Genomic DNA, 56,744 nt, shown 5'->3' with positions numbered 1-56,744 from the left:
AGGTCCATGCCTGTCGTGGTTGTGTAACCTGATTCATGGTTTCATGAACTAAGAGTACGTTACCGGTCAGACGGGCAGGGGCTTTTACCTGCTGTACAAAGTAGAACAGGATGTTCGCATCTTTGTCCGGGTTTGTGCCGCCTTTGAGGTGAGTTGGCCAGGACATCTTCTCGTTGATTTTAACCGGTGTGAAGCTGCCGTTGGCCTGAACCGGAACCTGCACAAAGGTACGTTCCAAAGCGCCACCACGATAGCGGGTCATATGATTCCAGATTACTTCCAAACCATCGTTCGGGACAGGGAATGGAATGGCAGTGTTAAACCCCTGAAGGCCATTACCACCATCAGTGAGCTGTGCCGTTGTCGCATTGGCTTTAGCCGCGTCATACACTTCCTGAGGCATCGCCGCAGTTCGGTGAGTTGGGTACACCGGGATGCTGAAGGTAGGGTATTTATTCAGCATCGCCAGCTGTCCCGGAGTCAGCTTATCTTTATATTGTTCTGCATTGGCAGCGGTAATCGTAAACAGCGGTTGTTCGTCTGCAAACGGATTGTTGTAGCGATCAGAGCTGCCAGCCAATCCACCGTTCCAGGCTGGAATCGTACCTGCCGTATTACCTGCTTTTTCTGCACCTATCGGCGTGAGTGAAGCACCCAGCTCAGCTGCTTGTTCAGCGGTGGTAGCCGCTAAAAGTGAGCTGGAACTTAGTAATAATGCAGTGCTCAGCAGTAATTTTTTAGTGTTATACATTGATGATCTCTCCATCTGTCTGCTGATAATTAAAATGAAACGCTCGCGCTCAGTGAAATGAAGTCACGATCTTCAATGGAGTTAAAGTTTCCGCCAAAGTAATCCGTGTAAGACAGTGAAACGCTGTATTTATTCAGGTAATCAGCAGTCAGGCTCAGGCCCAGTGTTTTCTCATCTTCATTGAACGCGGGGCCAGGCTGTGGACCGTAACCTTTGAGACCGTGTTTAAAACTGATCTGTGGAGACAGGTTTACCCCAGCAAATGCATTTGGGTAGCTCAGGTTTGCACGAACGGCATAACCAAAGGAATCCTGAGTTACAAAACCATCGGTTTCACCTGCTTCATAACCGAATGCACCATTACGACCGTATTTCAGTGCATCAGCGCTTTCATCTAGACCATGAACATGGGTCCACGACAATTCCCCAATCAGATCTAAACGGCTAGCGCCAAGAACCTGGTCGTAAAATTTGATAAATGTAGTTTGAACCTGCGTTATATCAAATTCAGAATATCCCTGAATTTCTCCACCCAAGCCCGCTTCAGAAACTAAAGCATCTGCCGCCGCGTTGCCTGAGGCTTCTGCACCAAGAGCCGGAGTATGTTGTCGCAAAATGGCTGCTACAAGAAGAGGACCGTTTATCTGAACAGGCGCATCGCGTTTATGGCTAATCTCACCGGACCATGCAATATCACCGATATTGGTATTGAAACTCATACCAATCATCTCGATGTCTTCGGGATAGCTTGTGAAGTATGTTGTATCTACAAGGGTGCCAGTTGCGATTGCGGATGCTACATCTTCACCACTGCCTATGTTGTCTAGAAATGTTCTGGCATAAGTTGCTGCATTAGTTGAAGTGTTGATTGCGCTCGTCACAGGTAGACGGCTATGATACTTCGCAAAGTAGACACCAAACTCGGTATTGTTCAGGTTTTCTGCAAAGTAGCGAGCAGAGAAACCAAACTGGCCGTCATCATCAGCTTCACGTCTGCCGTCAGCATTGCGATAAATGACAGGATCAAAGCCAAACGCACGGGTCGCGATTGTAGGTGTGTAGTATTGCTGATCAGTCAGTGGCAGAGTTATGCGTATCCCATCACAGCCCTCGGCAGCAAAATCAATATTAGAGAAATAAGTGCCGCAACCATCAATTGCGGTTGGTTCCCACTCGATCTGGTAGAAGCCTTCAATGCTCAGGTTGTCTGTCACACCCAGAGAGGCAAAGGCCATATTAACAGGCAGCAGGCCTTCTTTAACTTCTGCGCCTGGACGACGGAATGCGTTTACGTCAAATGGGTTGATCGAGTTCAGACCGCCTTGAATAAAGGTGCTCTCACCCCAGTTTATGACCTGACGACCAATGCGGAGGTCAAGTGGCTTTTCGCTTTCACCAATATCAAAGCCAGCGAAGACGTAGGCATCTAAGATCTCAAAACCAGAGAACTTGGAGAAGTCGTTAAAGTCTGAATCGTTCAGAGTTGTATCGGGCGTATATCCATTTGGTGAATGACCATGGGAGCGGTTGCCATCTTCCAGTTCTGCATCGTACCAGTATTTTGCGCGTCCAAAGAAACCTACATTATCTTTGCGTAGCTCCAGGTCGTGTACGCCTTTGACAATTTGAGTGAAAGTTTCACCCTTGGAGAAGTTCTGGTTGCCATCATCATAACTACCTGAACCACGGCTCTGGCCGCCATTAAAGGTCGAAATCAGTTTGGAAGAAGGATCATCCATACGCCAGCTTGAACCGACAGAGATTTGAGAGTCAAAACGTCCTTCAATTTCTCCCAGATTAAATTCAATCGCCTGAGCTTGGCTCATGAAAACTACACTGCCTACGAGGGTAGGCAGAAGACGGCGTGAGAATGCCGGGGATTGGTTTTTGCTGCGCCGCAAAATCCGGTTTTTTATTGCCATTTCGTTCACCTGACTTCTTATTTTTCTAAAAGGTTCTGACTATATATTTATAGATTTTAGTCAAAACATCCAAAAATACTGAATAAATAGAGGGTTAAAGCTCTATATGCAGGTTTTTGGATGTTAGTAATCATTGTCGGTCTTAAAACAGTTCTCAATGACAATTGCCGCCAAGCTTAGTAACAAATTTGTTCTTTAGGGTTGAAAAAAATGACCTTAAGTGCCAAAAATAAAAATGGGAAGTGCGTTTCTGGTTAACAAAAAACAGGTTAGAGAAGCAATGGAACGTAAGATAACGGTTCCTGCTGGCTACGTGCGGCAGTTACTGAAACTGGTTGAAGAGCAGGGTTATAGTGTTGATGAACTGCTGAACTATGTTGGTATCGATTCAAGCATGATTGATACCCAAACAGAGTTTCCGGCGGATAAGTTTGGACTGTTGTATCAGCGAATCTATTACATTGCGCAGGATGAATATTTTGGCATGTTGAGTGGAGGAAAGGTGCCTAATGGTACCTTCCGGATGATGTGCCATTGCCTGATTCACTGTAAAACTCTTGAACACGCCATCTATCGTGCCAGTGATTTCCATGAAATTTGTCGTGGCACTCAGGTCAAACCTTTTCTGGTGAGAAAAGGCCGATACGCCAAGGTTTCTTTCACCACTACTGATGCCTCTGGAATGGATCTGGAGGAACTGTTGAAGGATTCTACACCGGAAAAAATTCGGACCTCTTTGTCGATGTGGCATCACTTCTTATGTTGGTTGCTGGGCGCCCGACTGGACTTGAAAGCGGCCTATCTGTCATTTCCGGAACCTGAAGATATCTCCTTATACAAAACCGTTTTCCAGTCTGAAGTTAAATTCGATCAGCACGATAACGCAATTGTTTTCCCAGCAAGATTCCTCGATTACCCCATCGTCCAGACCCCGGATACGTTGCGAAGCTTTCTGAAAACGGCCCCTTATCAGTTGATTGTGATGGTAGATGACGATGCCAGTCTGAAGGCTCAGGTAGTTGCTCTGATTGGTAAGGATTTCAGCCAGGAGTTGCCGAGTGCAGAAGACATTGCCTACAGGCTGCACATGTCATTTTCCACCTTGAGACGGAGATTACTTGAGGAAGATACTTCCTATCAAAAAATTAAGGATGAATGCCGCAAAATGGCAGCTTTGAATTATATGAATTCACCGCAGCTTTCGATTAATGATGTGGCCGGCTTGATGGGCTTTGAGGAGCCATCGGCATTTTTCCGATCCTTCAAAAAATGGACCGGGATGACACCGGGTGAATATCGCCGCAGTGACACCTATTGCCAGCAATTAGAGCAAACATAAACCGCGCTGAGGCCTATAATTGCTGAGTTTTTATAGCGTATGAATTTTTTTGTCAGTAGATAAGGCTTGAATTGTTATTGTTTGGGGCGTGCTCTGAGAAGATCATGAATTAAGCATTTCCCAAATGTAAAAACGCTTTCGAAGAATAATAAAAGCAGGCCGGAATGTATTCAGGCTTGCGAGGAACGGAGCAACATGAGCGATGAGTGAGTATCGTTTTCCTTATCAGGATGCATTGTTTGTATTAAATGACTTGGTGGGTCTTGAACAGATTTGTCATCAGGCAGGGCTTGATGAATTCGCTGAAGGCCTTGGTGAAGCTGTGCTTGATGAAGCGGCTAAGCTGGGCGAAGAGCAACTGGCCCCACTTAACCGGGTAGGCGATCTGAAGGGTGCAACCCTTGCTGATGGTAATGTTCAGCAAACCGAGGGTTTTTCTGAGGCTTACCAGCAGTTTTGTGAGGGTGGCTGGCCATCTCTGGCGGGCAACCCGGAATTTGAAGGGCAGGGGTTGCCTTTATCACTGTCTGTTGCTGTGAATGAAATCTGGCAGTCTGCAAACCTTGGTTGGGCGCTTTGCCCGTTGCTGACTCAGGGGGCAATTGAAGCGATTGAAACCCATGGTAGCGAAGAGTTGCAGAATACCTACCTGCCTAAACTGATCAGCGGTGAGTGGACAGGTACCATGAACCTGACTGAACCCGATGCCGGCACCGATCTGGCCGCTCTGAAAACCAGAGCCGTCCCTGAAGGTGATCATTACCGTATCACCGGACAAAAAATCTTTATCACCTGGGGTGATCATCAGATGACAGACAATATCGCTCATCTGGTATTAGCCCGGTTACCGGATGCGCCAGCAGGCGTGAAGGGTATCTCTCTGTTTGTTGTGCCTAAGTTCATGCTGGATGCAGAGGGTAATATCACTGACCAAAGAAACGATGTGGCCCCTGTTGCTCTGGAGCATAAGCTGGGTATTCATGGCAGCCCGACCTGTGTCATGAGTTTTGGTGATAACGGCGGTGCAGTGGGTTATCTGGTGGGTGCTGAGAACAATGGTCTCGCATGCATGTTTACCATGATGAACGATGCTCGTCAGGCAGTAGGATTACAGGGGTTGGCAATATCTGAGCGCGCATACCAGCATGCGCTGGCGTATGCCAAAGACCGTATCCAGGGAACCCTTCGGGATGGTTCTCGCATCAGCATCATTAAACACCCGGATGTACGTCGTATGTTACTGCAGATGAAATCGGGTACTCAGGCAATGCGGGCCCTTGCATATGTGGCGCGAGCAGAAGCTGATCGCGCTAAAAATGCGCAGGATGAAGAGACAAAAGCGATTCACCATGCACGTACCGAACTCTACACCCCAATTGTAAAGGGTTGGATGACTGAGTTGTCTCAGGAGCTCACCTATCTGGCTGTGCAGGTTCATGGCGGTATGGGTTTTATTGAGGAAACCGGGGTTGCGCAGCATTACCGTGATGCACGTATCCTGACCATTTACGAAGGCACAACAGGCATTCAGGCTCTTGATCTGATTGGCCGTAAGACCCTCATAGATAAAGGTGCGGCGCTATCTGCATTGCTGGAAGAGATTAAAGCTGATCTGGATGGCATCAACTCCGAAGCCATGAGCGCTATTGTAAAAGCGGTAGATTCAGCTCTCGATGATGCTGATGTTGCGCGTAAGTGGGTACTTGATAAAGGAGCTAAAGACCCCGCTGCAGCAGGCGCTGCCAGCGTGAACTTCATGATGTTACTGGGTTACCTATGCGGTGGCTGGTTGATGGCGAAGTCCGCGGCTATTGCAGAAGGCAAGCTAGGGGCACCTGATGCAGATAAAGATTTCCTCGAGAGTAAAATCGTCTGTGCGCGTTTTTATGCTGAACAGTTATTACCAAGAACCGGCGCTCTTCTTAAGGCGATGCAGAGCGGTGGTGAAGCGGTAATGGCGCTTTCTGAAGATCAGTTTTAAGCAATAACAGCATAAGTGAGGTTTACGATGAGTGAGATAACGCGCGAATCCATGGAGTTTGATGTTGTTATTGTAGGTGCAGGCCCGGCGGGTTTATCCGCCGCCTGCCGACTGATGCAACAGGCAAACGAAGCAGAGCAGGAACTGACTGTCTGTGTAGTAGAAAAAGGGTCTGAAGTGGGCGCCCATATTCTCTCTGGCGCGGTGATTGAAAGCCGTGCTCTGGATGAGCTGTTCCCGGACTGGAAAGAGCTGGGCGCACCGCTCAATACTCTCGTCACAGAAGATCAGATTTTCCTACTGAAAAACGAAGAAAAGTCCGTTCAGGTACCGAATGCGTTTGTACCCAAAACCATGCATAACCATGGTAACTATATTGTCAGCCTGGGTAATGTTTGCCGCTGGTTGGCGGAGCAAGCGGAACAACTTGGCGTAGAAATCTTCCCGGGTTTTGCCGCTGCTGAAGTGCTGTACAACGATGATGGCAGTGTTAAAGGCATTGCCACCGGTGATATGGGCATCAGTGAATCCGGCGAGCAAAAAGACAGCTATATGCCGGGTATGGAACTGCATGCGAAATACACTATCTTCTCAGAAGGCTGTCGTGGTCATCTGGGTAAAGAGCTGATCGAGAAGTTTGAACTGGACTCAGAAGCGGATGCGCAGCATTACGGCATCGGTATTAAAGAACTTTGGGATATTAACCCGGAGAATCACAAGCCAGGTCTGGTTCTGCACGGTTCAGGTTGGCCTTTAAGCGATGGCGCCAGTGGCGGTTTCTTCCTCTATCACACCGAAGGTAATCAGGTGGTAGTGGGTCTGATCATTGATCTGAACTACAGCAACCCCTACCTGAGTCCATTTGATGAGTTCCAGCGCATGAAGCACCATCCAGTACTGAAACAGTACCTGGAAGGTGGAAAGCGCGTTTCTTATGGCGCTCGAGCAATCACCAAAGGTGGTTTCAATGCTCTGCCGAAGATGACCTTCCCGGGTGGTATTGTTGCTGGCTGTAATGCCGGTACGCTCAATTTCTCCAAGATTAAAGGCACGCATACGGCAATGAAATCCGGCATGCTGGCCGCAGAATCGATCTTTGAAGCTCTGATTGAGGGATGTGAAGGCGGTAAAGAACTTAACAGCTTCACCGATAAATTTGAAAGTTCATGGCTCTATGATGAGCTGTTCCGCTCCCGAAACTTTGGCCCTGCATTGCATAAGTTTGGTCCGATTATGGGTGGTGCCTTTAACTTTATCGATCAGAACCTGTTTAGCGGCAAGATCCCGGTCACCCTACACGATGATAAAGAAGACTATGCACAGATACGGCCGGCCAGTGAATGCACACCGATTGACTATCCAAAACCGGATGGTGAGTTGAGCTTTGATAAGCTGGGTTCAGTGTTCCTGTCGAATACTAACCATGAAGAAGATCAGCCTTGTCATTTGCAGCTTAAAGACAGCTCAGTGCCGTTGCAACAAAACCTGCCGAAGTTTGCAGAACCTGCTCAGCGTTATTGCCCTGCGGGGGTGTACGAAGTGGTTGAAGATGATGCCGGACAGCACTTCCAGATTAACGCCCAGAACTGCCTGCATTGCAAAACCTGCGATATCAAAGATCCGGCTCAGAATATACGCTGGGTAACGCCAGAGGGTATGGGCGGACCGAACTATCCGAACATGTGAGGATGTGTAGTGGTCAAGTAAAACTGGCCACCACTTTGTAGTCATTCCAGTATATTTCTTCTGCCAAATTCGGTGGCAACATCCCGTTATGCTGATGCGGCCTTTGCTGGCTGTAATATCCAACGATGTAGTCAGTAATTGAGTTCCTAGCCTCTGTTATTGAGGCGTAACCTATCTCTGGAACCCATTCGGCTTTCAAGCTGCGGAAGAAACGCTCCATTGGAGCATTATCCCAGCAGTTGCCGCGTCGACTCATGCTCTGTTTTATCTTGTGCCGCCACAGTAGCCTACGATACTTCACACTGGTGTACTGGCAGCCCTGATCGGAGTGGAACAGTAGGCCTTCAGGTCTACCCCTTAATTCAAAAGCCATCGTTAGGGCTTTACTTGTCAGGTCACTATCTGGATTAAGAGAAAAAGCCCAACCAACAGGTTTGCGAGCATATAAGTCCAGTACGACTGCCAGATAGGCCCAACGCCGCCCCGTCCAGATATAAGTAATATCGCCACACCATACCTGGTTTGGAGCCGCAGACTTAAATTGTCTTGCCAACAGATTGGGGGCAACGGGATGCTCTTGTGTTGCTTTCCTAATAACGGTGCTTGGGTTGCTGGCAACTAAACAGTCGTAACTCTGACATCAGTTTGCCCGCAACATAACGACTGAGCGGTGTGCCTGAGAGCGTCACCATAGCTGCTACACTTCGTGCACCTGCTGAACCCTCGCTAATGCTGAAGGCCTCTCTGACTTTCTCTTTCAAAAGGATGCGAGCAGGGTTTTCCCCTTTGGCATAATTCCGCCAGTATTTGTAACTGCTACGGTGTACGCCGAATAGATGGCATAGTCGTGTTGCAGAGTAGCTCCCTTGAAGTCGACGTATTACCGCAAACCTTTCAGCTCGTCGGACATCAAGAGAGCTGAAGCCTTTTTTAATATCTCTTTTTCCATCTCAAGCTGCTTTACCTGCTTCTCCAGCTCTCGAATACGACGTTGCTCTTCTGTCATCGGCGTGGCTTTGGGGGATTCTCCTTTACGCTCTGCTCGCAGCTGTCGAACCCACTTATCCATGGTGGATTTACCCACGCCCATTGCTTCAGCAGCCTCTCGTACCTTGTATCCTTGATCGACAACAAGTTGCGCTGATTCTAGACGAAATTCGGGGCTAAAGTTAGGTCGTTTTGGTTTTGTCATAGTGTCACCTGTGTAGTCAGGAGGCGATCATATCACCTCTAATCAGGTGGCCAAATTCACTATGCCACTACAGTCCGGCCATGTAGGATTAAGTGATAAAGCACTTTTAAAACTAGATTTTGAGTTGCCTATAAAGCGTAAAGCATTACTCAGTTATAACAGTGGCTGGAAAAGTTATGACATAAGCATTCAGGCAGAAGTAAGTAGTTCTAGTTTCACTTTTGATCTATCGGTAGGAGTTGATTATTCATCAACATGCCCCTGTTCTGCTTCATTGGCAAGACAGCTTTTGCAGGAAAAATTCTCTGCAGATTTTACTACCAGGGAAACAGTGTCAGTTTCTGAAGTTGAGGGATGGTAATTGAGTGCCAACGGTTCACATGCGACACCGCATAGCCAGAGAAGTAGGGCAACTGTAACCGTGAGACTGGGTAAAAGCTTCGAGCATTTCCCAATTTTTGAGCTGATAAATAAGGTAGAAAAAACCTTGAAAACTCCGGTACAAACTGCGGTTAAACGAGAGGATGAACAAGAGTTTGCGAAAAGGAATGGGCAAAACTTGATGTTCTGCGAGGACGCCGCGCGGAGAATTAAACGCGAGTTAAGTCTGGATCCAGTCTACACGGACTTCAAAATCAAAGTGGAACACTTTGAGAGCTTACATGCGCACGATGCTGTTGCCATGGTGGTAAAGGGGTTCCTGGCGGTTTGAGCTATTCGTAGATCCTTGAGCATATGCTTTTTGTCGGCAATTTACGGCTGTTCTATCGGAAGTTAATTAACAGTGCATTTGCCAAACATTGTTTGTAGGTTCCAGCAGGTTATTATACGTAAACAGCCACCATGATTTGGACAGGAATTTCTTCTTTTGGACTCTAAGAAGACCTCCTCATAAGTCGGTTTAAAATCTTCATAAGTATGCTCATTTTGAAGCCTTTTGGCTTTTTGTTTTGTTTCAAAAAATTCTTTCTTGCTTATGGCATAAGAGATGTTATCATCCGTGCAATCGTTTCATTCTTGCCCAGACAATCGAGCTAATATGCGCTTGTAAGTAAGATTATATAGTAGTTTGAAACAATGGCTGTTTACTTTACTGAAGATATGCTCTCAAAGCGTTTGTTTACGTGGCTGCTAAGCATTCACATGAAATGAAACATTTCTCTTTGAACTTATTTAAAGACGCAGTAAACAAGTAATATCGGTTATTCCAGGGGTGCGCTTTAGCGCGTAAGAGTTTCAGACTCTCCCCACTAAAAAAGCGCATACCTCAGGTTGCGCTTTTTTTAATTCATAGGACACTCAGTCATGTTGCAATCAATGCGTGATAATTCACAAGGGATTATTGCTAAAGTTCTGGTTGGTTTGATCATTGTCGTTTTCGCTCTGTGGGGCGTTGACTCACTGGTCGGCCTAGCTACAGCCGAACCACCTCCCGCTGAAGTCAATGGTAAAGCCATTACTAAGAATGAGCTCTATCGTGGTATCGATCTGCAACGTCGACAAGTTCTAACTCAAATGGGCGACAATGCTGATCCAGCCATGTTAGACGATGTTGTTCTACGCAAAGTGGTTTTGGACAATCTCATAGATCGCAACGTACAGATCAGTGCAGCAGAAGAGCTAGGGCTTTTTGTGTCTGATCAAATGCTGGACCAGATGATCGTTGCAACGCGGGAGTTTCAGGTTGACGGTCGATTCGATCGCAACCAGTTTGAATCCGCTCTACGAGGAGCTGGTTTTACTCCTTTGATGTACCGTGAGCTTCTTAAGAGTGAAGCGCTGATGAATCAGGTGCGCGGTGCTTACGAGCAGTCAGCTTTTTTAACCGCTTCGGAACTTGATCATCTTCTTGCTTTGAATACACAGACGCGTGATATCCGAGTGGCGCGTTTCTCTGTTGACGCTGATTCACAGACAGTGAATGATGCGGATGTGCAAGCTGCTTATGACAGTATGGGCGATCAGCTAATGACCCAAGAGCAGGTCGTTGTTGACTATGTTGTACTGGACCAAGCGGATTTTGTTGACCCAGACAGTGTGACCGAAGCCGAAATTAACTCTGCCTATGATCAGTTAAAAGCCGGTTTTGAAGGTGGTGAAGAGCGTTCTGCTAGTCACATACTCCTTGAGATAAGCGATGCCCAGCCTCTGGATGCAGCGCTGGCAAAGGCTGAAGAGATTCGTACGAAGTTGGCGGCCGGCGAAAGCTTCGCCTCACTAGCTGCTGAGTACTCACAAGATATTGGTTCAGCTAATTCAGGCGGTGATCTAGGTTACCTGACGCCAGGCCTTTTTGAAGGTCCCTTTGATGATGCTCTGTTCTCATTAAATGCCGGCGAGTACTCTGAACCTGTCGAGACCGAGTTTGGTGTGCACATCATCAAGTTAAACGATGTACGTGCTAAAGAGGTGCCAGCACTGAGCGAAGTGCGCGAAGATCTCATCTATGATGTTGCTGAAGCCAATGCAGAAGAGGTTTATGTCAGCGCACTAGAACGTTTAACGGATTTGGCCTTCTCTTCTGGCGACCTTGCCGTGCTTGCTGAGGAGCTGTCACTCGAGATACAAACCTCAGAGCCTTTGACTCGTAATGGTGGGGCTGGCGATTTTTCTGACCAGAAACTGGTTCGTGCAGCCTTCTCTGATGTTGTGACCAAAGAGCGTCTAAACTCTGACCCTATTGAGGTGAGCAGTGGTCGTACCTTTGTTCTTAATATGAACGAATTGCGACCAGCACGTCAGCTTGAGCTTGCTGAAGTGCGTGATGATTTAGTCAGCAGACTTAAATCTTCTCAGGCGGCTAAGCAGGCCTTTGAACAGGCTCAAAACGCTCTGTCTGCTGCACAAGAGGGAAAAGTTGACCTGGAGTGGACTGCAGTGAAATCGATTGCACGCGGTGCAGCCGTTGATCTTGAACCTCAGATTGTAGAAGCAGCTTTTGCTATGGCACGTCCAGAGGGTAGTGCAGACTATAAGGTTGTTCGGCTCTCTGATGGCACAGCGGCATTGATCACTGTCGATGCTGTTGGAACCTCGCAAGAGCAGATTGCTGAAGAGCTTCAGACACAAATTTCAACCATGTTGGCTGCCGGTGAGGGTAGTCAGGCATTTAGAACGCAATTTGAAACACTAAAATCAAACGCTGAAATCGTCATTAATTAAGTCGACTTCAGTGAGATAGCCGCTCTTTAGCGGCTATTTTTTTCAGTTGCACGTCGGTGCGCCTTTAACGTTAAGGTAAAAGAGAATGAAATTGGATCAGGTATTTGGCATTCATGCTGTCACAACGCTGTTAAACCGTGACCCTGAGAGGGTAAAGCGCCTCTTTATTGTTCAGGGACGCGTTGATCCGAAAGTAGAGAAGATTCTAGCCCTAGCTGCCCAGGCCGGTGTTCATGTTGAGAGTATCAGCAAACATCGTTTGGATGAGCGTGTCGATGGTGTTCATCAAGGGGTGTTGGCCGAAGCTAAACCTCTACCCATTCTGGGTGATAAAGAGTTGTTTAAGCTGATGGATGAGGTTGACCAAACACCTCTTCTGCTAGTGCTTGATGGTGTTACTGACCCTCACAATCTAGGTGCATGTCTGCGTACCGCTGATGCGGCTGGTGTCGCAGCTGTCATCGCCCCTCGTGATAAATCAGCGCCATTAAATGCGACAGCGATTAAAGTTGCCTGTGGCGCAGCGGATGCGGTGCCCTATTTTCAGGTAACCAATCTAGCGAGAACGCTTAATCAGCTTCAGGAGCGTGGAGTGTGGATTGTCGGAACGGCGGGTGAAGCGAAAGGTTCCATTTACCAAACAGATCTAACCGGTCCATTAGCGCTTGTCATGGGCGCTGAAGGCAAGGGGATGCGCCGCTTGACACGAGAGCAGTGTGATCTGTTGATTAAGATCCCAATGGCGGGGGAAGTCTCCAGTTTGAATGTTTCGGTAGCAACCGGTGTTACCCTGTTTGAGATCGTCAGACAGCGATCAAACTAACTGCGTCGCGTATTTGGCTAGCATCCACTCCTCATCCGTAGGGACGACCTGCACTCTGACTTTGGATGATTCAGTGGCAATCTCAATTTGGTTGCTCTGGTTTAGTTTGTTATCGATCTCTAGGCCTAGCCAAGCCAGTTGACTGCACACCTTTTCTCGAATGAGTGGGGCATGTTCGCCAACGCCAGCAGTGAAAATGACTCTGTCTAATCCACCCAATATTGCGGCTAACCGACCAATCTCTTGGGTAATGTGATAGCAGTAGTAGTCGACGGTAAATTTCGCTTCCTGCTTAGTCGACTCGATCAGGGTGCGCATATCGCTGCACAGTCCCGAAAGACCCAGCCAGCCACTCTGTTTGTAGAGCATCATTTCCAATTGGTCAGCACTCATTCCTTCACGCATCAAATGAATCATCACGCCAGGATCTAAATTGCCAGTTCGTGACCCCATCGGTAAACCGTCGACTGCTGAGAAGCCCATGCTAGACGCTCTAGAGACGCCGCCCAACATGCCGCAAGCCGATGAGCCTGCTCCCAGGTGGAGAACGACAGTTCGCTCTTCTGGGTTTTCACAGAGTTGTTGGGAGTCTGCTATATAGGCATACGACAGCCCATGAAAACCGTAACGACGAATACCCATGTCACGGATCGATTTAGGCAGTGCATAACAAGTTTCTAGCTCCGGTTGATGAGCATGAAACATCGTATCGAAAGCGACCACATTAGTTGAGCCTGGATGTGCGGCTCGTACTTGTTCGATTAGACGTAGATTGAATGGCTGATGCAGCGGGGCCAGTGAGTTGAACGATGTTAACTGTGCCATCAGGACGTCATCGACAAGGGCTGGTGCCGAGAAAAGGCCGCCTCCATGAACCACACGGTGAGAGACTATCAGTTCATTCTCTACTAAGTTGAACTGCTCAAAGAGTCTATCGACAACGGCAGCATGGATGCTGGCTGGATCAGTTTTGTCGAGGTCGGTGATCTCGACAGCCTTGCCATCAATGTTTAGAGCTAAATGGGCTGAACCTACGCCGGATAAGGAAGCTTCTCCAATCTTGGATAAAAGCTCGTTGCGTCGAGTGTAGAGAGCAGCTTTAAGGCTCGAAGAGCCGGCATTTAGCGTCAGAATGTTCATGACTATATCTTGCGGCCGTGGTGCACCATGTAAGAGGCAAGGGCGCAGCTTGCGAGCCGTGCGAGAACACCATCAGCACGGCTTGTCAGAATGATCGGTACTCTAGCGCCTACTGCTACACCAGCTGACTGAGCTCCAGCTAAATAGATCAACTGTTTAGCAATCATATTGCCGGCTTCAAGATCAGGTGCTAGAAGAATATCGGCTTCACCGGATACTGGTGAGTTTATATGTTTATCGATTGCAGCCTGCTTTGAAATTGCGTTATCAAAGGCGAGAGGACCATCCAAAATCCCACCAGTGATCTGGTTGCGATCGGCCATTTTACAGAGGGCAGCAGCATCAATGGTGCTCTGCATGTTCGCTTTCACCTTCTCGACAGCCGCTAGAATGGCTACTTTGGGGTGTTCATTCCCTAATGCATGCGCAAAATCTATCGCACTCTGGATGATATCCTTTTTGGTATAGAGATCAGGAACAACATTGATCGCCGCATCAGTGATGATCAAGGGTTTGTGGTAGTTAGGTACGTCAAATACAAACAGATGACTTAAACGTCGCTCTGTTCTAATGCCACTCTCTTTGTGTAGAACGGCTCCTAGCAGCTCTGAAGTGCCTAGAGAGCCTTTCATTAACGCTTGTGCTTCACCCTGTCTAACGATGTTACAGGCGACTTCAGCCGCTTCATGACTGTGTTCAGTATTGACGATCTGAATGCTACCAAGATCGGCGTTAATCTCCTCACTAGCCTGACGAATCTTATGTTCGGGGCCAATTAAAATAGGATTGATTAACCCCTGTTTAGCCGCTTCAAGAGCGCCGGCTAAGCCATTACCCTCCACAGGGTGGACGACAGCAGTGGTAATGGCTGTCGTCTGTCGAGCCTGTTCAATGAAGTACTCGAGTTGATTATTGGAGGGTAGATCTTTTATGACAGTCATCACACAGCCTTAAAGTGGTTGCTTAAGTGTATCGGTATAAGGTGGCCAACCCATCGCCTTGCCGCCTAATAGATGAAGGTGAATGTGGTAGACCGTTTGTCCTCCATTTTCGCGACAGTTCATGACAGTACGATAACCATCTGATGAAAATCCTTGGTCACGAGCAATTTGTGCAGCCGCCAGTTGAAGATGACCCAAGGCTTCAAGATCTTCTGACGCTGCATCATCGAGTGTGGAGATATGTTTCTTTGGAATCACTAGGGCGTGGAATGGCGCTTGTGGGTTGATGTCACGAAATGCGATGACATGCTCGTTCTCATAAAGTTTTTCAGCAGGAATATCGCCAGCGACAATTTTACAAAATAGACAGTCCATCATTACTCCAATTTTTAAAGTGTTGCGGTAGACAATACCAGACCCGCTAGTATCAGTGCACTCCCAGATGCGCGATTGAGCCAAGCTCTGCCCTTAGGGTCTTGAACAAATTTTCTTAGGCGCGCAGCGATGCCTGAATAACCTGTCATTACAATCCAGTCGACCAATACCAGTGTCAGGCCAATAATCCACAACTGAACTGCTTGTGGCTCGTTAGGGTTCAAGAATTGTGGTACTAGAGCGAGTAGGAAAACCATCCCCTTAGGGTTGGTGATGTTAACTAAATAGGCGCGAATGAAGCGCTCTCGTTTTCTAAGTGGCTCAGCATTGTGCAGCTCTAACTCAGCTTGTGAGCGAATAATCTGAATGCCCAACCAGATAAGGTAAGCGGCGCCTATGTATTTAATGACTGTAAATAGAATGGGTGAGGTTGCAATGAGTGCCCCCAACCCTAGTGAAACCACCAGCATCTGGGTTCCATAGCCACATATAAGGCCAAACACTGCAGGTGCTGCACCTCGCAAACCATTTGAGAGCCCAAAACTCACAGCGGTAGCAAAGCCAGCGCCAGGGGATAGCGAGATCATGATGGCTGCGCCTAAGAGGGCAAGCCAGAGTTCAAAGGACATAGAATTTGCTCAGTAGTTAGAGCTGATAATTTAGGCTGTCTCGCGACGGTAGTCGAGTACCCTGTCAGTAATGCCTGCGCTTAACCACATAAAGAACAGTGCGACCCAAGCGGTGAGGGCCATTACTGCACCACCAGTAACACCAGCGCCCACAGCACACCCGCCCGCAAGCATGCCGCCAAAGCCCATAAGACCGGCTCCAACCAAATAGCGTGAAAGGCCAGTCTCTTCGGTAAAGGTTTGAATTTTGAACTCTTTTGTTATCCAGGAAGCCAAGAATGAGCCCGCAAATACGCCGACAACAATGCCGATATCGAACGACAGAGGCACCTCTGGCTCGTTGATCAGTGCCATTAAAGTATCGGCTGATGGTCCAGTAAAACTGACGCTCTTCACCGCGATAATGTCAAAGGAGTTGCTGGCATGCCAAGAGGTTAGTGCCCAGCCCAGAGCAACACTTAATCCGACCATGACGGCACCAAACTGCCAGTAGATTCTGGGTGAGGTTCTTTTTGCCAAATAGAAAGCGGCGACAAATAGAATAATACCGAATCCTAATGCCCCAAATTCTGGGAGCCAAAGTGACAGATCACGTGATGATCCATCGATTAGCCACCAAGATGAGATCTCATTTCTGGCGGGAGATAGAATACCTCTTAGTGCGGCTTGCGAGACAACGGTGACCACCAGTCCTGCAATGAGTGCTCGTAGATTACCGGTCGCAGATAGGACTAGAAGGCGGCTTGCGCAGCCTCTAGCCATGACCATGCCAATACCAAACATGGATCCACCAATGATGGCCCCAGACATAGAGCCTGTCGTTACCAGCTGCCGAATACTGCTTTTCTCGAGATCACCGTTAAGCATTAGAAGTTGAGTCAGGATAAGCGCTGTCGAGAAGGTAAAGAGCCAAATGGCGAATTTAGGACCAGGCTTGTTGCGCCAGAACTCAATACAGGCCGCGCGAAGACAGAACCGACTTTGCTGCGCAAAGACACCAAACACCAATCCGGTGATCAAACCTAAAAGAACGGCAACCTCTCCGCTGGAGTAGGCCTCTAAAAACTCAGGCATAGTCGTCTCTTATAAAAGGGTAATATCATTATTTTGCCTTGATCAATACTGAAGTGCGAGTAGTTTGGTTGGATCTGTTGACTGACATCAATGATGATTTTAGGCAATAAAAAAGACCCCGAAGGGTCTTTGATAGGTTAAGTTGAATATCAACCGTTTTCGCGGGCGATCGCTCTGTAAGCGATGTCGGTGCGGAAGTAGGCGTCTTTCCAGCTAACTTGCTTTAGAAGTTCGTAAGCGCGTGCTTGTGCGTCAGTCACTGTGTCGCCAAGTGCAGTGACACAAAGAACACGACCTCCGGCTGTAACAACATCATTACCATTTAGGGCTGTGCCTGCGTGGAAGATTTTGCTGTCAGCTGGAAGTGACTCAGGAAGTGAAATTACATCGCCTTTGTTGTAGTCGCCAGGGTAGCCGCCTGCAGCCATAACAACACCAATTGATGGGCGCGGATCCCATTTAGCGGTTGTTTTGTCTAGCTCGCCACGAAGGGCTGCTTCGCAAAGTTCAACAATGCTCGACTGAAGACGCATCATGATTGGTTGCGTCTCTGGGTCACCAAAGCGGCAGTTGTACTCAATCACTTTAGGTGTGCCATCGGCAGCAATCATGAGGCCTGCATATAGGAAGCCAGTGTATCGGTTACCCTCTGCAGCCATACCGCGAACGGTTGGGTAGATCACTTCGTCCATAATGCGTTGATCGATCTCAGGAGTAACAACCGGAGCAGGGGAGTAGGCACCCATGCCACCAGTGTTTAGACCTGTATCGCCATTGCCAACACGTTTATGGTCTTGGCTAGTGGCCATTGGCAGAACGTTTTCGCCATCGACCATGACGATAAAAGAGGCTTCCTCACCATCTAGGAACTCTTCGATAACAACGCGGCTACCGGCATCGCCAAAGGCGTTACCAGCTAGCATATCTTTTACCGCATCTTCAGCTTCTTGCAGGGTCATCGCAACGATAACACCTTTACCAGCTGCAAGACCGTCGGCTTTAACAACGATTGGTGCGCCTTTCTCACGAAGGTATGCCAGTGCTGGCTCGATCTCTGTGAAGTTTTGGTACTCTGCAGTTGGAATCTGCTGGCGTGCTAGGAAGTCTTTAGTAAACGCTTTCGAGCCCTCAAGCTGTGCAGCGCCTGCTGATGGGCCGAAAATTGCTAGACCTTCTGACTGGAAGTAATCCACTACACCATCTACAAGCGGTGCTTCTGGACCTACGATGGTCAAAGCAACGCCGTTCTCTTTAGCGAAGTTGGCCAGTGCAACTTTGTCCATGACATCGATCGCGACATTTTCAATACCAGCTTCAATCGCTGTACCTGCATTACCTGGAGCAACAAAGACAGTATTTACACGTGCATCTTTAGCGGCGCTCCAAGCTAGCGCGTGTTCACGGCCACCTGAGCCAATTACTAGAACATTCATATCAATCAATCCTTCTAACGCTTAGTGGCGGAAGTGGCGCATGCCTGTGAATACCATCGCCATGCCGTGCTCATCGGCTGCAGCGATCACTTCCTGATCGCGCATCGATCCACCTGGCTGGATAACCGCTTTGATACCCGCTTCTGCTGCAGAGTCAATGCCATCACGGAATGGGAAGAAAGCATCAGATGCCATCACCGAACCAGCAACTTGTAGGCCTTCATCCGCCGCTTTGATACCCGCAATTTTCGCAGAGTAGACACGACTCATTTGGCCTGCACCGATACCGATAGTCTGGCCATCACGAGCGTAGACAATGGCATTCGATTTAACGAATTTAGCCACTTCCCAGCAGAACAGTAGATCGCGGATCTCCTGTTCAGATGGTTGACGCTTAGTGACAATTTGCAGCTCAGATGCGTTCACCATGCCTAGATCACAATCTTGCACCAGTAGGCCACCGTTGACACGTTTGTAATCGAAAGCTGCACCAGGCTGTGCCGCAAATTCACCACACTCAAGTAGACGAACATTGGGTTTAGCGGCAACGATTTCGGATGCCTGAGCGCTCACTTTTGGAGCAATGATCACCTCGACAAATTGACGATCAACGATCGCTTTTGCTGTTTCTGCATCAAGTTCGCGGTTGAATGCGATGATGCCACCAAATGCTGAGGTAGGATCTGTCTGGAAAGCGCGGTTGTATGCTTCCAGAATGTTGCCGCCAATGGCGACACCACAAGGGTTAGCATGTTTAACGATGACACAGGCAGGCTCTTTGAAAGGCTTAACGCACTCAAGTGCCGCATCAGTATCGGCTACGTTGTTAAACGAGAGCTCTTTACCCTGAAGTTGACGAGCGGTTGAAACGCTGGCTTCAGTTGCGTTCTCTTCAACGTAGAAGGCTGCACGTTGGTGTGGGTTTTCACCGTAGCGCATGTCTTGAACTTTGACGAACTGAGTATTGAAAGTGCGTGGGAAGGTCTCTGGCTCTTCCACACCCACTCGAGCACCAAGATAGTTTGCAATCATGCCGTCGTAAGCAGCAGTGTGTTCAAACGCTTTAACAGCAAGGTCAAAACGGGTGTTGTAGTTAAGACCCTTGTTGGCTTTAAGGTCAGCGATGATTGAATCGTAGTCAGAAGCGTTAACGACAATTGCGACATCTTTATGGTTTTTGGCAGCAGATCGAACCATGGTTGGGCCACCGATATCGATGTTTTCAATGGCCATCGGAAGATCACAATCTGGACGTGCGACGGTCTCTGCAAAGGGGTATAGGTTGACAACCACCATGTCGATTGGATTGATGCCATGCTCAGTCATCACCGCATCATCAGTACCGCGACGACCCAAGATCCCGCCGTGCACTTTAGGGTGAAGGGTTTTAACGCGGCCTGCCATCATCTCTGGAAAACCCGTGTAGTCTGAGACTTCAACGGCTGCGATGCCTTCATCACAAAGCAGTTTGTAAGTGCCGCCAGTTGATAGGATTTCAACGCCTTGAGAAGTCAGTTCACGGGCAAAATCTACGATGCCAGTTTTGTCTGACACGCTGATCAGAGCGCGACGAATAGGAGTGTATGAGTCGTTAGACATGAGGCTTTCCATTTTTCAGAGATTTAAAGAAGATCATACTGCTTCAACTTTTTGCGAAGCGTGCCGCGGTTCAGGCCAAGAAGCTCTGAAGCACGGGTTTGGTTATCTTTGGTGTAGCGCATAACAGCTTCAAACAGCGGTGCTTCTACTTCAGTCAACACCATTTGATAAACATCACTGGCGGGCTGTCCATCTAACGTCTTGAAGTAGGTCTCAAGTGAAGATTGAACACTCTCACGCAGTGTTGGTGTCTGGGTTTCTGTTGTTATTTCAGAGATATCGAGATGTTGCATTGTATCGTTACTACTCACTACTACGGTTACCTAAATATTAAGCAGCTTGGGCACGATCAAAATATTGATCGAGGGCGTTAAGCTGCTCTTCAGCTGTTTCCAACTGATTAAATTCTTTTCTAAAGCCAGTCACATCGCTAACTGATTGCAGATACCAATTAAGGTGTTTTCGGGCGATACGAACGCCCATTAACTCTCCATAAAACTCGTGCAGAGCTTTCAGGTGGCGATTAAAAATAGAGTGTATTTCTGAAAGAGTGGGTGGCGCTATTTTTTCACCATGACGCAGATAATGATCAATCTCTCGCAAAATCCACGGGGTGCCTTGCGCTGCACGACCGATCATGACTGCATCAGCACCGGTGTAATCCAAAACAAAACGCGCTTTTTCTGGGGTGGTGATATCGCCATTAGCAATGACAGGGATGCTGATGTTCTCTTTAACGGATTTAATGGTCTCGTACTCAGCGTCACCAAGGTACTTATCTGACCGGGTTCTTCCATGAACGGTCAGCGCGGCTATACCAGCTTGTTCAGCCATTTTGGCGATGGTGAGTGCGTTGCGATTGTCTGGAGACCAACCAGTCCGAATTTTTAGGGTCACTGGTATATCGACTGCATTGACCACGGCTTCCAATATAGATTCGACCAGAGGTTCATCTTTCAGCAGTGCTGAGCCAGCTGCTTTATTACAGACTTTTTTAGCCGGGCAGCCCATATTGATGTCGATGATTTGTGCGCCACGCTCTGCATTTAACTGAGCAGCTAATGCCATCATCTCTGGATCGCCACCCGCAATCTGTACGGAGCGAGGCTCCGCTTCGCCTTGATGGTTTAGGCGAAATGAGGACTTGCGTGTGTGCCAAAGATTTGGATCTGACGTCACCATCTCTGACACAACAAGGCCTGCACCCAGTTCGCGACAGAGTTGTCGAAACGGGCGATCAGTCACACCAGCCATTGGGGCTAGAGCAACTTGAGTGTCAAGGCTGTATGGACCAATCTGTAACATCAAAAACCTGCCACAACGAGGGTGTAACTCCAATGAATTGGAATGTCCGTCGTTGGTTATGAAGGGCGCATATAATACTCTTCACGGACCGAGGGTCCAAGACGTTTTTGAATAAAAAATGATCAATTTTGGGGTTGACAGGCTAACTAGGGAACCTGCGAACAAGTCCATAATTTCTCAGCGTGATCTGAAACATTCAGATACAAGGCGGATTGTGCAACTAATGGCCATCGCCTTTAGTCAGCGATCCAACGCTGTAGATGGATGTTTCAGGTCGCGCCCTACGGGGCTTACAGTCAAATCCATCCTCTGCGTTCTGTTTTCTCGACTTAGCCCGCTAGGCCTTCAAAAACACGCCTGGATGACAAATTTGACTGTAAGCCTGAGATGTCATGGACTTATTCGTAGGTTCCCTAGCGTTGGTTGAAACGGGCTTCAGAAAGGTTCGCTTCAAAAGAGGCGATCGCTTCATCCGGTTTGGTTATGGTCAGTTGAATTTGAATGGGGAGTTTTGGGCTTAAGCGCTCAGCGTTGATGCCAAGTTCTAAATACTCATTTGGATCAAATGTGCGGCGGCTGATCAATTTGCCTTGTAGATCTTTTAGAGAGAGTTCAACCGCCGGATAGGGCTGGTAGAGGGTAGATTGGTTGTTGATTCTCAGTGTCACTTCAAGTGCATTGGAGTAACGAGGGTGTTCCCTCACTAGGGTCTGTTCAATCGCCAGTAGAGCCAGCCCCTCTTTAGCACTTAAATCACAATTTATCTGACTGCACGCAATAATGTAGAAGGGTCGTAAGCTGGGGTGTGCATTTAGCCTAGCTCGTTCAAACCAGAGGTACTGTAAGGCGCCGAGTACTGTGCATAAAAGAAGAATTAGAATCATTGATGCCGTTTTGAAAGGCGACTCTGGTTGAGAATTAAATCGCTCAAGTACGATTGGCTCAGCATCTAGCTGAGCGAATTGTGCTCCGGTGGATGTCTGTTGAGGCTGTTCAGTTGCTGTAGCGGGTGTTCGATCAGCACGCCCATTTTCGGCATCAAAAATAGAGAGGCAGTTGCCGCAGCGAACGCGACCATTAGCCAGGCGCAGTTGACCATCAGTCACTCTGAACTTGGCTTGGCACTCTGGACACTCTGTTACAAACATCTATCCCTTCTCAACCTTATCGTTTGCGACCCGTTAAACGAACCCACTCATCTTTGGTTGATGGGGGTTCCATATCAAACCACTCGGAGTAGGTGCCAATCAATTCATCCGCTTGTTCTATCAGAAGCCCCGATAGAATTAACTGACCACCTGATTTAACCAATTCGGCCAGGGTGGGAGCAAGCTCTTTCAGTGGTCCGGCGAGTATGTTGGCAATGACTAAATCGACCGGTTCTGATTCAAAGCTCTCTGGGAAGAATACCGGTAAACGTTCTTTATCTAGACCGTTTCTGACAAGATTGTCTTGAGTGGCGGTTAACGCTTGCGGATCAATATCGACGCCTGACACTGCGCTTGCACCCAAAAGAATGGCGGCAATGCCCAAAATACCACTACCGCAGCCATAATCGATAACCGATCTGTTCTGTAGTGGCTCACTGGCGAGCCACTCTAGACAGAGTGCAGTGGTTGGGTGGGTACCTGTGCCAAAGGCTAGTCCAGGATCGAGCATCAGATTGACTGCATTCGCATCAGGTACTTCAATCCAGCTTGGGCAGACCCAAAAATGGCTACCGAACTGCATCGGGTGATAGTGAGTCATCCACTCTCGTTCCCAATCTTTGTCCTCAAGAATTTCTGCCTTGAACTGTATTGTATCGCCACCCTTAACGGAGAGTTTTTGCTCGTTTAGAAAGGTAAGTGTCGACTCTAAATCATGCTCTGCTGCAAACAGACCGGTGATTACGGTTGTGCCCCAGAGCGGAGTGGTCCCTAATTCAGGTTCGAAAATAGGTTGATCTTTTGCGTCCTCAAAGGTCACGGCAGCACAGCCCGCTTCAAGAAGTAGATCTTCGTAAAACTCTGCAATATCAGGATTTGTAACAACTTTTATCTGTAGCCAAGGCATTCTTTTTAGCTCGTAATTTAAAGACAACAAAGCCCGCAACAGTGCGGGCTTTGATTAGGACGTAAGTTAACTTACAGGCCTAATTTCTTTTCTAAGTAGTGAATGTTAACACCACCCACTTCGAAATGGGTATCACGCATGATTTCATGGTGAAGTGGAATGTTGGTACGAATACCATCAATGACCATCTCATCCAGAGCATTGCGCATGCGCTGCATTGCCACTTCACGATCTTCACCATAAGAGATCAATTTAGCGATCAATGAGTCGTAGTGAGGTGGTACTGTGTAGCCCGCATAGAGGTGCGAATCAACACGGATGCCGTTACCACCTGGCGCATGGAAACCATTAACTTTACCCGGTGAAGGCATAAAGGTTTTTGGATCTTCTGCGTTGATACGACATTCGAAAGAGTGGCCACGTAACACGACATCTTCCTGTTTGATCGATAGTTTTTCGCCAGAAGCGATACGCAGCTGCTCTTTGACAATGTCGACACCAGTAACCATCTCTGTCACAGGGTGTTCAACCTGAACACGAGTGTTCATTTCGATGAAGTAGAAACCACCATCTTCGTACAGAAATTCAAAGGTGCCTGCACCGCGATAGCCGATCTCAATACAAGCATCGACACATGACTGCAGTACTTTTGCGCGTGATTCAGGGTCTAGGTGAGGTGCTGGTGCCTCCTCAACTACCTTCTGATGGCGGCGCTGTAATGAACAGTCGCGATCGTAAAGGTGAATCGCACTCCCTTGCCCGTCGGCTAATACTTGGATCTCTACGTGGCGTGGGTTCTCAAGGAACTTCTCCATGTAGACGGTATCATCACCAAAGGCCGCCTTTGCTTCAGACTTGGTCACTTGCACGGCGTTGACTAGGTGAGCTTCAGTATGAACAACACGCATACCACGACCACCACCACCGGCAGCGGCTTTGATGATCACAGGGTAGCCAATACGTTTTGCAATTTTATAAAGCGTATCGTTGTCGTTCTCTGGCAGTGGTCCGTCTGAACCAGGTACGGTTGGAACACCCGCTTTCTTCATCGCTTCAATGGCTGACACCTTGTCACCCATTAATCGTATGGTTTCAGCTTTAGGGCCGATAAATGTAAAACCTGACTGCTCTACCTGCTCAGCAAAGCCTGCGTTTTCAGCGAGGAAGCCATAGCCAGGGTGGATAGCCACTGAATCAGTGACTTCTGCCGCTGCAATTAGGGAAGGGATGTTTAGGTAACTTTGAGCAGATTGAGCTGGGCCGATACAGACCGCTTCATCAGCAAGACGGACGTGCATCAAATCACGATCAGCCTGTGAATGAACAGCGACGGTTTTAATGCCTAACTCTTTACAAGCTCGCATGATACGTAGCGCAATTTCGCCACGGTTTGCGATCAGAACTTTATCCAACATGATGGAATATTCCTCTGTTGATTAGAGTTTAGGCAATGACAACGAGTGGTTGATCAAATTCAACCGGCTGACCATCTTCAACAAGGATGGCTTCAATCACGCCACTCTTGTCTGCTTCGATCTGGTTCATCATCTTCATCGCTTCAACGATACAGATGACGTCACCCGCTTTAACCGTTTTGCCCACTTCGATGAATGCTGGAGCACTAGGCGCTGGTGAACGGTAGAAAGTACCCACCATTGGTGAGTTAACTGTATGACCCGCTGGCGCAGCTGGTGCAGCTTCTGCTGCAGCAGGTGCAGCTACTGGAGCAGCAGCGGAAGCAGGTGCTGCAGCAACGACAGGTGCAGGTGCTGCTACTGGAGCCGCAACGATAGAACCACCACGGCTAATACGAACAGACTCTTCGCCCTCTTTGATCTCGATTTCGTTGATGTTTGACTCTTCGAGAAGTTCGATCAGTTTTTTAACTTTACGAATATCCATGATGTGCTCCTGTAGCGCAGTTAAGTAATAAATTGTTGGGATATGGCTGTTAATTGCATCGAATAGGCAGATATCTATTAACAGAGCCCTATAAGGTTAAGTTTGCATGAGACTAAAGGGGGTTGTCCAGCTGAAAGTTGCGAAAATGGTGTGAATTTCGGCAAATTTAACGCTATCTACACGTTAATTGTCTATTATTTGTGCAAAATGGCTTTTGATATTAAAACGAGGTTGTTTAAAGCAACTTATCGATGGATTGACCCAAGGGGCTGTACAGGTCATAGTGCAGTGCAGCATTTGTATTTTTGTGATGCTTATTTACGCAAAAGGTAGTGTATGAAAGGTCTATTTAGAACTCTGTTGGATCTCCTTGATCGTCTTCGGGAAGGGCTCGGAGTGAAGCGCTTTTATCTGTTGCTGGCGCCTCTGGCAGCCTACTCACTGGTGGTGGTTGTATTGGGCTTTCTCTGGAGCTGGACTCCAGCTCAATTTGATGTGAAGCAGTTGACTGAAGCTAGCGCTGCCGAGCGAAATGAAACGGTGGTGGTCGGCAGTTACACAACCGCTACACTGATCGAACTGACAGAGTCGCTTCTTAACAAGCCAGGTGGCTACCTCTCCAATGATCGTTTTCCGCCGGGTGTTCTTATGGATAACCTGCCTAATTGGGAATTTGGTGTGCTTGTGCAGATTCGTGACCTGAGTCGAGCAATGCGCAAAACCTTCAGTCGTTCTCAGTCGCAGTCGACTGAACAGAAGGATCTAGCCTCTGCGGAACCCAAATTACACTTTGATAATAACTCTTGGTTGATACCCTCAAGTGAAAGTGAGTATCGAGATGCGTTGGTTTCATTAAGAGCCTATCAAGGCAAACTCTCTAGTCAGGATGAATCACAGGCGCAGTTCTATGCTCGTGCCGATAACCTTCAAGATTGGTTGGGCGACGTTTCAACTCGCCTGGGTAGTATTTCACAGCGCTTAAGTGCCAGCGTTGGGCAGCGCCGTATTAATACCGATCTCGCCGGCAGTCAGGGGGGCGCCCAAGCAACGGCTCAGCCCTCAGAGTTAGAGATACAAACGCCTTGGAGTGAGATTGATGACGTCTTCTATGAAGCGCGTGGAACTGCCTGGGCTCTGATTCATATTTTACGTGCTATCGAGTTGGATTTTGCACAGAGTCTTGAGAAGAAGAGTGCGGTCACCTCGTTGAAGCAGATTGTTCGTGAACTAGAGGCCACACAGGGCACCATCTGGAGTCCCATTATTCTTAACGGCACCGAATTTGGATTTTTAGCCAACCACTCTTTGGTGATGGCTTCGTACATTTCCCGTGCTAATGCAGCCATTATTGATTTGAGAGATCTTCTCTCCCAGGGGTAATTTATGCGTCGAGTTATTTTCAACCAGAAAGGTGGCGTTGGTAAGTCGAGTATCGCGGTCAATTTGGCGGCTATCAGTGCAGCTCGCGGACTTAAAACGCTAGTGATCGATTTGGATCCGCAATGTAACTCAACACACTACCTGTTGGGTGATGACTCCGATGCGCCAGAGCTCGATGTACAGAGTTTCTTTGAGTCGGTATTGAGCTTTCAGCTGAACAAAGTGGCCGAACAAGATTACTGTTTTGCGACCCCATTCGATCATCTCGATATTATTCCCTGTAACCCGAATTTAGGTGATTTGCAGTCGAAGTTAGAGTCGAAACATAAGATCTATAAGCTTAGAGATCTGTGTGACGCTCTGGATGACCATTACGATGCGATCTACATTGATACGCCGCCAGCGTTTAACTTCTTTTCGCTCTCCGCACTTTGCGCCGCTGAGCGTTGTTTGATCCCCTTTGATTGTGATGAGTTTGCACGCCAAGCTCTTTACAGCCTACTGCATAACATCAACGAAACGCGTGAAGATCATAATGAGCAGTTGGTGTTGGAAGGGATTGTGGTGAATCAGTTTCAGCCACGAGCGTCGCTGCCTAGGCAGATCATTGAATCGCTCGTGGAGCAAGATCTGCCGGTGCTAAACGCCAAGCTACCTGCGTCAGTGAAAATGAAAGAGAGTCATATGCTGGCTAAACCACTGGTTCACATGGCAGCCAAACATAAATTGACTGAGGCATTTAACCTACTGTTTGATGAGATCAATCAGTAGGTTACTAAAGACCTTTGACTGCAAAGATACCGGGTGCGTTGCGCCAGTAGCCTTTGTAATCAAGTCCAAAGCCAAAAATGTAGCGATCCGGTATGGTTAGACCGATGAAGTCTGCTTTCATCCCAGGCACGGCTTTGCGATCGTGTATTTTGTCGATCAGTACGACCGATGCCACGCTTTTAGCTCCACCCTCTTTGAGGTGATTCATCACTTCGTGAAGTGTGTGTCCCTCATCTAGGATGTCGTCGACCACTAACACATCGCGTCCCTGATAATCGATCATCGGTGGAACCTTCCACTCTAGTTCGTGGCCAGAGGTCGTGTTGCGGTAGCGAGTCGCATGTAGGTAGCCCGCTTCGAGAGGGAACTCTAAGCGAGTCAGTAGCTGACCGCAGATAACAAGACCGCCGTTCATTATCGTGAAGATGACAGGATCGCGATCAGCATATTCGCCGGTGATCTCATCAGCAATCTTGTCGATCGCTTGGTTGACTTCAGAGTTTGAAAAGAGCAAGTCTGATTCAATGTAAACTTGCTTGATTTCGTTAATATCGGGGCGGCTCATGTTAGCTCCAGAGCGGTTAAACTTGACTGAATCGACAAGTTTAACCTGTTACATACAAAAAAGCCCGACCCGCAGAGCGGATCGGGCTTTTTAATTATCTAATTACTTAGCTGCTTCGTAAGCTTCAGCTGATTTGATGATCGCGTCGCGAGCTGCAGCAGCGTCAGACCAACCTTCAACTTTAACCCACTTGCCTTTTTCAAGCTTCTTGTAGTTCTCGAAGAAGTGAGAGATTTGATCTTTCAAAAGTGGCGACAGGTCATCAACGTCATGGATGTCGTTGTAAGCCTGGCTTAGTTTCTCGTGAGGAACAGCAACCAGTTTCGCATCTTCACCCGCTTCGTCGGTCATGTTTAGAATGCCGACTGGACGACAGCGAATAACAGAACCTGTCATGACTGGATGTGGAGTCAGTACAAGTACATCTAGAGGGTCACCATCGTCAGCTAGTGTGTTGTTTACGTAGCCGTAGTTCGCTGGGTAGAACATTGGCGCAGCCATGAAGCGGTCAACAAAGATAGAGTCAGAGTCTTTATCGATCTCGTATTTTACAGGCGAGCTCTCAGCTGGGATCTCGATGATAACGTAGATGTCGTTTGGCAGGTCTTTACCCGCTGGTACTTTTTCAAAGCTCATGTTGTTTCCCTATGAACGTTTCATTAATTTCTGCGGCGCATTATAGGCACCTTGGTAATATAACTAAATGCTACTAAGCGCTATTTTTCACTTTTCTTACGGTGGTAGGCTTTCAACATCTCTACCTCCTGTTTTGAACCTAGCGCGACGGATACACGTTGGTGAATGTGCTCTGGGCTAAGATCCATAATCTCTTCGTAACAGGTCGAAGCGACGCCACCAGCCTGCTCGATAAGGAAACTCATTGGGTTGCCTTCGTACATCAGGCGTAGTTTTCCCGGTTTGCCCGGATCGCGTGAGTCCCATGGGTAGGTGAAGATGCCCCCACGGGTCAGTAGGCGATGCACTTCGGCCACCATAGAGGCCACCCAGCGCATGTTGTAGTTCTTCTCGCGAGGACCCTCTTCGCCAAGCAGTAGATCGTCGATGTACTCTTGCATCTGAGGTTCCCAGTGACGCTTATTCGACATGTTGATCGAAAATTCGCTGGTCTCTTCAGGAATTTTGACCGACTCCTCTGTCAGGATAAAGTCACCGGTATGAGCCAGCGTGAACATGTTAACGCCGCTACCAGTGGTTAGGGCTAATACTGCAGAAGGCCCATAAAGCACGTATCCTGCCGCCACTTGCTTACGTCCTGGCTGGAGGAACTCATTGGTGTCCTGTTTAGCCCAAGGTTTTGGGGCTTCGATGATTGAGAAGATCGTGCCAACCGAGACGTTGATGTCGATGTTTGATGAGCCATCCAGCGGGTCAAAAGTCACAAGGTAGCGACCATCACGAGATCCCCAAACTGGCTCCTCTTCCTCTTCTGAGGCAACGCCACGAACAAGTCGATTATCCAGAAGGACTTTTTTAATGATGTCGTTAGAAACGATATCGAGTTTCTTTTGGGTCTCGCCCTGTACGTTAGTCAGAGTGCTGGTGCCCAAAACGCCGGCCAGAGCGCCTTCGCGAAGCTGCAATGCAACCTCTTTACAGGCGATCATTAAGACTTCGATCACCTCTACAAGGTCTGCATCGGTTTTGTTGTGCTTTAGGAAGGAGCTCAGTAACTGCATTAGAGAATCTCTTAGTCGTGTGAAATATGATGAAAATTATAGGCAAGTTGGTACGCTATTGCATGTGCGAAATGGGTTTTTCGGTTAATTAAAGCCCATCTTTATAATTTTTTGTGGGATACCACCGGTTTGCATCTTCATTTTCTTGGTATTTGTGGCACCTTTATGGGCTCTTTAGCGATTTTGGCCAAAGAGCTAGGTTATCGTGTCAGCGGTTCGGATCAGAACGTCTATCCGCCAATGAGTACGCAACTTGAAACCTTAGGCATTGAGATTATTCAAGGCTACGATCCCACTCAATTGGACTCCAATCCCGATCTAGTGATAGTCGGTAACGCGATGTCGCGCGGCAATCCTTGTGTTGAGGCGGTGCTTGAGAGAGGGATTCACCACACATCGGGACCACAGTGGTTACATGATCACTTGCTCAAGGATCGTTGGGTATTGGCTGTTTCAGGTACTCACGGTAAAACCACCACAGCGACCATGTTGGCATGGATTCTGGAGTACGCTGGGTTGAAGCCTGGTTTTTTGATTGGTGGCGTTCCGCTCGATTTTGACTGCTCAGCTCGTTTGGGAGAGACCGACTTTTTTGTTATCGAGGCAGATGAGTACGATACCGCTTTTTTTGATAAGCGATCTAAATTTGTCCACTACAACCCAAGAACACTGGTGATTAATAACTTAGAGTTTGATCATGCAGATATCTTTGATGATCTTGCAGCGATTCAGAGGCAGTTTCATCACCTCATGCGTTTGGTGCCTGCTACTGGGCGAGTGATCTACCCCTCGGATATTCCGGCAGTCGAGCAGGTGATAGAGCAGGGGTGTTGGAGTGAGTTAGAGTCAACTTCAATGAATCCTGGTCACTCTGGTGCTGCAATCGGTGAGCAAGAGTCTGGTGGTCAGCGTTTTCAAATTTGCGTCAAAGAGACGGCCCCTGTCTGGGTTGATTGGGAATTGACCGGTGAGCACAATCAACGCAATGCACTGCATGCTCTGTTGGCAGCAAGACACGTTGGCATTACCCCCGAAGTGAGTGCGGAGGCATTAAGCCAATTCAAAAGCGTGAAGCGCCGCATGGAGCTGTTAGGTCAGTTCTCAGGGGTCTCTCTGTATGATGATTTTGCTCACCATCCGACGGCTATTGCGACGACCTTGCAAGGTATGAGAGCGAAAGTGCACGATGAGAAGTTGATTGCCATCATCGAGCCAAGGTCTAATACCATGAAACAAGGCGTATTTAAGAGCCAGTTAGCTGAATCCGCCGCGCAAGCTGATACTGTTTTTTGGTATCAACCGGATTCTCAGGGGTGGTCTTTAGAGAATCAGATTGCTGGCTTTGACGGGCAGGCTGTATTTAATAGCATTGATCTTCTGCTTGAGTCTCTCGAATCAGAGCTACAACACAACAGTCATATCGTAGTGATGTCGAACGGTGGATTCGAAGGCATTCACGAGCGAATTAAACAACTCCTTATTTCGACGACACATTGAGGTGAACCGTGGCAGATTTTGACTCAAGAGTAACCCTAGCCATTACCGGAGCTTCGGGGGTTCAGTACGCACTGCGTTTGATGCACTGCTTGGTTCAGCAGAACGTTCAACTCTTTGTGATGGTCTCCAAAGCGGCTCAAGTTGTTGTCGCGGCTGAAACGGAGCACAGCTTGCCAGGGACTCCTGATGCTCAGCAGCAGTTTTTTACTGATTTCACGGGTGCTAAAGCGGAGCAGATTAAAGTCTTTGGTAAAGAGCAGTGGTTTGCTCCTGTCGCTTCAGGCTCAGGCGCTCCCAGTCAGATGGTGGTCTGTCCCTGTTCAACAGGAACACTGTCAGCCATTGCGACTGGGGCCAGTAATAATCTGATTGAGCGTGCTGCGGATGTTGCCCTAAAAGAGCGTCGATCACTTATTTTGGTGCCGCGAGAGGCTCCCTATTCTGAGATACATCTTGAGAATATGTTGAAGTTGACCCGCATGGGAGCGGTCATACTGCCGGCGTCACCAGGTTTCTATCATAAACCCACCACGGTCGAAGATATGATCGATTTTGTGGTCGCAAGGGTGTTGAGTCAGCTCGGTTATGATCAATCGATCATGCCATCCTGGGGCTCAGATTTAATTTAAGAGTAATATTATGACGAAGGTTCTAGCACTAGATACTTCAACTGATGCCTGTTCAGTCGCCTTACTAAACGGCGAACAGCGCATTTGTCGGTTTGAAGTGGTACCCAGAGGGCATACCCAACTGCTGTTGCCGATGGTTGAAAGTGTTCTTGAAGAGGCCAAGCTATCGGTAAAAGAGCTTGATGCGATCGCTTTTGGGCGCGGGCCAGGGTCATTTGCCGGCATTCGTATAGCAACAGGAGCAACACAGGGGCTAGCAGTCGCCTTTGATACTCCTGTGATCCCCCTATCGACCCTTGAGACCTTGGCTTATCAGGCGCTTGCATTATGCCCAGAGGCTGGCTTTATTCTATCGACTTTGGATGCCCGAATGGATGAGGTCTATTGGGCAGTCTATAAGGTGGAAAATGGCACAATCTTTGCTTTGACTGAGGAGCAGGTGACGGCACCCTCAGCCGTTGTTCTGCCTGAAAAGGTTTCTCAATGCGTAGCAATTGGCCCAGGCCTTAACTACTTGGATCAGTTGAATTCATTAGTTCAAAACGGTTTGGGTAGGGTGTTGTCTGATCAGTACCCTCAGGCTGAGAGTATGCTCAATATGGCAGTGTCAGCTCTAGAAAGGGGTGATCAAGTGCCGCCTGAAGAGGCTTTACCCGTTTATGTTCGAGAGGGCACTTGGAAAAAAAGGAGTGAGCAGTGACGCTCAGTGATTGGATACATACTCTGATATTGGCCCTGATACAGGGGTTAACTGAATTCCTACCGATCTCAAGTTCTGCACATTTGATTCTACCCTCCCAGCTGTTTGGTTGGAGTGATCAGGGATTAGCATTTGATGTTGGTGTTCATGTTGGCACGCTGACGGCTGTCATCATCTATTTTCGGCGCGAAGTGGTGTCGATTGTGGCAGCGTCAACATTAACTCTGGCTGGTAGAACCTCGGATGATGGGAAACTTGGTTGGTTTGTAGCATTTGCGACGATCCCAGCTGTCATAGCAGGCCTGCTGTTGGGCGACTGGATTGATACCTATGGTCGATCCATTTTGGTTATTGCTGGCACCACCATTCTATTTGGCCTTGCACTCGGTTGGGCAGACGCTACCAATAAGGCGACGCGTATTATGAAAGAGCTCGGCTTTAAGGATGCTATTGTGATTGGTGTAGCTCAGGCCATCGCTCTCATTCCTGGAACCTCTCGATCGGGTATCACCATTACAGCAGCGCTTATGTTGGGATTTGATCGTCAAAGTGCCGCCCGTTTCTCATTCTTGCTCTCAATCCCAGTTATTCTGGGGGCAGGGTTATTGAAGGGTAAAGAGCTTATCGATATCGGCGCAGACGCGCATTGGCAGATGATTGGTGTTGGTGCACTCGTAGCGGCCCTCAGCGCTTGGGCGTGTATTCATCTGTTTCTGAAGCTGCTTGATCAAATCGGCATGCGTCCTTTTGTAATCTATCGTTTGATTCTAGGTGTTACTTTGATCGCAGTTTGGGCTTTGACTCGCTGATGATTGGTCTTTCCGTTGAGTCTCATGAACTGCTTCCGGAAGCCGAAAAGCTTAGCAATGGCTTAAATCTTCCCTTGGTAAAAAGTGGTCAATCAGGTTCTGAGTTCGACTATCTACTTCAGGTGGGATTTGATGGTCTGTCGCTGGTCCAGCTTGGCCCTAAAGCGCCCGGTCCTATTCGAGTAGACTTTGAATCGGGTGCGGTGGCTCATCGTCGTCGTTTTGGTGGCGGTAAAGGGCAACAGATTGCTAAGGCTTGTGGCGTATCCTCTGCATTTACCCCTTACATAGCCGATCTGACCGCTGGGCTGGGTCGTGATAGTTTTGTGCTGGCGACCTTAGGTTGTCGTGTGGATATGGTGGAGCGGGTGCCAGTAGTTCATGCGTTGTTGAGAGATGGGTTGCACAGAGCTCAGTTCTCATCCGATCCAGAGTTGCAGGAGATTCTGGCCAGACTCTCATTAAGTCACCTCCAAGCGGTTGAGTTCCTTCAAACGACCTCTAATCAGTACGACGTGATCTATCTCGATCCGATGTTCCCTCACACGGATAAGTCGGCTCAGGTGAAAAAAGAGATGCTAGCCTTTCGCTCGCTTGTGGGTGCCGATCAGGACAGTGCAGAGTTGCTAGACGCCGCTTTGCAACATGACCCAGCAAGGGTTGTTGTGAAGCGACCAAGAAAGGCGCCTATTATTGAAGGACCGAAGCCTAGCTATGCATTAGAGGGTAAGTCTGGGCGTTTTGATATCTATGCGAGACGCAAGTTAGGCAGTTAGTTTGTTAACCGCTAAATGAGTCGATTAATAGTGTGGTGGTGGCACATCCGCCGCTGGTGAAAAGCCACTATTATCAGCGTTCTTAACACGGTCGTTCAGAATCATAATCATGCGTCGCAGTTCATCCAGCTCTTTCGCTTGGCGAATGGTGATTTCACTCAGTTGATCGATCGCTTCCTCTTGAAACGCTATTCGACTCTCCAGATCATCTAAACGACTGTTCGATTCACTCATAATTTCGTGTTCTTCTTACTCTTTGGGTTAATTTATCCGCCGTAAACCCCTAAGTTGTTGAAAAAATATAACTAATACGTTATATCTCACTTTCTGTGCGGGTTTTTTAATGTCGTACAGAGTAATTTGTTTGTTCCAAAAAATACAAAGAAATATTTCCAATGGGTGGTTAATCAGTGATTAAAAATATCATTATCAGCGTAATTGCAGCCTGTGTTATCGCAGCTGCTGGTCACTTCTTTAAAGCGGAATCGCACTACTTACCAGTGCTTGCCGTTTCGTTTGTGGCTGTTTTCATCAGTACTCTTGTGGCTAGCTCTGGCTCCGCATCAGCATCTCAATCTTCACGTCGTGTAAACGGTGCGGATGAAGAGGATGACATCGATGATGGTCGTGAAGTCGGTACTGTTAAGTGGTTCAATGTTTCTAAAGGTTTCGGTTTTATTACTCGTGCCAATGGAGATGATGTTTTTGTTCATTTCCGTAACATTCGTGGCCGTGGACACCGTTCATTAAACGAAGGCCAGCGTGTTCGTTTTAATGTGCACGACAGCGATAAAGGTCTTCAAGCTGAGGATGTTTCAATCATCCGTGAATAACGGTTGATTGAAATAATGAAAGGGTAGCTTAGGCTACCCTTTTTTATTCATTTTCTACTCAGTTAAGTAGGCTAGAATAACTTTTATGAAAATCTATCCTCTACTCTTTTTGTTCCTCAGCTCTTTGGCGTCGGCAGACACTCAATGTATGCAGAATTATTTTGCATCCAGAGTCGGCGAGACTCTTGAGTATCGTGTTGAAATTGATGGTATTCGGGCGAAAGGGGCTCGAGCGATCTCTCAATCAGATTCAGGTCAGTTCACATTGCTTCAGTCTGTCTCTGTTCTACTGGCTTCGCTAGAGGAGGAGAGCCATTTTATTGTTGATGAGCAAGGCATCGTTCCGATTAATTACCTCTTTGAACAGCAAGGGCTTGGGGCGCGTAAAACAACCATTCAGTTCAATGGCGCAACGGCTGAAGTGAATAGAAAAGGTAAGACGTCTCAGTTGGAGCTTCCGCAGGGTTTTCAGGATCCTTTGACCTTCATCCTTCAGCTTCAAGCAGCGACTAGTTGCGGTGAATCTATTGAAACGCTGAAGATACCTCTTGTGAAGTCGAAAGGGGTTTCGGAGGTTGTTTTTGTTAAAGGTGAGGACTCTTTAATTAAGAGCCGTGATAAGGATTTGGTTCTGGAAACTTGGCAAAGGGTCGATGGTGATAAAATTGAAAAGGTCGGCTTAATTCCTGAATTAAATAACCTTCTGTACTCATTTGAGCAACGAGAAGGAGAGAAGATCAATCGCCTTCAGTTGATTGATCTTCCTTAGTCTCTGCTGATTTTTGTGCTGCCTGCTGCTTTTGCCATGCGGCTCTATCTGCATAGTAGATATCCCAAACGCAGGGTTCACAACCACTTTCGCAGCAGTCGTAATCCCCTGGTGGAATCGGTTCCTGAAGAGAATCTATTGAGCTCATCAGCCAATAATCTTCCCAGGGTTAAGAATCCCTTTTGGATCCAGAGCGGCTTTAATACTGCGCATGACGGCCAGCTCAGCATCGCTCCGGCTTAGGTGAATATAGGGCTTTTTACTCAGTCCAATACCGTGTTCTGCCGAAACAGAGCCTTTGTATTTCTCTAGGATCTTATAGACTACCGTGTCGATCGCTTTTTTATCGCTGACTGGACCTACACAGAAGTGAATGTTGCCATCGCCAAGGTGTCCAAAGGTTAGGCAGGTCGATTCAGGGAACTGCTCTGACAGTGCCTCTTTGACTTCGTTTGTGTAAGCTTCCATGTGACGCAGCGGTAGGCTGATATCGTAAGGAATCAGTGGGCTGAAGGCTTGAACCATCGCCTCAATGTCATCTCGAACTGCCCAGAGTGCCGCTGACTGCTGCTGACTTTCGGCAATCACAGCATCGACAATGACCTCTTGTTCTAGAAGTTCGCCAAGAACCTCAATGAACTGCTCTTTTCCGCGAGTGTCATCGACACACTCTGACTCTAATAGGATGTAGTAGGGTAGGGAGTCATCAATAAACTTTTGATGATTACCGGTTTCGTTAACCATAAAGCTATAGAAACTGTTCCACATCGCTTCAAATGCAGAGAGCTTACCTTCAAGTTTCTGTTTCAGCGTGTTAAGCAGTAAGAGTGCGTTATCAAAACTCTCGACGCCAACCAGTGCGGTTTGACGTGCTGGCGCTGAAGGCCAAAGTCTCAAAACGGCGCGTGTGATAATACCTAGAGTTCCTTCTGAGCCGACAAACAGCTGTTTTAGGTCGTATCCGGTATTATCTTTCAGTGTCTCTTTAAGATTGGTTAGGACGGTGCCATCGGCTAGCACCACCTCTAGACCGAGAACTTGATCACGTGCCATACCGTAGCGAATAACCTTATTGCCACCGGCGTTGGCTGCAAGCATTCCTGCAACCTGTGCTGAACCCCGAGCACCCCAATCTACTGCAAAAAGGAGGTCGTGCTCGGCTGCTGCATTTTGAAGATCCTCAACAACCACACCGGCTTGAACGAGCACAGTGGCACCTTGGGTATCTAACTGCTCAATGGAACGCATGCGCTCAAGGCTTAGAACAAAATCCCCTTCAGTCGCTTTGGTCGCGTCCGCTAAGCCGGTCATGCCGGCTTGTGGAATGATGGTCTGATTTGCCTCGTGACACAGGGCGAGCACTTTTGAGACCTCTTCCGTCGACGCGGGTCGAATCACCGCTTTCGCCGGACAGCTGCCTTTACTCCAACTCTCATTAGGTCGTTGAGCAACACGCTCGTCGGTGATGAGACCTTTATCACCTACAATGGCGTGGATTGCATTCAGTAGTTCAGACATAGTGTTTACCTGTTAGTCGCAAAGAGCATCCAGTTTAGATTTAAGTATGCCGGTGACCGCACCAGGGTTGGCTTTGCCACCGGATGCTTTCATGACCTGGCCCATAAAGAAACCTAACATTTTGCCGCGTTTCTCTGGTTCAGCGGCTTTGTATTGCTCAACCTGTGCTGTCGCATTGGCAATGACCTCGTCGATCATGGTCTCTATCGCACCGGTGTCAGTAACTTGCTTCAACCCTTTGGCTTCAATCACTTCGTCGGCGGTACCGCCTTCGTTCCATTGGATTTCAAAGACTTTCTTAGCAATGTTGCCAGAGATGGTGTTGTCCTTGATGCGAACCAGAAGACCGCCTAACTGCTCTGCGCTAACGGGGCTGTTATCAATGCTCAGATCGGCTGCGTTTAAGTTTTTGGCCAACTCTCCCATCACCCAGTTGGCAGCCAGTTTGGCATCACCACAACACTCAACCACTGACTCAAAGTAGTCCGCTTGGTTGCGATAAGCTGACAGAACACCAGCGTCGTATTCAGATAGAGCCAGTTCACTGATGAAACGCTCTTTTCGTGCGTCCGGCAGTTCTGGAAGCGTTAGACGAATGGCTTCTACATAGGCATCATCGACCACGACAGGAAGTAGATCTGGGCAAGGGAAGTAACGGTAGTCGTTAGCATCCTCTTTCGAGCGCATGCTTCGAGTCTCGTTTTTGTCTGGATCGTAAAGACGAGTCTCTTGTACTACTGTGCCGCCATCTTCTATTAGGTCGATTTGACGCTCTACCTCGGTGTCGATTGCACGCTCAATGAAGCGGAACGAGTTGATGTTCTTCAGCTCGGTGCGAGTACCTAGGGTGTCACTGCCTTTAGGGCGAATGGAGACGTTACAGTCACAACGCATTGAGCCCTCGGCCATGTTACCGTCACAGATGCCCAGAGTAGTTACTATCGCATGAATCTTGCGAGCGTAAGCAGCGGCCTCTTTAGAGGTGCGCATATCGGGTTCAGAGACAATTTCGACTAGAGGTGTACCGGCTCGGTTAAGGTCGATACCGGATTGGCCGTGAAAATCTTCGTGTAAGGATTTTCCGGCATCTTCCTCTAGGTGAGCGTGATGAATACGAACACGACGTTCGCCATCTTCCGTTTCAATATCGACGTAACCTTCGCCAACAATAGGTGCTTCTAGTTGGGTTGTCTGGTAACCCTTGGGAAGATCTGGATAGAAGTAATTTTTGCGCTCAAAAACGGCACGTTTACCGATTTCGGCATTAATCGCTAAGCCAAACATGATGGCCATTTTCTGTGCGCCATCGTTGAATACCGGCAGTGTGCCCGGCAATGCCAGATCAACGGCGCACGCTTGTGTATTGGGTTCGGCACCGAAGGCAGTGCTAGCACCTGAAAATATTTTCGTATTGGTCGCGAGCTGAACGTGGATCTCTAGACCGATAACTGTTTCCCATTCCATATCGATCTCCTTATGCCGTAACCGGTGACAGGGTGTGCCACTCTGTATTTTGTTGGTATTGGTGAGCTACGTTCAATAGGCGAGCTTCGTCAAAGTAGTTCCCTATCAACTGAAGGCCAACAGGCAAGCCGTTTACCTGTCCACAAGGTACGGACATACCGGGAAGACCAGCCAGGTTTAACGACAGTGTGAAGATGTCCTCCATGTACATTGCGACAGGGTCATTCACTTTTTCACCAATGGTAAACGCAGGGCTTGGTGTTGTCGGCCCAACAATGACATCGACCTCTTCAAAGATGCGCATGAAATCTTGTTGGATTAAACGGCGAATCTGTTGAGCTTTGTTGTAGTAGGCGTCGTAGTAGCCGGCACAGAGTGCGTAGGTTCCAACCATGATGCGGCGTTTAACTTCAGAGCCAAAGCCTTCGCCACGAGTCCGTTTATAGAGGTCTTCCAAATCTTGTGGGTTCTCGCAACGGTAGCCATAACGTACGCCATCAAAACGTGACAAGTTTGACGATGCCTCCGCCGGAGCAATGATGTAGTAAGCCGGAATCGACATGCGTGTATTCGGAAGGCTAACCTCTTTGATTGTGGCGCCCAGCGATTCAAGCTGTTTGATCGCTGTCTCAATCTGAGCCGCCATTGCACTGTCTAAATCGGCACTCATAAACTCTTTCGGAACTCCGATTTTTAGGCCTTGAAGCGAGTTGTTGAGCGACGCAGTGTAATCCTCAGTCGGTTGTGCCGATGAGGTTGAGTCCATTGAGTCCTGTCCCGCCATGACGTTCAGCATAAGAGCACAATCCTCAGCACTGCGAGCCATTGGACCGCCCTGATCAAGCGAAGAGGCGTAGGCAACCATGCCGTAACGAGAGACGCGTCCATAAGTTGGCTTGATGCCGGTAATGCCACAGAACGCTGCCGGTTGGCGAATCGAACCACCTGTATCTGAACCTGTTGCTGCAGGTGTTAGTCGTGCTGCGACTGCAGCAGCAGAACCACCTGAAGAGCCTCCTGGTACACGGCTTGTATCCCAAGGATTTTTACAAGCACCATAGAAAGAGCTCTCGTTGGTTGATCCCATCGCAAACTCATCCATATTGGTTTTACCCAACATAACGGCGCCCGCTGACTTAAACTTTGCTACTACGGTAGCGTCATAGGGGGACTCAAAGTTATCCAACATTTTGGAGCCACAACTGGTTTTGACCCCCTCGGTGCAAAACAGATCTTTGTGCGCGATCGGAAGTCCTGTGAAGGTGCCCGCTGTGCCCGCTGCAATACTCTCATCAGCTGCTTTTGCTTGCTGCAGAGCCAGTTCAGGGGTGGTGGTGATGAACGAGTTGTACTCGCTGTCACAACGGTTGATGCGATCGATAAACGCTTGGGTAAGCTCAACACTGCTCACAGTGCCATTGCGAAGGTCTTGAGCCAGTTCGCTCAGTGTTTTTTCAAACATATCTCTAATCCGAATCCTGTTACTCAATGACTTTAGGGACAAGGAAAAGCCCCTCTTCAACAGCTGGTGCAACCGCTTGAAGTTTATCTCGTTGATTCAGCTCGGTAACTTCATCAGCACGCAAGCGTTGGACTGCATCCAGTGGGTGTGCCAATGGCTCCACACCGTCTGTATTAATCTGCTGCATCTCATCAATAAGATTTAAAATGCTGCTTAGGTTTTCGGTGTAGGCCGGAATATCCTGCTCGTTCAACTCTAAACGGGCAAGATGGGCAATACGTTCAACATCGGAGCGATCGATGGACATGCTTAACCTTCTTTCTTTAAATGGTGTGATTGAAACTATTTTGCGGCTGTAAGAAGTGGAAAATAGTTTCGTAAAAACATTGTGATGGCGCGTAATCTATCACATTTGCGCCTTGCCCAAAATCCCCGTCGTTGCTAACATTCTTTGATTAATGAATTGGCTTCTAAAGTCATCGCTTATAAGGTTTTAAATCCAATGTTTAAAAAGATTCGTGGTCTCTTTTCTAGCGACCTTTCCATCGACCTGGGAACTGCCAATACGCTGATCTATCTTCGAGATAGTGAGATCGTGCTAGATGAGCCATCTGTAGTGGCTATCCGCCAGCAAGGCAACCAGAAGACCGTAGCGGCTGTCGGTACCGATGCAAAAAGAATGTTGGGTAGAACGCCAGGCAATATTACCGCTATTCGTCCATTGAAAGATGGTGTCATTGCTGATTTCCACGTGACTGAAAAGATGCTTCAGTACTTCATCAGTAAAGTTCACAACAACAGTTTCCTTCGTCCATCGCCTCGCGTTCTGATTTGTGTACCTTGTAAGTCAACTCAGGTTGAGCGTCGAGCAATCAAAGAGTCTGCAGTAGGTGCAGGTGCTCGAGAGGTCTACCTAATCGAAGAGCCAATGGCGGCTGCGATCGGTGCTGGTCTCCCAGTTGATGAGGCAACCGGTTCGATGGTTGTCGATATCGGTGGCGGTACCACTGAGATTGCGGTGATCTCGTTGAGCGGTATCGTCTACTCTGAATCTGTTCGTGTCGGCGGTGACCGATTTGACGAGGCGATTGTTACTTACGTTCGTCGGAATTATGGAAGCTTGATTGGTGAAGCGACAGCCGAGCGAATCAAACAAGAGATAGGTACAGCCTACCCAGCACCTGAAGTGCTAGAGATTGATGTGCGTGGTCGTAACCTTGCTGAAGGTATCCCACGTATGTTCACGCTTAACTCGAACGAGATTCTTGAAGCCCTTCAAGAGCCTCTCCAGTCGATTGTTCAAGCCGTTAAAGGTGCACTAGAACAGTGTCCACCTGAATTGGCAGCGGACGTTGCTGAGCACGGTATTGTTTTGACAGGCGGTGGTGCACTGCTAAGAAATCTTGATCGCCTTCTGACGGAAGAGACCGGCCTTCCAGTGATTGTGGCAGAAGATCCATTGACCTGTGTGGCTCGTGGTGGCGGTAAAGCACTTGAGATACTGGATAAACAGGGTTTTGAGTTACTGTCACGTGACTGATCTTTAATAACGGCAACGCGAAGGGTTTAAAGTCATGATCTTTAAAAGTGGTCCGTCGCGTTTGCTGTTTACTCTTCTCATAATCGTAGCGCTCTCTATCGTTGCGCTCGATCTTACCTCCAATAAATTTCGTGAAGGCAAAGCCTATCTAAACCTTGTTGCTACCCCCTTGCAGTGGTTGGTGGATTTGCCAGTCAAAATGGCAGGTGGCGTTTCAGATGTGGTGGTCAGTCGAGCCACACTGATTGCAGAGAATGATGAGTTGCGAACAGAAGCCATTCTGCTAGAACAAAAAGTGCTACAAAACGCGACTCTTGCCAGTGAAAATCGCCGTTTAAGAACTTTGCTGAATGCTCGCCAGAAAGTGGAGGAAGAGGTTCAGATGGCTGAGTTGATCGGCGTTAGCTCTGACCCTTTTCAGCATGAAATATTGATTAACCGCGGTGAACAGGATGGAGTTGTTATTGGGCAACCTGCACTGGACTCCGGCGGTATCATGGGTCTTGTCGTTGATCTTGCGCCCGTCACCAGTCGAGTCATGTTGGTGACTGACTCTAGATCCTCTGTGCCTGTTCAACTCTTACGTACGGGTTTCCGTACCCTTGCGCTCGGTAGTGGATCCACTACTGAGCTCAAACTGGACCACATCCCCAATACTGAAGATATTCGTATTGGTGACCTACTTGTTACCTCTGGGTTGGGCGGCGTCTTTCCAATGGGTTACCCCGTCGCTGAGATAACCGAATTTAGACAGGAGCCTGGTCGCTCCTTTGCAGTGGTCAGAGCAAGGCCAACGGCAACGCTTGATAAGAGCCGCTATCTGCTTTTGGTTCAGCAGGTGAATGGATTAAAGAGGTTGGAGAGTGAGTGATCAAGCCTCTGGTGGTGGCTTTTTTGTCACACTGGCTACTTTTCTGCTAGCAATAACGCTGAGTCAATTTCCTTTGGACAGCTCTCTGCAGTGGTTCCGGCCAGACTTCGTTCTGTTGGTTCTTTTCTTTTGGCTTATTTGGGCCCCCAATCGTGTTGGCTTAGTCTATGCGTTTTTTATTGGGCTATTACTGGATTTAATGCGAGGCTCAGTGCTCGGTTTAGGTGCTCTATCTCTGACTCTGATTGCCTTCATTACACAGTTACTGCACAGTCGGTTAAGAGTGTTTCCAATGCTTCAGCAGTCCTTTGTGTTGCTGCTGTTGGTGGGGCTGAATCAATTGATCTACTATTGGATGCAAGGTCTGGTTGGAAATTCTGCTGATACACTGCTGTTTCTTTTGCCGGCTTTGACCAGTGCGCTTCTCTGGCCATTCGTGTTTATGACTTTGCGTCGCTTGGCACGATCCTTGGATTTGAACTAATGAACGTGGTTTTGGCCTCTCAGTCACCTAGACGACTGGAGTTATTAAAACAGATAGGGATCTCTCCAGAAGTGCATCCGGCTCATATCGATGAGACACCACTGAGCGAAGAAACGCCTGAGGATTATGTAAACCGCCTGGCACGCAATAAAGCCGAAGCCGTTGCACAACACTACCCAGGGGCTCTGGTAATAGGGTCCGATACCAGTGTAGTGATCGATAATCAGATATTAGGGAAGCCTGAAAGTCCTGATCACTTCTTTACTATGTTTAAACGCCTGTCGGGTGCCCAACATCAGGTTATGACCGCAGTGGCTATTTCTGATGGTCAACAGACTCGCAGCGAAGTGGTGATTACTCAGGTTAGCTTCTATCCTGTAAATAAGAGAGAGATGGAGCGCTATTGGCTCAGCGGAGAACCTCAGGATAAAGCGGGTGGATATGGCATTCAGGGCTTGGGTGCACTGTTTGTCAAAGAGATTAAGGGAAGTTACAGCGCAGTCGTGGGTTTGCCGATCGCTGAAACTGGAAAGATTCTAGAAAAATTTGGATTCTCAGCGTGGACTCAAGGGTCTGTTGAGTAAGGAGTAAGGTTTTGGGTGAAGAGATACTGATTAACTTCACACCGATGGAGACTCGAGTCGCAGTCATTGAAAATGGCATGCCGCAAGAGATCTATGTTGAGCGTGCAAAACGTCGCGGGATTTTAGGCAATATCTATTTAGGGCGAGTGGTTCGAGTACTGCCAGGCATGCAGGCTGCATTTGTCGATGTGGGGCTTGAGAGAGCTGCTTTCATACATGTTGATGAAGTCGTTGATCAGTCTCTGACACCGGATGAGCGTGCTGCTCTCTCCATTGCTCAGGTGTTGCGTGAAGGCGAATCACTGCTAGTTCAAGTCACTAAAGACCCTATTGGCAGTAAAGGGGCCCGCCTGACGACCCACATATCACTGCCATCACGCTACTTGGTGTTAATGCCAGATGCCTCTCATATTGGGGTCTCTCAAAGAATCGAAGATGAGGAGGAGCGGGATCGCTTAAAGCAGATTCTCAGATCCGAGTTGATCGACTCTGACGATGAGACAGCTGAGCCCGAGTTTGGTTACATTCTGCGAACTGTGGCTGAAGGCGTGACAGAGATGGAATTAAAAGCCGATATCAGTTTCTTACATCGGTTGTGGGAGAGTATTCAGAACCGAGTCAAAGGGGCGAAAGCGCCGGCAACCGTCTATGAGGACCTGCCGCTCAATATGCGAGCACTCAGAGACATGACTCATTCTGAAATTGAACGTATCAGAATTGACTCTAAAGAGACCTTTCAGCGTGCACAAAGCTTCGCTCGCACACTAGTTCCTGAAATTGAATCGAAGCTGGAATACTACCCAGGTGAACGTCCTATTTTTGACCTCTTTAACGTTGAAGAGGAGATGGAGAAGGCTCTGGGTCGCAAGGTTGAGCTTAAGTCGGGTGGCTACCTGATCTTTGACCAAACCGAAGCGATGACCACGATTGATATCAATACCGGCGCTTTTGTCGGTCATCGCAATTTGGAAGAGACGATATTTAAAACCAATTTGGAGGCTGCGACGGCGATTGGTCGACAACTGAGGCTTCGTAATTTGGGTGGCATTATTATTATCGATTTTATCGATATGGAAGACCCAGAACACCAGCGTCAAGTTTTGCGAACTCTTCAGCGACAGCTAGATAAAGACCACGCTAAATGCAAAGTGACTGGCGTATCCGAATTGGGGCTGGTTGAAATGACGCGTAAACGTACTCGTGAGAGTTTAGAGCAGGTTCTGTGTGAAACCTGTGAGACCTGTTCAGGTAGAGGCATGATTCGCACGCCTGAGACGGTGTGCTATCAAATCTTTCGAGAGATCTTGCGTCAACATAGGGCCTACGATACCGACTCCTATTTGGTCATTGCGGCTAAAGCCGTGGTTGATTACTTGCTGGATGATGCATCAGACCATGTCGCTGAACTGGAGTCGTTTATTGGGAAAACGATTCGCTTCCAGAGCGACACTCACTACAACCCAGAACACTTTGATGTGGTTCTGAGGTAGCGGGGAATTCATGGTTCGGCATACGCTTTGGGTCAGTTGGTGGGTTTTGATGGTGGCAGCACTGTTAGCCATCCTGCTAACGGCTGTGCGTCTAGCATTCCCTTTGCTGGGCGATTACCGAACTGATATTGCGGCTCAGCTTAGTCAATACCTTGGTATTGAAGTCACCATAGGCGAGCTAGAGACTGGCTGGCGCGGTCCCTATCCAACCTTTGAGTTCAAAGAGATCCATTCGGATATTGACTACCTCAAATCAAAGCAGATCGAGTTTCACCTCCAAAACATCTCGTTTGAATTCGATCCATGGCGTTCATTGATTGATGCTGCGCCTATTTTTCAACGGGTCACGGCACAGGGTCTGAATGTAAAGTGGCGTCAATCTGAAGGGCGGTGGTTAGCTGACTCGAATCAATCAAAGACCGATAATCGCGCAATCGATACGTTGATCGCTATTCTATTTGAACAGCCTTCCATCGAGTTTTCTGAATCACAACTTCATCTGATTCCAGAATCAGGTCGCTCTCGTTTCATCAATCTGGACAATATGTCTCTTGAAAGCAGTGAAACAGAGCATCAATTGAGCGGTAGTTTTTGGATGCCAGTGTTGGGTCAAGATAGTCGCATGCGTTTTGCGATTCAGCACCAAGGTCAATCCTCAAACGGTCAGCTACTATTACCTTTCTATGTTGAACTCGATAACATTGGCTCAGAGTTAGCCGATCTTGCAGGGGTCGAACAGCGCTTCTCTCTTAGTGCGAATGCGCGGCTATGGGGGCAGTTGCGTGGTGCCAGTCTGGATTATCTTGTCGGTAATTTATCAGCCAATAGCTTGCAACTGGTACTGCCCGATGAGCTTGGTGAGCTGGCACTAGAGCAGCTTTCAACAAATTTCTCTGTTCAGTCGGTTGATCGTGATTATCAGCTGCAACTTCAAGATTTTTCAGCCCTCTATCAAGGCAGTGAATTCACACTGCCAACGACTGCGATCGATTTAAGTACTGGCGTCAATGGTTGGACGGCAAACCGAATTCAACTGGCTGAGCTCAATCTATCAGACCTGTCGGCTCTTGCGCTGAACCAGCCTTTGGGTGATCAAAGCAGAGAGGTGATTAAATCGCTCTCTCCCGGTGGTTTAGTCAAAGGGTTAACCGTTGATCTTAGCCAAGGATTAGAATACCTCTCAGTAGTCGGTGAGTTGTCAGATGTGTCGGTCAAATCCTGGAAAGGTTCACCTGCTGCATCACAGTTGAATGGTTCGTTTTATGTTTCAAGTGACCGCGGCTGGGTAGATATTGACAGTCAGCAGCTTGTCATGGAATTTCCAACGGTCTACGACTGGGCATTGCCGTTTAATTTTGCGCAAGGACGTGTTAATTGGCAACTTCACAGTGATTATGCGGCCGTTGGATCTGATCTATTAGAGCTGGGTCTGAATAACATCCGAACACGAGGGCAGTTCTCGATCGATCTACCCTATGATAAAGAGCAACAAGCGCTACTTAATCTATCGATGGGGCTTGAGGGTGCAATAGCCCGAGAGGCACTCCTGTTAACTCCGCCTAAGGTTGTCGGTGAAGGGCTTTATAGCTGGCTAAACAGAGCGCTGATTCAAGGTGATGTCAAAGAGGCGGGTTTAGTTCTGGTGACTCCGACTAGGTCTGTGGCTGATAGACCTAAGCCATTGAGCGAACTCTACATTGCGGTAGAGAATACAACACTAGATTATCAATCACCCTGGCCCGTGTTGAACCGGGCTGAAGCGATCATTCATGCTCGAGATGGGTCCGCTCGTGTTCAGTTAGAGCAGGGCAGTGCCGCAGGCACTGAGATCGGTTTTGCAGATCTTTGGATGGAGAGCGGGTCGGGTGAACTCAAGACCTTGTTAGCGATTGAGGGTTCAGCGTTTGATTTGAACAGTCTATTTCACAGCCAGGCGTTGGCTAACAGTGTTGGCAATAAGCTAGGGGATTGGCAGATCTCTGGTAGTCATAAATCATTAGTGGATTTACAAGTTCCTCTCAAAGGAGGTTCCCCTAAACTGCAGGTTCAATCTGAGCTGAATCGTGGTGTTTTCATCTCCGAAACCCAACGGGTTGCCGTAACGGATATAGACGGTACTATTGATTTTGATTTAGAGAGCGGACTGTCGGCTGAGGGTTTGAAAGCAAGCTTCTTAGGTCGAACTTTTGATGTTGATATCTCAAGTGACTCAACCGCTACTGATATTCAGATTGCTGGTCGAATTGATTCTCAAAGATTGATGCAATGGGCTGGTATTCCTTTGTCAGGTGTTATCTCGGGTGAAATTCCACTCAACTCGACATTAAAACTTTGCTCTAAAGAGTGTCAATCGACTCTTAAATTGGAGTCTCAACTAACGGGTACCCGAGTAGATGCTCCAGACTATTTGGCACATCAATCTTCCGATATTAGCCGTTTGAGCCTTTTGATGACCTTGCAGTCATCACCAACCTTGCAGCTTAATTATGCTGATCGTTTAAAGGCCCATCTAAATCTAGGTGAGCTTTTAACCGGTAATATTCGTCTGGGCGGCAATCAGGCGAGCTATAAAATATCTGATCGCCTTCACATTGATGGATCCCTACCTTCAATTGAAGTTGAGGAGCTACTTGGGTTTATTGATGCTCTATCAGAGCCTAAAAATGGAACTAAAGAAAGGCTTTCCGTTACAACAGCCATCGAGATCGGACAGCTGAATGTTGGAGCTCTTAAATTTGAGTCAATCCTTGCTGAGGCGAGCAATCCTAACGATCGGTGGTCTATTGCACTGGATGGCCGTGATATTCAGGGTGTTATAGATTACAAGCTTGCTGATTCCAGCTTGAACTTAAATCTTCGCCACCTTCACCTGCGCACACCAGAGAGCGATCCATCGATAATAGAACCAGAAGTTCCATTGCCTGATCCGACACCCATCGAGGTGATTAGCAAAATACCTTCAACCAACATTCTGATAGAAAATCTTGTGTGGAATGATGATCATTGGGGTCGTTGGACAACCCATCTACTTCCATCAGGCAACAGTCTCTTGATCGATCAATTGGAGGCCGATGTCGCAGGTATCAGCTTAACCGGACAGGGGATCTGGTCAGTCGGTGAGGGCGAGCAGAGTCGCATTGCCCTGAGCGCAAAAGGCAGCAACCTTGCTGACTATCTTGAATCAATGGGTGACCCAAGAGCGATAGAGACCAAAAGTCTCTCCGCTGAGTTTGCACTGAGCTGGCCTGGTGCACCTTGGTCATTCAGTCGTTATCGCCTAGGAGGTGATCTGCAATTTGACCTTCGAGATGGGCAGATTACTGAAGCAAAAGGTAACTCAGCGCTTCTTCGATTGTTCGGAATACTCGATTTTAACAATCTATTTAAACGTCTGCGCCTCGATTTTAGTGACCTTTATAAATCCGGTATCACCTTTGATAAGTTGGTCGGTAAGTACCATTTAGAGGGTGGGGTTGCTAAGACTCAAGAGCCACTTATTATGAGAGGCGCCTCGGCAGATTTGACTGCAGAAGGCTCTTTAAATCTAATCAACAAAACGGTGGATAAACGGGTCGATGTGATTTTGCCGTTAACCGGTAACTCACCGCTGGCCGCCGTTCTACTTGGGGCCCCTCAGGTGGCAGGAGCCCTGTTTCTTATCGACAAGTTGATTGGGGATAAGATCAACGAAGCGACTAAACTGAGCTATTCAATGACAGGCCCTTGGAGAGAACCTGTGCTTGAAATCATTAATAAGAGAGATCGTTAAATGTTACTCTCAAGACTCGTCATCTAAGTCACGAAGGTACTGAAATACCTTTCTGAAATTGGCCGGTGGCTTGTTCTCTTTGCGCTCTTTTTGAGCATTTCGAATCAAAGCTCGTAGATGCTGCATATCACAGTTTTCAAACTTCTCCATCACCTCAGAGAGCGCTGACTTGTCTCCGGCTATCAATCGTTCACGCAACTGCTCAAGTGCATGAAATTTCTGGTTATGAGCAGCGCTAGCTGAGTCGAATTGGTCAATGGCGACACGAATGGCATCGGCATCCTCTGTGCGCATCAATTTGCCGATGTACTGCAGTTGACGTTTTTTCGCACCATTAGAGGTGATTCTTGTCATCTCTGCACAGGCCTCTGCTAGGCGTTCAGACATGGGGACTTTCGCTTGTTGATCAAGTCGTAACTCAGTGATGCGACCACCCAGTTTTTGAAGCTCTTCAGCTTCTCGTTTAACCTGGCTGCGGCTGACGAGTTCGATCTCTTGATCACTCTCTTTTGAAAAATTTTTACTGCTCATAATTAACCGTAGAAAAAGGTGGCTAGTCCGAGGAAGGCAAAAAAACCTACCACGTCTGTAATGGTGGTGAGTAATACACCCCCGGCTAGTGCTGGATCGATTCCCGCTTGCTTAAGGGTCAGTGGCAGAAGGCTGCCTGCCATAGCGCCCGCGACTAGATTGATCACGATGGCCATTGCGATCACTATACCGATGGTCATATCTTGGAACCAGAGGACAGCAATGGCGGCCACTACAACAGCCCAGAGTGACCCGTTGATGATGCTAACGATTAACTCACGGTTAAACAGCCAGCCAATATTGTGTCTTTCAATGTGTCCAAGTGCTTGGCCACGAATGACAAGAGTGAGGGTTTGACTGCCGGCGATGCCACCCATTGAGGCGACGATGGGCATCAGTACTGCCAAGGCTACAACCTGATCGATGGTGGCTTCAAACAGGCCAATGACGGCCGAGGCCAAAAAAGCGGTAATAAGGTTAATTCCCAGCCAGACTGCACGACGGCGACTGGTTTTTAGTACCGGAGCAAAGGTGTCTTCATCCTCGTCCAGACCGGCCATGCTCATCAGTGAGTGATCGGCGTCTTCTCGAATGACGTCGACTACGTCATCGATGGTGATACGACCTAGAAGCTGTCGATCCTCATTGATAACAGGGGCCGAGATCAAGTCGCGCTGTTCGAAGATTCGAGCTACCTCTCGTTCAGGAAGATCGGCAGGGATTGCATGGTCATTCTCGGTCTTCATGATTTCACGAACCAGCATCTGTGGGTCTGAAATAAGAAGTCGAGTAATAGGAAGTACACCGATTAGTGCGTTGCGTTTGCGACTCACTACGAAAATACTGTCGGTACTGTCAGGAATCTCACTGTGTCGACGTAGATAACGAAGCGCCGTCTCAACCGTAATATCAGGTCGAATGGTTACCGTATCGGTATTCATCAGACCGCCGGCCGTATCATCAGGATAGGAGAGTACCGCTTCAACACGTTGGCGATTCTGCAAATCCATGTTTTGCAGCATCTCTTGCATGACCGTGTCAGGAAGTTGCTGAAGAATATCGGCTAAGTCATCGACATCGAGTGACTCTGTCATCGCCAAAATTTCTGCCGCGTCTAAATCGCTGACAATTTCAGCCTGAATATCTTCACCGAGGTGTTGTAGAACCTCACCCTCTATCTCTGGGTTGAGCAGGTTCCATACAATGCGACGTTCGCGAGGAGGGGTTTTCTCTAGAAGGTGAGCAACTTCCACAGGCCGCATGCCCTTGTTGAGCATGTAGCGAATCTGTTTGAGATTATCTGATTGAAGGGCTTCGCTTAACGTATCTAGAGCGATCGGTGCTTCGTCCGTACTCATGCAGCCCTCCTTTACGAGTAGGTTAGTCTCTACTCATCTTCGTCAAAACGGTTATTTATGATCTCAATCACGGCATCCATCGCGGCGGATTCATCAGCGCCATCCGTTTGTATGATTAGATCTGTTCCTTGGGATGCAGCCAACATCATAATGGCCATAATGCTTTTAGCATCGACTGTTTTGCCATCTTTTGTGATTTTGATGTCACAACCAAACTTACCTGTTACGCCAATAAGTTTAGCCGCTGCACGCGCGTGTAGTCCCAATTTGTTGATTATAGTAACGTTTTTTTCAATCATTGCGAAACTTATTCTGATAATTCTCGATGGCGTACTTGGATGTTATCCATTCTGTCAGCAAAGCGAGATGCAAGGCTCTCCGCAATGTATACAGAGCGATGTTGGCCGCCCGTGCAACCAATGCCAACAGTAACATAGCTTCGATTATTTGTTTTGAAATGGGGAATCCACTTCACAATGAACTGCTCTATGTCATTAATCATTTCAATCACTTCATCGGAAGCGTTGAGAAACGTTTTAACCGGTTCATCTTTCCCAGAGAGAGGGCGCAACTCTACAAACCAGTAGGGGTTAGGAAGCACCCTGACGTCAAAGCTGAAATCAACATCTAATGGAACGCCGTGTTTGAAACCAAAGGATTCAAACTGTAAAGAGAGCGCTTGCTCTTTACGCTGTGCGACCCTCAATTTAATGGTGTCACGCAGTTCATAGAGTGAAAGCCGAGTGGTATCAACTCTCATGTCCGCAGAGCTTGCGATAGGTTCAAGCAGATCTCGTTCTAAGGCTATTGCCTCTTCCAGTCCAACATCTTGGTTGCTCAGCGGGTGTTTTCTTCGAGTGGCGCTGTACCGTTTCAATAGGGTCGCTTCTGATGCGTCAAGATACGTGATCTCTATGCCTATATCTTCTCTAGCCCTCAAGGATTCCATGATCTCTGGGAAGGCTTTTAGGTCGGTATGCTGATTGCGGGCATCAATGCTCACAGCAATCAGAGGTGCGTTATTCTGGTCGTTAAGCATCTGCTCGACCAACGCTGGCAATAGCGTCGCCGGTAGGTTGTCTATGCAATAGAACCCAACATCTTCAAGTGCTTGCAAGGCGGTACTCTTCCCTGAACCACTGCGACCCGAGATAACAACGACTCTCATGATCAGACCTTTGATAGCTCAGTTGCTTTATTGAGTAGGGCCTCAGAATTCGTGCAGTCTCTGAGAGAATTGAGGGCTTCGGGCTTGCTGAACAGCTCGGCTAAACCAGCCAGTGTCTTAAGGTGCTCATCATTTCCATCATCGGGCACGATCAGTGCGCAGACAAGATCGACCGGCGCTGAATCGATTGAATCAAAATCGACACCGTCATCAAGTGTGATTAAGCAGGCGGATGCTGTTGAACAGCCCGGAATTCGACAGTGGGGTATACCCACGCCAGAGCCAATTCCTGTACTGCCTAATCGTTCACGATTAAGAAGGCCTGTAAAAATTTCATCTTCTGTTACGCCATCAACTGAAGAGGCCAGCTTTTCGCTGGCCACTTGTAGAAGGCGTTTTTTACTGGCGACTGACTCCCGGCAGGCGGTTGTTTCAGTCGTCAGTAGGTCACCTAGTTGCATGTTGTCGTTCGTTTATTTGTGAGATTTCATTTTTTCTTTATGCTTGATGATTTGGCGATCAAGCTTATCCACTAAGCCATCAATCGCTGCATACATGTCATCATGCTCATCAGAAGCGACCACTTGGCCACCGGCTAAGTGAACATCAGCCTCGGCTTTTTTACCCTGCTTTTCGACACTGAGAGTAACTTGTACATTCTGAATGTTGTCGAAGTGACGTTCTAGCTTATCGAACTTGTTACGTACGTATTCACTTAGAGCTTCAGTCAGGTCCACGTGATGACCAGTAATATTTATCTGCATATGACTTCTCCTCGTCTTAGGCGGAGTGAAAAAATGAGGCCGCCCACCTCAATTAAACCAAACGCTTTCTCTCATTTGAAGGTGGAATGTTGAGAACTTCGCGATATTTAGCAATGGTTCGTCTTGCAACATTCACCCCCTCTTCATCTAGTAGTGTAGCAAGCTTACTGTCACTTAGTGGCTTGCGAGGGTCTTCTTCTGAAATTAATTTTTTAATGATTGCTCGAATCGCAGTTGATGATGCACCACTGCCGTCACTGGTAGCCACCTGACTCGAAAAGAAATATTTCAATTCAAAGACACCGCGCGGGGTGTGCATGTATTTTCGAGTTGTAACACGGGAGATGGTGGATTCATGTAGATCAACGGCTTCAGCAATGTCGTGAAGAATAAGAGGCTTCATCGCCTGTTCACCCTGCTCGAGAAAACCGATCTGTCTAGTAACGATCTCCGTTGAGACCTTTAAGAGGGTCTCATTGCGGCTTTGTAAGCTCTTTATGAACCAGCGTGCATCCTGGAGATGGTCTTTTAAAAATTGGTTCTCCGCGGAGTTGTCTGCACGTTTAATCATGCCTGAGTAGACATCATTGATACGTAGTTCAGGGACTACGTCGTTATTGAGAGTGAGTGTCCACTCCCCCGCGCGTTTACGCACGATCACGTCCGGTACGATGTAATCAGTATCACCCAGATCTAAAGAGTCTCCTGGTGTTGGGTTAAGTGATTGAATCAACCTAACCACCTCTGACAGTTGCTCCTCTTTGAGCCTCATACGGCGCATCAAAGATTTAAAATCTCGACTGCCCAACAGGTTTAAATAGTCGGTCGCTAGGCGCAGTGACTCTGCGCGCCAAGGTGTCTCTATGGGTAGCTGTCTTAACTGGATTTTCAAACACTCTGCAAGATCACGGGCACCGACACCGGGTGGGTCAAACTGTTGAATGCGGTGAAGTACTGTCTCCACCTCATCCATTTCCACTTCAAAAAAGAGTTCAGGTAGCTCCTCTTGGCAGCTGAGAAGAATGTCCTGCAGATCGGTGATCAGATAGCCACGATCATCGATAGAGTCAATAATCATCTCAGCAATGTATCGATCAACATCGCTGAAATTAACCAGATTCAGTTGCCAATTAAGGTGGTCTTGGATGGTTTCAACCGCAGCGTCATTATCACCTGGCATCCAATCATCATCACGATTGGAATTTGAAGAGCTTTGGTAAGTATCGTCCCATTGACTGTCGGTTGAAAGCTGTTCAGGTATGTCATCAGTAGACCAGCTATCTTCCGGCTGAGACGATTCGAACGTCTCTTCGATCTCTGAATTAGATTGGGTCTCATCTGAGGTTGATGACTCTTTTTGCTCAATGCTTTGAGAGTTCTCTTCACTCTGATCTTCTTCATCGGCTACCTCCAGTAGTGGGTTACTATCGAGTGCCTCTTGAATCTCTGTCTGTAGCTCTAAGGAGGAGAGTTGCAGCAATTTGATCGCTTGCTGCAATTGTGGGGTCATGGACAGGTTCTGTCCGACTTTGAGCTGTAAAGAGTGCTTCATTAAAATGATAATTACTTAAAAGTGTGAGAGTTACAAGCGAAAATCATTGCCCAGATAAGCCTCTTTAACGGCTTGATTCATCATGATCTGCTCAGGCTCACCCTCTGCAAGAATGTTACCCTCACTAACGATGTAAGCCCGTTCGCAAATGTCGAGAGTCTCTCTGACATTGTGATCGGTTATCAGGACGCCAATACCTCGATCTTTAAGGTGCCTGATGGTCTGTTTGATGTCGCTGACAGAGATGGGGTCTACACCAGCAAAAGGCTCGTCCAGTAGGATGAAGTCAGGGTCGTTTGCTAGGGCTCTTGCAATCTCAACTCGGCGTCTCTCACCCCCAGATAGGACCATCCCTTTGGACTCTTTGATGTGAGTGATATGGAACTCTTCTAGTAGAGATTGAGCTTTCTCGTGTTGTTGATCTTTGGTCAGGTCTTTTCTCTGCTCCAGTATGGCCATCAGGTTATCGTAGACACTCAGCTTTCTGAATACAGAGGCCTCTTGCGGAAGATAGCCTAAGCCGCGTTTTGCGCGCTCATGAATAGGCATTCTAGTGACGTCGTCGCCATTGAGACGAATGTTGCCTCGATCCGCTCTGACCAGACCTACAATCATATAGAAGCAGGTTGTCTTACCCGCACCGTTGGGCCCAAGCAATCCGATAATCTCACCAGGCTCAACAGTGACGGACACATCTTGAATAACAGAGCGTCCTTTGTAGCTTTTGGCTAGGTGGAGGGCTTCGAGTGAACTCATGGTTAATTATCTTTTTTAGGCTGAAGAACCATTTTGACACGCTGGCTTCCGCTCTCACTGCTAAAGGCTTTTACTTTAGAGTTCGCCATGTCGTAATTAATTTTAGCCCCAGTGAACTCGTCACCACCCTGAGTCACTCTAGCGTTCCCCGTAATTAACAGCAGTTGAGAGCTTACTGTGTAATCCAGAGTTGAGCCGGTTGCATAGGTAATCTCTTGGTCCAGTTGAGGGCGTTGTTCGAAGTAGGCTGGAGCACCTTTTGAGATGATCTGATTGATGGTGTCATCATTACCACGTAACAGATCGACGGTTTCACCTTTAAGCACCATTGATCCCTGGGTGATGATGACGTTGCCTGTGTATCGAGTGACTCCTTTGGCCTCATCAATATTAGCTGAGTCTGCCTCTACGTAGATGGGTTCGTCTCGATCGGTTGGCAGCGCTAAAGCTGATCCACTAAGAACAACTGTAAAGGCTAGAAATAGGTTACTGGTCAGTGCTCGAAGCGACATAGGCCCCCCTCACGGTTGAATGAAGATCTAAGGTGTTTAATTCCGTATTCAGTGTCATGCCAACCCCTTTGGTTGAACCCTGGTTGTTCAGAAATTCGACGGCTACATCACTGGTCGCCAGATTCTGTTCTGGAAAGTAGCTCAACTGCTCTGTGAAGAGTGCAGTGTCTTTCTCAGAATCTGGATTATGGTGAAGCTCTACACTGCCTTCAAGGTCTAGTTGACTGTTGTCGTCAGCAAAAAAGCCCAGATCAGCATTGATGGTGTGTTCAGTCGTGCCATCTTGGCGATAGCCTACTGAGAAAGGTGTTGTTAACTTCATCTGTTCTGAGTTAACTAAATGCTCTGCTCGCGGAGTGTGGGTGACAGAGCTTAGATTGCCCGCTTCAGACCAACGAGTAAGAGTGGCGTCTATTACAAAAAAATCAATTCTGTTCGGGTTCTCTTTTAGGAGTACGCCCTCTTCAATATCGCCTTGATTCAATAACAGTGTGAAGATCAAAAAAAGAGCAATCAACGTCGACGCAATGGCTAATCGAATTTTCGCTCTGAGATTAGTGATCACTTAAACCGCTCCAACGCGCCGTCTAAGGTTCCTTGGCAAGCCATAATCAATTCACACAACTCACGTGCAGCTCCGCGACCGCCTGATTGAGTCGTAATATGATCGGCGTTCTCTTTAACGAGCCAGTGACCATTCGGAACGGTGACGCCAAAGCGAACCGCTTTTATGGCCGATAAGTCAGGCAAGTCATCGCCGATGTAGGCCGTGTTTGAAGCGTTAAATCCGGTGTTTTTCCAAAGCTCTTGAAGTGCGGTTAATTTATCTTCTCGGCCTTGCTGTATGTAATTAATACCCAGCGACTCAGCGCGTTGGATGACTTGATTAGATTGTCTACCGGTAATGATGGCGGTTTTTACGCCGGATTCCATTAACAGCTTTATGCCAAGGCCGTCCAGTATATTGAAGCTCTTAATCTCACTGCCATCGGCTAAGAAGCTAAGATTGCCCTCGGTCAGTATGCCATCAACATCCATCACCAGTAGTTGAATGGGTTTGATTAGTGCTATCTGTTCTTCTGTTGGATTGGGACGCATTAGATGACCCCTGCTTTTAACATATCATGCATGTTCAATGCCCCGGCTACTCTCCCTGTCTCATCTAAAGCAATGAGAGCATTTATTT

At 47.9% G+C, this 56,744-nt stretch carries 56 protein-coding genes and 2 pseudogenes (2 of these 58 only partly in view); 21 read left to right on the top strand and 37 right to left on the bottom strand.

Annotated elements, in window-relative coordinates; all coding sequences use genetic code 11:
• Together XMD579_RS01490 and XMD579_RS01485 are read right to left on the bottom strand one after the other, a co-directional pair.
• On the bottom strand, positions 1-751 hold the 5' portion of the coding sequence (locus XMD579_RS01490) for a DUF1329 domain-containing protein (RefSeq protein ID WP_173505694.1). 590 nt of this gene lie to the left of the window's left edge; 751 of the gene's 1,341 nt are visible here — the first part of the coding sequence; it begins with the start codon at positions 749-751; its stop codon lies beyond the left edge, outside the window.
• Between the two features lie 29 nt (positions 752-780).
• On the bottom strand, positions 781-2,673 hold the full coding sequence (locus tag XMD579_RS01485) for a DUF1302 domain-containing protein (protein ID WP_173505693.1): 1,893 nt from the start codon (positions 2,671-2,673) through the stop codon (positions 781-783).
• Positions 2,674-2,953: 280 nt separating this feature from the next.
• Here XMD579_RS01485 and XMD579_RS01480 point away from each other — a divergent pair, with 280 nt between their 5' ends.
• The 3 genes from XMD579_RS01480 to XMD579_RS01470 all read left to right on the top strand — a co-directional run bounded on the left by XMD579_RS01480 (position 2,954) and on the right by XMD579_RS01470 (position 7,679).
• Positions 2,954-4,012 carry an AraC family transcriptional regulator gene (locus XMD579_RS01480; protein ID WP_173480469.1) on the top strand — a complete coding sequence of 353 codons (1,059 nt, stop codon included), beginning with the start codon at positions 2,954-2,956 and terminating at the stop codon, positions 4,010-4,012.
• A gap of 202 nt (positions 4,013-4,214) precedes the next feature.
• Positions 4,215-5,993 (top strand): acyl-CoA dehydrogenase, encoded by a 1,779-nt coding sequence (locus XMD579_RS01475; RefSeq protein WP_173480470.1) that lies wholly within the window; start codon positions 4,215-4,217, stop codon positions 5,991-5,993.
• A gap of 27 nt (positions 5,994-6,020) precedes the next feature.
• Entirely contained in the window at positions 6,021-7,679 is a 1,659-nt protein-coding gene (locus XMD579_RS01470) for an electron transfer flavoprotein-ubiquinone oxidoreductase (protein ID WP_217364066.1), read from the top strand.
• Positions 7,680-7,692: 13 nt separating this feature from the next.
• On the opposite strand, the pseudogene XMD579_RS01465 reads toward XMD579_RS01470, so the two are convergent.
• Positions 7,693-8,871: pseudogene (locus XMD579_RS01465) on the bottom strand (IS3 family transposase).
• 31 nt (positions 8,872-8,902) lie between these two features.
• Here XMD579_RS01465 and folE2 point away from each other — a divergent pair.
• From folE2 to rlmB, 3 genes and pseudogenes are all read left to right on the top strand, one after another.
• Positions 8,903-9,583: pseudogene (gene folE2 / locus XMD579_RS11300) on the top strand (GTP cyclohydrolase FolE2).
• Positions 9,584-10,176: 593 nt separating this feature from the next.
• Complete coding sequence (locus tag XMD579_RS01450; protein ID WP_173505690.1) at positions 10,177-12,033, top strand: SurA N-terminal domain-containing protein; 1,857 nt, start codon at positions 10,177-10,179, stop codon at positions 12,031-12,033.
• An 85-nt stretch (positions 12,034-12,118) separates the two neighbouring features.
• Positions 12,119-12,856 (top strand): 23S rRNA (guanosine(2251)-2'-O)-methyltransferase RlmB, encoded by a 738-nt coding sequence (gene rlmB / locus XMD579_RS01445; RefSeq protein WP_173505689.1) that lies wholly within the window; start codon positions 12,119-12,121, stop codon positions 12,854-12,856.
• On the opposite strand, the gene XMD579_RS01440 is transcribed toward rlmB, so the two are convergent.
• From XMD579_RS01440 to accB, 13 genes are all read right to left on the bottom strand, one after another.
• Positions 12,848-13,996 carry an acetate/propionate family kinase gene (locus tag XMD579_RS01440; RefSeq protein ID WP_173505688.1) on the bottom strand — a complete coding sequence of 383 codons (1,149 nt, stop codon included), beginning with the start codon at positions 13,994-13,996 and terminating at the stop codon, positions 12,848-12,850. The genes rlmB and XMD579_RS01440 overlap by 9 nt on opposite strands.
• 2 nt (positions 13,997-13,998) lie before the next feature.
• Positions 13,999-14,937: a bifunctional enoyl-CoA hydratase/phosphate acetyltransferase gene (locus XMD579_RS01435; RefSeq protein ID WP_173505687.1), complete on the bottom strand. Its 939-nt coding sequence runs from the start codon at positions 14,935-14,937 to the stop codon at positions 13,999-14,001.
• A 9-nt stretch (positions 14,938-14,946) separates the two neighbouring features.
• Positions 14,947-15,312, bottom strand: coding sequence for a histidine triad nucleotide-binding protein (locus tag XMD579_RS01430; RefSeq protein ID WP_217364065.1), 366 nt, complete (start codon positions 15,310-15,312; stop codon positions 14,947-14,949).
• 14 nt (positions 15,313-15,326) lie between these two features.
• The gene (locus XMD579_RS01425; RefSeq protein WP_173483905.1) at positions 15,327-15,941 is read right to left on the bottom strand and encodes a LysE family transporter; all 615 of its coding nucleotides are present in this window, start codon (positions 15,939-15,941) and stop codon (positions 15,327-15,329) included.
• Between the two features lie 30 nt (positions 15,942-15,971).
• The gene (locus XMD579_RS01420) at positions 15,972-17,015 is read right to left on the bottom strand and encodes a YeeE/YedE family protein (protein ID WP_173494697.1); all 1,044 of its coding nucleotides are present in this window, start codon (positions 17,013-17,015) and stop codon (positions 15,972-15,974) included.
• Between the two features lie 149 nt (positions 17,016-17,164).
• Positions 17,165-18,448, bottom strand: a complete 1,284-nt coding sequence (gene purD, locus XMD579_RS01415; protein WP_173505685.1) for a phosphoribosylamine--glycine ligase — start codon at positions 18,446-18,448, stop codon at positions 17,165-17,167.
• Between the two features lie 21 nt (positions 18,449-18,469).
• Positions 18,470-20,047: a bifunctional phosphoribosylaminoimidazolecarboxamide formyltransferase/IMP cyclohydrolase gene (gene purH / locus XMD579_RS01410; RefSeq protein ID WP_173505684.1), complete on the bottom strand. Its 1,578-nt coding sequence runs from the start codon at positions 20,045-20,047 to the stop codon at positions 18,470-18,472.
• Positions 20,048-20,070: 23 nt separating this feature from the next.
• Positions 20,071-20,340, bottom strand: coding sequence for a DNA-binding transcriptional regulator Fis (gene fis, locus XMD579_RS01405; RefSeq protein ID WP_173480755.1), 270 nt, complete (start codon positions 20,338-20,340; stop codon positions 20,071-20,073).
• Between the two features lie 37 nt (positions 20,341-20,377).
• A complete protein-coding gene (gene dusB, locus XMD579_RS01400) occupies positions 20,378-21,352 on the bottom strand; it encodes a tRNA dihydrouridine synthase DusB (protein ID WP_173480482.1) in 975 nt (324 codons plus the stop codon).
• Between the two features lie 413 nt (positions 21,353-21,765).
• Positions 21,766-22,500, bottom strand: coding sequence for a DUF3426 domain-containing protein (locus XMD579_RS01395; protein ID WP_173480756.1), 735 nt, complete (start codon positions 22,498-22,500; stop codon positions 21,766-21,768).
• 16 nt (positions 22,501-22,516) lie between these two features.
• A complete protein-coding gene (gene prmA, locus XMD579_RS01390) occupies positions 22,517-23,407 on the bottom strand; it encodes a 50S ribosomal protein L11 methyltransferase (protein WP_173498198.1) in 891 nt (296 codons plus the stop codon).
• Between the two features lie 71 nt (positions 23,408-23,478).
• Positions 23,479-24,822, bottom strand: coding sequence for an acetyl-CoA carboxylase biotin carboxylase subunit (accC, locus tag XMD579_RS01385; protein ID WP_173505683.1), 1,344 nt, complete (start codon positions 24,820-24,822; stop codon positions 23,479-23,481).
• A 28-nt stretch (positions 24,823-24,850) separates the two neighbouring features.
• Complete coding sequence (accB, locus tag XMD579_RS01380) at positions 24,851-25,309, bottom strand: acetyl-CoA carboxylase biotin carboxyl carrier protein (RefSeq protein WP_173494696.1); 459 nt, start codon at positions 25,307-25,309, stop codon at positions 24,851-24,853.
• Positions 25,310-25,645: 336 nt separating this feature from the next.
• Between accB and XMD579_RS01375 the strand changes: the two genes are divergently transcribed.
• Entirely contained in the window at positions 25,646-26,689 is a 1,044-nt protein-coding gene (locus tag XMD579_RS01375; protein WP_173505682.1) for a DUF2333 family protein, read from the top strand.
• 3 nt (positions 26,690-26,692) lie between these two features.
• A complete protein-coding gene (locus XMD579_RS01370) occupies positions 26,693-27,460 on the top strand; it encodes a ParA family protein (protein WP_173480487.1) in 768 nt (255 codons plus the stop codon).
• A gap of 4 nt (positions 27,461-27,464) precedes the next feature.
• On the opposite strand, the gene XMD579_RS01365 is transcribed toward XMD579_RS01370, so the two are convergent.
• The 3 genes from XMD579_RS01365 to XMD579_RS01355 all read right to left on the bottom strand — a co-directional run bounded on the left by XMD579_RS01365 (position 27,465) and on the right by XMD579_RS01355 (position 29,722).
• The gene (locus XMD579_RS01365; protein ID WP_173498195.1) at positions 27,465-28,025 is read right to left on the bottom strand and encodes a hypoxanthine-guanine phosphoribosyltransferase; all 561 of its coding nucleotides are present in this window, start codon (positions 28,023-28,025) and stop codon (positions 27,465-27,467) included.
• 102 nt (positions 28,026-28,127) lie between these two features.
• On the bottom strand, positions 28,128-28,661 hold the full coding sequence (gene ppa / locus XMD579_RS01360) for an inorganic diphosphatase (protein WP_173480489.1): 534 nt from the start codon (positions 28,659-28,661) through the stop codon (positions 28,128-28,130).
• Positions 28,662-28,741: 80 nt separating this feature from the next.
• A complete protein-coding gene (locus tag XMD579_RS01355) occupies positions 28,742-29,722 on the bottom strand; it encodes a class 1 fructose-bisphosphatase (RefSeq protein WP_173480490.1) in 981 nt (326 codons plus the stop codon).
• A 129-nt stretch (positions 29,723-29,851) separates the two neighbouring features.
• On the opposite strand from XMD579_RS01355, the gene mpl reads away from it, so the two are divergent.
• Genes mpl through XMD579_RS01330 form a run of 5 tightly spaced genes read left to right on the top strand, consistent with a single transcriptional unit; the run spans position 29,852 to position 34,133 of the window.
• Positions 29,852-31,219: a UDP-N-acetylmuramate:L-alanyl-gamma-D-glutamyl-meso-diaminopimelate ligase gene (gene mpl, locus XMD579_RS01350; RefSeq protein WP_173480491.1), complete on the top strand. Its 1,368-nt coding sequence runs from the start codon at positions 29,852-29,854 to the stop codon at positions 31,217-31,219.
• A gap of 8 nt (positions 31,220-31,227) precedes the next feature.
• Positions 31,228-31,848, top strand: coding sequence for a flavin prenyltransferase UbiX (locus XMD579_RS01345; protein WP_173480492.1), 621 nt, complete (start codon positions 31,228-31,230; stop codon positions 31,846-31,848).
• Positions 31,849-31,858: 10 nt separating this feature from the next.
• Positions 31,859-32,548, top strand: a complete 690-nt coding sequence (gene tsaB / locus XMD579_RS01340; protein WP_173480493.1) for a tRNA (adenosine(37)-N6)-threonylcarbamoyltransferase complex dimerization subunit type 1 TsaB — start codon at positions 31,859-31,861, stop codon at positions 32,546-32,548.
• A complete protein-coding gene (locus XMD579_RS01335) occupies positions 32,545-33,357 on the top strand; it encodes an undecaprenyl-diphosphate phosphatase (protein ID WP_173480494.1) in 813 nt (270 codons plus the stop codon). Before tsaB ends, XMD579_RS01335 begins: the two co-directional genes overlap by 4 nt.
• Positions 33,357-34,133 carry a class I SAM-dependent methyltransferase gene (locus tag XMD579_RS01330; RefSeq protein WP_173480495.1) on the top strand — a complete coding sequence of 259 codons (777 nt, stop codon included), beginning with the start codon at positions 33,357-33,359 and terminating at the stop codon, positions 34,131-34,133. The genes XMD579_RS01335 and XMD579_RS01330 overlap by 1 nt, the downstream gene beginning before the upstream one ends.
• Before the next feature lie 24 nt (positions 34,134-34,157).
• Here the strand turns inward: XMD579_RS01330 and XMD579_RS01325 are convergent, their stop codons facing one another.
• Positions 34,158-34,367, bottom strand: coding sequence for a SlyX family protein (locus tag XMD579_RS01325; RefSeq protein ID WP_173480496.1), 210 nt, complete (start codon positions 34,365-34,367; stop codon positions 34,158-34,160).
• Positions 34,368-34,543: 176 nt separating this feature from the next.
• Here XMD579_RS01325 and XMD579_RS11465 point away from each other — a divergent pair, with 176 nt between their 5' ends.
• Together XMD579_RS11465 and XMD579_RS01315 are read left to right on the top strand one after the other, a co-directional pair.
• Complete coding sequence (locus XMD579_RS11465; protein ID WP_371731415.1) at positions 34,544-34,966, top strand: cold-shock protein; 423 nt, start codon at positions 34,544-34,546, stop codon at positions 34,964-34,966.
• Positions 34,967-35,051: 85 nt separating this feature from the next.
• Entirely contained in the window at positions 35,052-35,735 is a 684-nt protein-coding gene (locus XMD579_RS01315) for a DUF3108 domain-containing protein (protein ID WP_256368148.1), read from the top strand.
• On the opposite strand, the gene XMD579_RS01310 is transcribed toward XMD579_RS01315, so the two are convergent.
• From XMD579_RS01310 to gatC, 5 genes are read right to left on the bottom strand one after another with little or no spacing between them, the layout of a single operon-like run.
• On the bottom strand, positions 35,704-35,883 hold the full coding sequence (locus XMD579_RS01310; protein WP_173480498.1) for an oxidoreductase-like domain-containing protein: 180 nt from the start codon (positions 35,881-35,883) through the stop codon (positions 35,704-35,706). The genes XMD579_RS01315 and XMD579_RS01310 overlap by 32 nt on opposite strands.
• Complete coding sequence (locus XMD579_RS01305) at positions 35,883-37,253, bottom strand: FAD-binding oxidoreductase (RefSeq protein ID WP_173505681.1); 1,371 nt, start codon at positions 37,251-37,253, stop codon at positions 35,883-35,885. The genes XMD579_RS01310 and XMD579_RS01305 overlap by 1 nt, the downstream gene beginning before the upstream one ends.
• A gap of 12 nt (positions 37,254-37,265) precedes the next feature.
• Positions 37,266-38,717, bottom strand: coding sequence for an Asp-tRNA(Asn)/Glu-tRNA(Gln) amidotransferase subunit GatB (gatB, locus tag XMD579_RS01300; protein WP_173480500.1), 1,452 nt, complete (start codon positions 38,715-38,717; stop codon positions 37,266-37,268).
• A gap of 10 nt (positions 38,718-38,727) precedes the next feature.
• Positions 38,728-40,179 (bottom strand): Asp-tRNA(Asn)/Glu-tRNA(Gln) amidotransferase subunit GatA, encoded by a 1,452-nt coding sequence (gene gatA, locus XMD579_RS01295; protein ID WP_173494692.1) that lies wholly within the window; start codon positions 40,177-40,179, stop codon positions 38,728-38,730.
• Positions 40,180-40,198: 19 nt separating this feature from the next.
• Positions 40,199-40,486 carry an Asp-tRNA(Asn)/Glu-tRNA(Gln) amidotransferase subunit GatC gene (gene gatC, locus XMD579_RS01290; RefSeq protein ID WP_173480502.1) on the bottom strand — a complete coding sequence of 96 codons (288 nt, stop codon included), beginning with the start codon at positions 40,484-40,486 and terminating at the stop codon, positions 40,199-40,201.
• A gap of 195 nt (positions 40,487-40,681) precedes the next feature.
• On the opposite strand from gatC, the gene XMD579_RS01285 reads away from it, so the two are divergent.
• From XMD579_RS01285 to XMD579_RS01260, 6 genes are read left to right on the top strand one after another with little or no spacing between them, the layout of a single operon-like run.
• Positions 40,682-41,719 (top strand): rod shape-determining protein, encoded by a 1,038-nt coding sequence (locus XMD579_RS01285; RefSeq protein ID WP_173480503.1) that lies wholly within the window; start codon positions 40,682-40,684, stop codon positions 41,717-41,719.
• 34 nt (positions 41,720-41,753) lie between these two features.
• On the top strand, positions 41,754-42,590 hold the full coding sequence (mreC, locus tag XMD579_RS01280; RefSeq protein WP_173480504.1) for a rod shape-determining protein MreC: 837 nt from the start codon (positions 41,754-41,756) through the stop codon (positions 42,588-42,590).
• A complete protein-coding gene (gene mreD / locus XMD579_RS01275; RefSeq protein WP_173483326.1) occupies positions 42,583-43,074 on the top strand; it encodes a rod shape-determining protein MreD in 492 nt (163 codons plus the stop codon). Before mreC ends, mreD begins: the two co-directional genes overlap by 8 nt.
• Positions 43,074-43,658 carry a nucleoside triphosphate pyrophosphatase gene (locus XMD579_RS01270; protein WP_173505680.1) on the top strand — a complete coding sequence of 195 codons (585 nt, stop codon included), beginning with the start codon at positions 43,074-43,076 and terminating at the stop codon, positions 43,656-43,658. Before mreD ends, XMD579_RS01270 begins: the two co-directional genes overlap by 1 nt.
• Before the next feature lie 11 nt (positions 43,659-43,669).
• Complete coding sequence (rng, locus tag XMD579_RS01265; RefSeq protein WP_173505679.1) at positions 43,670-45,148, top strand: ribonuclease G; 1,479 nt, start codon at positions 43,670-43,672, stop codon at positions 45,146-45,148.
• A 10-nt stretch (positions 45,149-45,158) separates the two neighbouring features.
• Entirely contained in the window at positions 45,159-48,917 is a 3,759-nt protein-coding gene (locus XMD579_RS01260; protein ID WP_173505678.1) for a YhdP family protein, read from the top strand.
• 9 nt (positions 48,918-48,926) lie between these two features.
• On the opposite strand, the gene yjgA is transcribed toward XMD579_RS01260, so the two are convergent.
• The 12 genes in view from yjgA to XMD579_RS01200 are tightly spaced (at most 52 nt apart) and all read right to left on the bottom strand, a layout consistent with a single transcriptional unit that may run on beyond the window.
• Entirely contained in the window at positions 48,927-49,448 is a 522-nt protein-coding gene (gene yjgA, locus XMD579_RS01255) for a ribosome biogenesis factor YjgA (protein WP_173488568.1), read from the bottom strand.
• Positions 49,449-49,450: 2 nt separating this feature from the next.
• Positions 49,451-50,806, bottom strand: a complete 1,356-nt coding sequence (gene mgtE, locus XMD579_RS01250; protein ID WP_173480510.1) for a magnesium transporter — start codon at positions 50,804-50,806, stop codon at positions 49,451-49,453.
• A gap of 29 nt (positions 50,807-50,835) precedes the next feature.
• Positions 50,836-51,105: an HPr family phosphocarrier protein gene (locus XMD579_RS01245; protein WP_173483320.1), complete on the bottom strand. Its 270-nt coding sequence runs from the start codon at positions 51,103-51,105 to the stop codon at positions 50,836-50,838.
• A gap of 8 nt (positions 51,106-51,113) precedes the next feature.
• A complete protein-coding gene (gene rapZ, locus XMD579_RS01240) occupies positions 51,114-51,974 on the bottom strand; it encodes an RNase adapter RapZ (RefSeq protein ID WP_173505677.1) in 861 nt (286 codons plus the stop codon).
• A 2-nt stretch (positions 51,975-51,976) separates the two neighbouring features.
• Positions 51,977-52,435, bottom strand: coding sequence for a PTS sugar transporter subunit IIA (locus XMD579_RS01235; RefSeq protein ID WP_173480513.1), 459 nt, complete (start codon positions 52,433-52,435; stop codon positions 51,977-51,979).
• Positions 52,436-52,447: 12 nt separating this feature from the next.
• The gene (gene hpf / locus XMD579_RS01230) at positions 52,448-52,738 is read right to left on the bottom strand and encodes a ribosome hibernation-promoting factor, HPF/YfiA family (protein ID WP_173480514.1); all 291 of its coding nucleotides are present in this window, start codon (positions 52,736-52,738) and stop codon (positions 52,448-52,450) included.
• Positions 52,739-52,790: 52 nt separating this feature from the next.
• Entirely contained in the window at positions 52,791-54,290 is a 1,500-nt protein-coding gene (locus XMD579_RS01225) for an RNA polymerase factor sigma-54 (protein WP_173505676.1), read from the bottom strand.
• A 30-nt stretch (positions 54,291-54,320) separates the two neighbouring features.
• Complete coding sequence (gene lptB, locus XMD579_RS01220) at positions 54,321-55,046, bottom strand: LPS export ABC transporter ATP-binding protein (protein ID WP_173480516.1); 726 nt, start codon at positions 55,044-55,046, stop codon at positions 54,321-54,323.
• 2 nt (positions 55,047-55,048) lie between these two features.
• Positions 55,049-55,558 (bottom strand): lipopolysaccharide transport periplasmic protein LptA, encoded by a 510-nt coding sequence (gene lptA / locus XMD579_RS01215; protein WP_173483318.1) that lies wholly within the window; start codon positions 55,556-55,558, stop codon positions 55,049-55,051.
• On the bottom strand, positions 55,533-56,123 hold the full coding sequence (lptC, locus tag XMD579_RS01210) for an LPS export ABC transporter periplasmic protein LptC (protein WP_173480518.1): 591 nt from the start codon (positions 56,121-56,123) through the stop codon (positions 55,533-55,535). The genes lptA and lptC overlap by 26 nt, the downstream gene beginning before the upstream one ends.
• Positions 56,120-56,656 carry an HAD family hydrolase gene (locus XMD579_RS01205; protein ID WP_173505675.1) on the bottom strand — a complete coding sequence of 179 codons (537 nt, stop codon included), beginning with the start codon at positions 56,654-56,656 and terminating at the stop codon, positions 56,120-56,122. The genes lptC and XMD579_RS01205 overlap by 4 nt, the downstream gene beginning before the upstream one ends.
• Positions 56,656-56,744, bottom strand: the final stretch of a protein-coding gene (locus tag XMD579_RS01200; RefSeq protein WP_173505674.1) for a KpsF/GutQ family sugar-phosphate isomerase. 898 nt of this gene lie beyond the right edge of the window; only the last 89 of its 987 coding nucleotides appear in the window; the start codon falls outside the window, past its right edge; the stop codon is at positions 56,656-56,658. The genes XMD579_RS01205 and XMD579_RS01200 overlap by 1 nt, the downstream gene beginning before the upstream one ends.

It is taken from the genome of Marinobacterium sp. xm-d-579 (assembly GCF_013282935.1).
In the GTDB taxonomy this organism is placed as follows: Bacteria; Pseudomonadota; Gammaproteobacteria; order Pseudomonadales; family Balneatricaceae; genus Marinobacterium_E.
The sequence above is the reverse complement of the archived record's forward strand: the minus strand, read 5'-3'. Positions and strand labels throughout refer to the sequence as shown.

What these genes read in the sequence shown, in the direction of transcription:
- XMD579_RS01485 (WP_173505693.1), bottom strand. Translation starts at nt 2,673, where the DNA reads ATGGCAATAAAAAACCGGATTTTGCGGCGCAGCAAAAACCAATCCCCG.
- XMD579_RS01480 (WP_173480469.1), top strand. Translation starts at nt 2,954, where the DNA reads ATGGAACGTAAGATAACGGTTCCTGCTGGCTACGTGCGGCAGTTACTG.
- XMD579_RS01475 (WP_173480470.1), top strand. Translation starts at nt 4,215, where the DNA reads ATGAGTGAGTATCGTTTTCCTTATCAGGATGCATTGTTTGTATTAAAT.
- XMD579_RS01470 (WP_217364066.1), top strand. Translation starts at nt 6,021, where the DNA reads ATGAGTGAGATAACGCGCGAATCCATGGAGTTTGATGTTGTTATTGTA.
- XMD579_RS01450 (WP_173505690.1), top strand. Translation starts at nt 10,177, where the DNA reads ATGTTGCAATCAATGCGTGATAATTCACAAGGGATTATTGCTAAAGTT.
- rlmB (WP_173505689.1), top strand. Translation starts at nt 12,119, where the DNA reads ATGAAATTGGATCAGGTATTTGGCATTCATGCTGTCACAACGCTGTTA.
- XMD579_RS01440 (WP_173505688.1), bottom strand. Translation starts at nt 13,996, where the DNA reads ATGAACATTCTGACGCTAAATGCCGGCTCTTCGAGCCTTAAAGCTGCT.
- XMD579_RS01435 (WP_173505687.1), bottom strand. Translation starts at nt 14,937, where the DNA reads ATGACTGTCATAAAAGATCTACCCTCCAATAATCAACTCGAGTACTTC.
- XMD579_RS01430 (WP_217364065.1), bottom strand. Translation starts at nt 15,312, where the DNA reads ATGGACTGTCTATTTTGTAAAATTGTCGCTGGCGATATTCCTGCTGAA.
- XMD579_RS01425 (WP_173483905.1), bottom strand. Translation starts at nt 15,941, where the DNA reads ATGTCCTTTGAACTCTGGCTTGCCCTCTTAGGCGCAGCCATCATGATC.
- XMD579_RS01420 (WP_173494697.1), bottom strand. Translation starts at nt 17,015, where the DNA reads ATGCCTGAGTTTTTAGAGGCCTACTCCAGCGGAGAGGTTGCCGTTCTT.
- purD (WP_173505685.1), bottom strand. Translation starts at nt 18,448, where the DNA reads ATGAATGTTCTAGTAATTGGCTCAGGTGGCCGTGAACACGCGCTAGCT.
- purH (WP_173505684.1), bottom strand. Translation starts at nt 20,047, where the DNA reads ATGTCTAACGACTCATACACTCCTATTCGTCGCGCTCTGATCAGCGTG.
- fis (WP_173480755.1), bottom strand. Translation starts at nt 20,340, where the DNA reads ATGCAACATCTCGATATCTCTGAAATAACAACAGAAACCCAGACACCA.
- dusB (WP_173480482.1), bottom strand. Translation starts at nt 21,352, where the DNA reads ATGTTACAGATTGGTCCATACAGCCTTGACACTCAAGTTGCTCTAGCC.
- XMD579_RS01395 (WP_173480756.1), bottom strand. Translation starts at nt 22,500, where the DNA reads ATGTTTGTAACAGAGTGTCCAGAGTGCCAAGCCAAGTTCAGAGTGACT.
- prmA (WP_173498198.1), bottom strand. Translation starts at nt 23,407, where the DNA reads ATGCCTTGGCTACAGATAAAAGTTGTTACAAATCCTGATATTGCAGAG.
- accC (WP_173505683.1), bottom strand. Translation starts at nt 24,822, where the DNA reads ATGTTGGATAAAGTTCTGATCGCAAACCGTGGCGAAATTGCGCTACGT.
- accB (WP_173494696.1), bottom strand. Translation starts at nt 25,309, where the DNA reads ATGGATATTCGTAAAGTTAAAAAACTGATCGAACTTCTCGAAGAGTCA.
- XMD579_RS01375 (WP_173505682.1), top strand. Translation starts at nt 25,646, where the DNA reads ATGAAAGGTCTATTTAGAACTCTGTTGGATCTCCTTGATCGTCTTCGG.
- XMD579_RS01370 (WP_173480487.1), top strand. Translation starts at nt 26,693, where the DNA reads ATGCGTCGAGTTATTTTCAACCAGAAAGGTGGCGTTGGTAAGTCGAGT.
- XMD579_RS01365 (WP_173498195.1), bottom strand. Translation starts at nt 28,025, where the DNA reads ATGAGCCGCCCCGATATTAACGAAATCAAGCAAGTTTACATTGAATCA.
- ppa (WP_173480489.1), bottom strand. Translation starts at nt 28,661, where the DNA reads ATGAGCTTTGAAAAAGTACCAGCGGGTAAAGACCTGCCAAACGACATC.
- XMD579_RS01355 (WP_173480490.1), bottom strand. Translation starts at nt 29,722, where the DNA reads ATGCAGTTACTGAGCTCCTTCCTAAAGCACAACAAAACCGATGCAGAC.
- tsaB (WP_173480493.1), top strand. Translation starts at nt 31,859, where the DNA reads ATGACGAAGGTTCTAGCACTAGATACTTCAACTGATGCCTGTTCAGTC.
- XMD579_RS01330 (WP_173480495.1), top strand. Translation starts at nt 33,357, where the DNA reads ATGATTGGTCTTTCCGTTGAGTCTCATGAACTGCTTCCGGAAGCCGAA.
- XMD579_RS01325 (WP_173480496.1), bottom strand. Translation starts at nt 34,367, where the DNA reads ATGAGTGAATCGAACAGTCGTTTAGATGATCTGGAGAGTCGAATAGCG.
- XMD579_RS01315 (WP_256368148.1), top strand. Translation starts at nt 35,052, where the DNA reads ATGAAAATCTATCCTCTACTCTTTTTGTTCCTCAGCTCTTTGGCGTCG.
- XMD579_RS01310 (WP_173480498.1), bottom strand. Translation starts at nt 35,883, where the DNA reads ATGAGCTCAATAGATTCTCTTCAGGAACCGATTCCACCAGGGGATTAC.
- XMD579_RS01305 (WP_173505681.1), bottom strand. Translation starts at nt 37,253, where the DNA reads ATGTCTGAACTACTGAATGCAATCCACGCCATTGTAGGTGATAAAGGT.
- gatB (WP_173480500.1), bottom strand. Translation starts at nt 38,717, where the DNA reads ATGGAATGGGAAACAGTTATCGGTCTAGAGATCCACGTTCAGCTCGCG.
- gatA (WP_173494692.1), bottom strand. Translation starts at nt 40,179, where the DNA reads ATGTTTGAAAAAACACTGAGCGAACTGGCTCAAGACCTTCGCAATGGC.
- gatC (WP_173480502.1), bottom strand. Translation starts at nt 40,486, where the DNA reads ATGTCCATCGATCGCTCCGATGTTGAACGTATTGCCCATCTTGCCCGT.
- XMD579_RS01285 (WP_173480503.1), top strand. Translation starts at nt 40,682, where the DNA reads ATGTTTAAAAAGATTCGTGGTCTCTTTTCTAGCGACCTTTCCATCGAC.
- mreC (WP_173480504.1), top strand. Translation starts at nt 41,754, where the DNA reads ATGATCTTTAAAAGTGGTCCGTCGCGTTTGCTGTTTACTCTTCTCATA.
- XMD579_RS01270 (WP_173505680.1), top strand. Translation starts at nt 43,074, where the DNA reads ATGAACGTGGTTTTGGCCTCTCAGTCACCTAGACGACTGGAGTTATTA.
- XMD579_RS01260 (WP_173505678.1), top strand. Translation starts at nt 45,159, where the DNA reads ATGGTTCGGCATACGCTTTGGGTCAGTTGGTGGGTTTTGATGGTGGCA.
- yjgA (WP_173488568.1), bottom strand. Translation starts at nt 49,448, where the DNA reads ATGAGCAGTAAAAATTTTTCAAAAGAGAGTGATCAAGAGATCGAACTC.
- mgtE (WP_173480510.1), bottom strand. Translation starts at nt 50,806, where the DNA reads ATGAGTACGGACGAAGCACCGATCGCTCTAGATACGTTAAGCGAAGCC.
- XMD579_RS01245 (WP_173483320.1), bottom strand. Translation starts at nt 51,105, where the DNA reads ATGATTGAAAAAAACGTTACTATAATCAACAAATTGGGACTACACGCG.
- rapZ (WP_173505677.1), bottom strand. Translation starts at nt 51,974, where the DNA reads ATGAGAGTCGTTGTTATCTCGGGTCGCAGTGGTTCAGGGAAGAGTACC.
- XMD579_RS01235 (WP_173480513.1), bottom strand. Translation starts at nt 52,435, where the DNA reads ATGCAACTAGGTGACCTACTGACGACTGAAACAACCGCCTGCCGGGAG.
- hpf (WP_173480514.1), bottom strand. Translation starts at nt 52,738, where the DNA reads ATGCAGATAAATATTACTGGTCATCACGTGGACCTGACTGAAGCTCTA.
- XMD579_RS01225 (WP_173505676.1), bottom strand. Translation starts at nt 54,290, where the DNA reads ATGAAGCACTCTTTACAGCTCAAAGTCGGACAGAACCTGTCCATGACC.
- lptB (WP_173480516.1), bottom strand. Translation starts at nt 55,046, where the DNA reads ATGAGTTCACTCGAAGCCCTCCACCTAGCCAAAAGCTACAAAGGACGC.
- lptA (WP_173483318.1), bottom strand. Translation starts at nt 55,558, where the DNA reads ATGTCGCTTCGAGCACTGACCAGTAACCTATTTCTAGCCTTTACAGTT.
- XMD579_RS01205 (WP_173505675.1), bottom strand. Translation starts at nt 56,656, where the DNA reads ATGCGTCCCAATCCAACAGAAGAACAGATAGCACTAATCAAACCCATT.